This is a genomic window from Blautia sp. HA9023 (genome assembly GCF_056504095.1).
In genome coordinates this window covers 56,447-114,117 of sequence record NZ_JBWLUR010000009.1, presented here as the reverse complement: position 1 = coordinate 114,117, position 57,671 = coordinate 56,447, and the positions used below count along the sequence as shown (strand labels likewise).

Genomic DNA, 57,671 nt, shown 5'->3' with positions numbered 1-57,671 from the left:
CGGAAACCCACTTAAACTGGGGCTTTTCTCGAGAGTAAACAGACCGTCTCGACATGCGTACTCTGCGGAAACATATCCGTAGTAGAAACCCGCATCAACTCATAATCCTCCGCACAAAGCACCTTCAGATCCCTGGCTAACGTAGCACTATCACAGCTCACATAAACAACCCTCTCCGGTTTCATCTTAAGGATCGTATTCAGAAGTACCTCATCACAGCCCTTCCGTGGCGGGTCTACCACGATAACGTCTGCATAAACGCCATTCTTCTCATACTCTCTCGGCAGCACTTCCTCTGCTTTTCCGACAAAAAACTCTACATTCTCAATGCCATTGAGCTTCGCATTCTCTCTTGCATTGTCAATGGCCTGTGGTACGATCTCCACGCCGCGGACGAATTTTGCTTTCTGAGCCAGGAACAGGGAGATGGTTCCGATTCCACAGTACAGGTCCCAGACTGTTTCATTTCCGGTGAGACCTGCGTACTCCAGGGCCTTTCCGTACAGTTTTTCGGTCTGGATGGGATTGACCTGGAAAAAGGACAGCGGCGAGATCTGATAGGAGATATTTCCGATACTGTCCGTTATATAGGACTGTCCCCAGAGGAGACGAAGCTGATCTCCCAGGATCACATTGTTCCGTTTTTTATTGACATTGATGGTGATGCTGGTCATTTCCGGAATTTCACACAAAGAGTCCACCAGAGCTTTTTCTGCCGGGATCTTATCTCCGTTTAAGATCAGACAGACCATCATCTCATCTGTATGGAAACCATAGCGGATCATAATGTGGCGTACAAGGCCTTTGCCTGTCGTCTCATCGTAAGGCTGGACATGATATTTTTCCATGTGGCCGATCACACGGTCCAAAACATCCTTATTCTGTTTCACTCCCAGAATACAGTCCCGGTTGTCAATAATAGAGTGGGTCCTTCCTGCATAAAAACCGGTGATGATCTTTCCGTCTTTATTTTTTCCTACCGGGAACTGTGCCTTGTTGCGGTAATGGTAGGGCTCTTCCATTCCCATGATCGGTTCCATCGGAAAATCCTCAAAACCGCCGATCCGCTCCAGATGTCCACGGACTTTTTTCTCCTTGAATTTCAGCTGCTGCTCGTAGGATAATGCCTGAAGCTGGCATCCTCCGCACTGGCGGGCAATGGAGCAGGCAGGTTTCACACGGTACGGGGACGGTGTGATCACCTCCATCAGACGGCCATAGCCGTAGTTCTTTTTTGCCTTGATGATCTTGGCGCTGATCCTGTCTCCGATCACGGCGTCTTTCACAAAAACGGTGAAGCCATCGGCTTTCCCGATACCTTCACCGTCAACTCCGCAATCCTCTATATCCAAAGTTAGTATATCGTTTTTACGGAATTCCATCTATTAAATATCTCCTGTTCTTCTTAAATTGGACTCAAAAAGACGGTTGTAACCGAGCCATTCTTTTTTGCCCTTGTCTGCGTGGAAAATCTCTGTCAATGTCTCCATTCTTGCATCGGTATTGTCTGCCAGATTCAGAGCTACTGCCTCTGCAAGTGCCGGTTTCTTGGGAGAACCGTACTCCAGCTCACCGTGATGGGCAAGAATGCAGTGGATCACCTGGTTCTCAAGCTTCTCCGGAAAATCCGGGATCTCTTTTGCAAGATCATGTACCATCTGTGCCCCGATCACAATGTGTCCCAGAAGCTGTCCCTCATCTGTATAATCATTCATAGGAAAAGCAGAAAGCTCCTTGGTCTTGCCCACATCATGAAGAAGAGCGGTTGTGATCAGAAGATCACGGTTCAAAAGCGGATACGCATTTGCCATGTAATCACAGAGACGTGTCACTCCAAGGGTGTGCTCCATCAGTCCGCCGATAAATCCATGATGTACGGTCTTGGCTGCGGAATGTCCTTCAAACACTTTCATAAATTCCTGATCTTCTACAAAAAGCTTCTTCAGAAGCTGGGAAAGATAGGGATTCTTCACACTGTTGATAAGCTCTCGTAGCTGGCTCTGCATATCATCCACACTGTTCTCACTGGTAGGAAGATAATCTGCCGGATCATACTCCCCTTCTCCTGCCTTGCGTGCTCTCTTGATATTCAGCTGCATGGCACCTGCAAAACTTGTCACATCTCCCCTGATCTCAATGTAATCCAGTGTATCAAAATCATCGATTCCCAGAGAATTTGGGTCCCAGATCTTACCATCGATCACACCTGTTTTATCCTGAAGGATCAGATTTTCATAGGGCTTTCCGTTCTTTGTTGTAGCTGCCTGTTTCTGTTTGCAGAGATAGATCCCGTTTACTCTGTCTCCCTCATGTAATTCATTTAAAAAACGCATAAAATTCTTGCCTTTCTGTTCTTTTTTACTTTTAAAGCGGACATACTCACTTCCCCGTCCACTTCACACTTTGCATTCACCGCCAGCCTTTTTCTACGGTCTCTGGCTGCATCCCGGTCCGGGCTTTCCCTGCATTTTCGCACAGTCTCCCCTTACATCCGGGCTTTATTCAGTATCATAACACATTTTACTTTCCTTTGCTATGGAAATCATGTAAAATAGGAAACGAAGTGTTTTTTTGCATATCCTGTGTTACGCAGAAAAACACGAGATCAACAGAAGTAACAAAAAGGAGTAACTACAGCAACAATGAACAAAAAAGCATACAAAGCACTTGAATACTATAAAATCATAGATCTGCTGACAGACAATGCTTCCTCCCCCATGGGAAAAGATCTCTGCCGGAAGCTTACCCCTTCCACAGATATCGAGGAAATCCGGTCCATGCAGCTGCAGACCCACGATGCCCTTGCACGCCTGTTCAAAAAAGGCGGCATTTCCTTTGGAAGTGTCAAGGATATCCGGGGCACACTGAAACGTCTTACTGTAGGCAGCGCCCTGAACGCGCCGGAGCTGCTTTCCGTCTGCAGTCTTCTGGAAAATACCGGCCGTGTCAAAGCCTATTCCAGAAGTGACCGTGACGATGGAATGACCGATTCACTTGACGGAATGTTTGCGGCACTGGAACCTCTCACACCTCTGAGCACAGAGATCCGCCGCTGTATCCTTTCCGAGGATGAGATCAGTGACGATGCCAGCAGCACCCTTCGTCAGATCCGCCGCAGCATCAAGGCCACCAACGACCGGATCCACACCCAGCTTTCTTCTCTGGTTGCAGGAAGCGCCCGGAATTATCTTCAGGATTCCGTCATCACCATGCGTGACGGCCGCTACTGTATCCCGGTAAAAGCCGAGTACAAAGGCCAGGTAGCCGGCATGATCCACGATCAGTCCGCCACAGGCTCCACTCTTTTCATTGAGCCTATGGCTGTTGTCAAACTGAACAACGACATCCGCGAGCTGGAGCTGAAAGAACAGAAAGAGATCGAAGTGATCCTTGCCTCCTTAAGCCAGCAGGTAGCTGCAGAACTGGAAGCCATCCATGCAGATCTTTCCATCATGGTACAGCTGGACTTTATTTTTGCCCGCGCCGCTCTTGCCATGGACATGAATGCCAGCGAACCGATCTTCAATACTGAAGGACGGATTCGCCTGCGCCAGGCCCGTCACCCGCTGATCGACAAGAAAAAAGCCGTTCCTATTGATATCCGCCTTGGAGATGATTTTGACCTCCTGGTTGTCACAGGACCAAACACCGGTGGTAAAACTGTCTCCCTGAAAACCGTGGGACTTCTTACCCTTATGGGCCAGGCAGGCCTTCATATCCCGGCACTGGACCGTTCTGAACTTGCACTTTTCCGCGAAGTCTATGCAGATATCGGAGACGAGCAGAGCATTGAGCAGTCCTTAAGTACCTTCTCCTCTCATATGACAAACGTGGTTTCCTTCCTGAAATCCGCAGATCAGGATTCCCTGGTTCTCTTCGATGAGCTTGGTGCAGGTACTGACCCTACCGAGGGTGCTGCTCTTGCCATTGCGATCCTGTCCCATCTTCACGAACAGGGCATCCGCACCATGGCAACCACTCATTACAGTGAGCTGAAAATCTATGCCCTCTCTACCCCGGGTGTGGAAAATGCCTGCTGTGAATTTGATGTGGAAACTTTACGCCCCACCTACCGTCTTCTGATCGGTGTTCCCGGAAAAAGTAACGCATTTGCCATTTCCTCCAAACTGGGACTTCCGGATTTCATCATCGACAAGGCAAAAGAGCAGATCAGTGAACAGGATGAATCTTTTGAAGATGTTCTGACATCCCTGGAGCAGAGCCGAGTCACCATCGAAAACGAACGTGCAGAAATTGCCCGTTACAAAGAGCAGGTAGAAGAACTGAAAAAATCCCTCCAGGAAAAAGAAGAAAAACTGGACGAACGAAAAGAACGCATCTTAAGAGAAGCCAATGAACAGGCACATGCGATTCTCCGTGATACCAAGGAATACGCAGACCAGACCATGAAACTTTTCCATAAATTCCAGAAGGATCACGTAGATACCGCTTCTGTGGAAAAAGAGCGCCAGAATCTGAAGAAACGTATGTCAAAGGCTGAAAAAGGCATGTCTTCCAAACAGCAGAAGCAAAAACCAAAGAAGCAGCTGAAACCATCCGATCTTTCTCTTGGCGATACTGTAAAAGTTCTCAGCCTGAATCTGAAAGGAACCGTTTCCAGCCATCCGGATTCCAAGGGATATCTCTTTGTGCAGATGGGAATCATCCGTTCCAAAGTACATATCTCCGATCTGGAGCTTGTGGACGAGCCGGTGATCACCACCCCGTCCATGCAACGTACCGGTGCCGGAAAGATCCGCATGTCAAAAGCGGCCAGCATTTCCACAGAGATCAATCTTCTGGGAAAAACCGTGGACGAAGCAGTTGCAGAGCTGGACAAATATCTGGATGACGCCTACATCGCACACATGAAATCCGTCCGCATTGTTCACGGAAAAGGTACCGGCGCCCTCAGAAAAGGTGTCCACAATTACCTGAAACGCCAGAAACATGTAGCTTCCTTCCGTCTCGGAGAATTCGGAGAAGGCGATGCCGGCGTAACCATCGTAGAATTTAAGAAATAAAAAAGGAGCGGAAACCATGGCTACAAAACAGAAAATCCTCATTGTTGACGATGACAACAACATTGCTGAGCTGGTAGCTCTCTATCTCACAAAAGAATGCTTTGAGACCAAGATCGTAAATGACGGCGAGGAAGCCCTGAAGCAGTTCCATATTTTTCACCCGGATCTGATCCTTCTGGATCTGATGCTCCCGGGTATTGACGGATACCAGGTATGTCGTGAGATCCGTCATACTTCCGATGTACCGATCATCATGCTTTCCGCCAAAGGAGAAACCTTTGACAAAGTCCTGGGACTGGAACTTGGAGCAGACGATTACATCATCAAACCTTTCGACTCCAAAGAACTGGTTGCCCGTGTCCGTGCAGTGCTTCGCAGATTCCATGTAAAATCACCGTCTGCCGCACCAAAGGAAAAATGTGTTTCCTACCCGGATCTGGTGATCAATCTGACCAACTATTCCGTGACTTATATGGGACATCAGATCGATATGCCGCCAAAGGAACTGGAGCTTCTCTATTTCCTGGCAGCTTCTCCCAATCAGGTTTTCACAAGGGAGCAGCTTCTGGATCATATCTGGGGCTATGAATACATCGGAGATACCAGGACTGTAGACGTTCACATCAAACGTCTCCGTGAGAAGATCAAGGATAATCCAAACTGGGCGCTTTCCACCGTCTGGGGGATCGGTTACAAATTTGAGGTAAAAGATTCATGAAACAGCATCTTTATACCAAACTGCTGATCCTGTATTTTGTGCTGGGCGGAATCTGCTTTCTGCTCCTTTCCTCCGGAGGCTCCTATCTGGTAGAAAAAAGGCTTGAACGCTCCACCGGAGAGTCCCTTTACCGCGCAGCCAGCCAGATGGTTTCCGGAAATGAACTCCGTCAGTCTGTAAAAGACCCGGAAAATGCCTCCCTCTCCCTGGCTCTTTCCTCTGCTGCCGCATTTCAAAATGCAGATTTCTGGGTCATGGACACGGACGGAACCGTTCTGATAAACACAGATGAACAGTCTTCCGGCTCCGGTGAGATCACTGTCAAAAATTTCCGGCCTGCAGATTACGAAAATATCTGTTATTCTTCCGGTACGTTTTATGGGACATTCAAAACCACGCAGTTAAGCACCGTCGTTCCCATAAAAGATACAGACCAGGTGATTGGTTATCTGGCAATCCACTACCCTATGAAAAACCTCTACGAAAGCCGCAGCAATATCGTAGAGGTTATGATCCTGATCTTTATTGTGATCTATGCACTGTTTTTCAGTTTTCTTCTGATCTACTTTTACCGGGTCCATAAACCTCTGAAAAAAATTTTAAAAGGCGCTCTGGAATTTGCCAACGGAAATCTTTCCTATACGATTCCAGTGGATTCTGAAGATGAGATGGGATATCTTTCCCACTCCCTGAATTACATGGCAGACAAGCTGAACAAAAACGGAGAATATCAGCGACAGTTTATCTCCAACGTATCCCATGATTTCCGCTCACCTCTGACCTCCATCAAAGGATATGTGGAAGCCATGCTGGATGGTACCATCCCACCGGAAATGCAGGAACGCTATCTGAAAGTCATTGCCTTTGAATCCACACGTCTGGAGAAATTGACCCGAAGCCTCCTCACCTTAAACGAACTGGATGTCAAAAAACGGATGATGCACATGCGGCGTTTTGATATCAACGAAACCATCCGTACTACAGCGGCCTCCTTCGAGGGGACCTGTTCGGAGCGGAATATCCGGCTGGAACTCCTTCTGGCAGGCAAAGAGCTGTTCGTCCGCGCGGATATGGAGCAGATCCAGCAGGTACTGTACAATTTATTGGACAATGCAGTAAAATTCAGCAGCGACAATTCTTCCATTACACTGGAAACAACCGTCAACCATGGCAAAGTTTTTGTCTCTGTCAAAGACCGGGGAACCGGAATTCCAAAAGAAAGTCTTTCCAAAATCTGGGACCGTTTCTACAAGATTGATGCCTCCCGTGGAAAAGACCGTAAGGGAACCGGCCTTGGACTTGCTATTGTGAAAGAGATCATCAACGCCCACAAGCAGAATATTAATGTAATCAGCACTGTTGGTGTGGGAACGGAATTTATTTTTACCCTGGAAAAAGCAAAATAAAACATAAAAAACCTCTGATCCAGAAGGATGTAAAAGAAATATTCCTTAATATTTCCTGCAATCTTTCCGAATCAGAGGTTCTTTTATTTACTCTATAAATCTTCTTCAGCTTGCTATTCGGTATGTAAATCAGACATTTACTTTCAATTTTTCAATCCGTTCACAATCTTATTTCCAGTCGTAATTTCTCAGATGCCCTTCCAGATTCATATGTGCAAAATTATGCTGGCGCAACGCCTCATAAAGCACAATAGCAACAGAATTGCTCAGATTCAGGGAACGGATATCCCCGATCATAGGTATCCTCACGCAGGTTTCCTGATTTTTCACCAGAATATCCTCCGGAATTCCCGCACTTTCCTTGCCAAACATAATAAAACAGTCATCCTCATACTTTACATCTGTATAAGTCTGAGGCGCCTTGGTGGTTGCGTAATAGATCTTCGCTCCCGGATTCTTCTTGAGAAAATCCTCATAGTCCAGATATCTGGTCACATCCAGATGTTCCCAGTAATCCATGCCTGCACGCTTGATTGCCTTCTCATTGAGACGGAAACCAAGCGGCTCGATCAGATGTAATCTGGTTCCTGTTGCCACACAGGTTCTGCCGATATTACCTGTATTTGCCGGAATTTCCGGCTCATGGAGTACAATGTTTAAAACTCCCATTATTTTCCTCTTTTCTATAAAACTGTCAAGCGGATATTCGCAATCCGCTTCGCTGTATATAATCCTAAATGCTGCAAACATTCAACGATTTATATTCAATCTTTTCCATTCGTCTTCCGCCGGCCGCTCCAGATATCTGGCATTTCCGCCGCTGTAGAGAAGCCTGTCATTTCTGGAATTGGTCTGCCCGATCACTGCTGCCATGATCCCTTCTCTTCGTAACTCCTGCACAAACGCATCGCCACCCTGGATTCCCAGAAGAATGCTTCCACCGGAAAGGAGTTTATAGGGATTCACATCAAAGATCTCACAGATCTCTATGGTTTCCTGTCGGATGGGTACGCTTCGAAGGTCTGCGCTAAGTCCCACTCCGGATGCTTCCGCCATTTTCCAGAGCGCAGACAGAAAGCCGCCTTCCCCCATCAGATACCTGGCACTGGCTCCGGACGCTTCCGCCATCTTCCAGACCTTATTGTTCTCTTTTTTCATTCCTGTTCCGTAAACTTCCGGAAGTTTTCCGGCATCTTCAAGGAACCGTTCCGAAAAAACTTCCCGCAGTCTGTCATGGTAGTTCTCTGCAATCCATGCCGTACCTTCTGCTGCCACAGGGCCTGCCACGATCAGTTCATCTCCGGGTTTCAGCTGTCCGTCAATTTCCGCCTGAAGTGCCTCCAGTGCTTTTTTCCCAAGTTTCATAACTGCCGCCTTAGTAAATGATCAGCGAAAGCACAGTCGGAACTACCATTGCCAGAACCAGAATAACTGCGATGATCGCTGTGATCACTTTTCTTTTTTTCGGATCAAACATTCCCATAATTTTTATTCACCTCATCTGTAATATCCGTTAATCGCGCATTGTTGGTCAAAGGATCCCTGTCTGTATAATCGAAAAGAATCGTCTTTCCATCCCGGAACACCTCGATATGGGCGGTCTTCGGGATTTTTTCCACTTTCCGGTAATCCCAGATCAGCCGCTCGTATGGCTTCTGATCGGATGCAAAAGATGGTCTGCTCTTTAAATTCTCCCGAAGATAAAGATCCAGAAGCATCACATCGGAAAGGACTTCCAGCGGGATCTCTTTCTGTTCTCCGGCAAATTCCATCAGGATCTCATAGCGTCTCATCCTGGAATGAGAAATCTCCGAGTATCCTTTTTTCTCATAAAATCTGCCAAGTGCCTCATACATCCGGAAAGGATCTTCAAAATACTGTTCCAGAAATACAAGGGTGTGTTTGAACTGACCACTATTATAATACACTTCCACCATACTTTCCACCATTTTCAGCCCCAAAATCTCCCCGTAGGTCAGCCAGGCTGTGGAAAGCACTTCATAAGGTTCCCGGTCTTTGTAAAGGATCTGATATTCTCCGGTCATCTCCATCATATGCGAACCCTTCAGCACTTTCAGAAAACCAAGCTGAAACTGCTCCGGCCGCAGTGCATAGACATCGCAGAAAGACTTGTGGAAGCTTTCATATCCCTCATAGGGAAGTCCTGCGATCAGATCCAGATGCTGGTGGATATTTCCAAAGCTGTGGATCTGCTCTACGATTCCTTTCAGTTTTTCAAAATCCATGGTTCTCCGAATAGCTTTGATGGTCTGCGGATTGGTAGACTGTACCCCGATCTCCAGCTGGATCAGGCCCGGGCGCATGGTTTTCATCAGAGCCAGTTCCTCCTCACGGAGAAGGTCCGCGGAAATTTCAAAATGGAAGTTCGTGATCCCGTTGTCATGCTCTGTAATATACCGCCAGATTGCCATGGCGTGGTCATGTTTACAGTTGAAGGTACGGTCCACAAATTTGACCTGTGGAACTTTATTATCAATAAAAAACTGCAGTTCTTTTTTTACAAGTTCAATATCCCGGAACCGGAGCTTCTTATCTATGGAAGAAAGACAGTAGCTGCAGGAAAATGGACACCCTCTGCTGCTTTCATAATAGATGATACGGTTTTTAAACTCTGTAAGGTTGCTGTATGCAAACGGAACTTTACTTAAATCCATCAGTTCCCGCCAGCCTGTGTGTACAATATCCGGGACTTTGGTTTCGTCATGAAATGCCACACCTCGGATTTCTTTCAGGTTTTCCGGTTTTCTTTCTATATAATAGCCTGCCAGTTCATGGAAAGTTTCTTCTCCCTCTCCTACCATCACACCAAAAAACGCGGGATTCTTTTTCAGAAATTCCACCGCATCGTAAGATACTTCCGGACCGCCTGCCCAGAAATCCACATGTGGAAGGATTTTCTTAAGATCCGGTACCAGTTCTTTTACAAAGGAAATATTCCAGATATAACAGGAAAAACAGATCACATCCGGCTGTTCCAGATAAATGTCCTTTAAAATATCATCCTGGATCTGATTGATCGTATACTCTTTGATCACTACATTGGGGCTGTACTCTCCAGAACAGGATTTCAGGTTGTATACTGCAAGATTGGAATGGATATATTTTGCGTTGCACGCTGCAAGTAAAATTTTCAAAATTTGTATTCTCCTAACTTCCGCCGGATGATCTCCCTCTTTACCCGGCATTTTTCATTATTTCTCCGTTTGATTCTTTCGCCTTATGATTATAGCGTTCCCATCCCCGGATGTAAATAGAAAAACCGGATTCCTCTTTTGCAACAAAGATTCCGTTTCTGTTGTATTTCCATTCAAACAGCGTTAAAATGGATACTACATCTTTTATAAAGGAGTACCTTTTTATGGACCGAAACAGCTGCCTGAACTATTTTCAGGCTTTTCCCTTCTGGGAACATATGACCGAAGAAGACCAGGATTTTCTTCTTGATAATATCCGTGAACTTCATTACCCGGCAGGTGCTGCCATACAGTCAGAAGAACGCCAGTGTCTGGGAACTCTTTTTCTTCTGAAGGGCGTTCTCCGCGTGTACCTTCTGTCCTCTCAGGGAAAAGAAGCCACACTGTACCGTTTAAGGGACAGTGATATCTGCACCCTTTCCGCTTCCTGTATGCTTTCTGCCATCACATTTGATGTGCAGATCGATGCGGAAACAGACTGTGATCTTCTTCTGCTTCCGGCAGTTCCTTTTTCCCGGCTGATGAAAAACAATATCTATCTGGAAAATTTCATCTATAAACGGACAACCGAACATTTCTCGGATGTGATCGCCGGAATCGAACGGACATTTTTTATGACGTTACCTCAGAGGATCGCAGCCTTCCTGCTGGACGAAGCTGCAGATACCGGTTCTGATGAACTCACTCTCACCCAGGAGGCAATCGCCCGCTCCATCGGAAGTGCCAGGGAGGCAGTCAGCCGCAGCCTCAAAAAAATGAATAAAGACGGCTCTATCCAGATCTCACGGGGATCGATCCGCATTCTGGATAAAAGCCGTCTTTATGAAATGATGAATACTTTCTGATCTTACTGAAGTGCTGCTTCAAGCTCTGCTTTTGATGTCAGTCCCACAAAACGTGCAGTCTCTTTTCCACCTTTAAACACAAGCAGTGTAGGAATACTCATGATCTTATACTGCTGTGCAAGAGACGGCTCTTTATCTACGTCTACTTTCCCTACTTCGTATCCTGCTTCTGCCAGTTCTTCCACAACAGGAGCCTGACGTCTGCACGGTCCGCACCAGGTTGCCCAGAAATCTACCAGTACCGGTTTCTCTGCATTTAATACCTCTGTTTCAAAATTGTCTGTTGTAAAAACTTTTGCCATGATAAAATTCCTCCTTAAATTTATATGTTATAAAATCCGATCCTGTTTCTGATCGTTATCAGTTTCTGCCTTTCTTCTGAATTTATACTGTATGCACTCTATGCCTGCTCTTTCAAAAGTTTCCGCACATACTGACAGGCGGAAAGGCCTGCCTGCGCTCCATCATGTACCGCTTTTGCCACCTGAAGAAGGCCTCCGGTACAATCCCCTGCCGCATACAGTCCTGGAACCGTTGTTTCCATCTCCTCATTCACCCGGATATTTCCTTTTTCATTCAGTTCCGCACCAATCTGGCGGGCCATTTCTGAACTTCCGGCTGTGCCCAAGGCCACAAAAACACCTTCTGCGGGTGCAAATGACGTTTGCGGTTCGCCTGCTTCCTGTAAAGATACATCTCCTTTCAGGCGAAGTCCCTGAACACGCTCATCTCCCTCAATTGCCTGAATTTTCATGGTATTCACGTCAATCGCATTCTCCTTTGAAAATTCCGGTTTCTTTCCATCTGTAAAAATCGTCACATGAGAAGCTGTATGAGAAAGTTCCTCAGCTTCATGAAGGGCAAAATCGCTGTTTCCAAGAACCGCCACATCTTTTCCGCGGTAGAAAAAAGCATCGCATACTGCACAGTAGCTGACTCCTTTTCCTTCAAATTCCTTCACTCCCGGGATCTTCGCAGAAGCTCTTTTGCTTCCCGTTGCCAGGATCACACTGCGGGCTTCAAAATCGCCTTCCGTTGTTTTCACCTCAAAGGTATCAAAGCCTCCCATTCCCACGACCTGGGCATCCAGGATCCTGACACCAAGTGCCCTGACCTGTTCAAGTCCTCTTTCAAAAAGTTCTTTTCCGGAAAGAGGTCTCTCAAGTCCGTAATAATTCTCGATCTTCTCTGCTTTTTCCAGTGAACCGATTCCTGTATTGATGATCAGCGGGTCCATATTTCCTCTCGCTGCATAAAGAGCTGCGGAAATTCCTGCCGGGCCTGCTCCTACGATAATGATATTTTCCATTTCAGACACCTGCTTTCTTCTGCTTCTTTGAAATCTGTTTTATAATATACGCTCTGCATCGGTCTGTTTCTGTGATTAAGTCACTTTTGCTTTCTCACAGAACCTATTATACCACACCCTTCTGGAATTACACCCTTTTTATCATCTTTATCTTCCCTGTTTTTCCTGTTGCAAACGTTTTCCGAAATCTTGCACCCTGACTTCTTCTATGCTATTATTATAACAGTTTTGCTGATGCAGACCATTCAATTTTATTGTTTGTTTTTGAATATTTCAGATAGATCAGTTATGAAATAAGGGAGAGTTATTTATTATGAGAAGTTTTGAATATTTTACCCCCACACGGGTGGTTTTTGGAAAAGATACACATCTTAAAGTTGCCACACTTCTGAAAGAACAGCATTGTAAAAAAGTTCTGATCCACTACGGCGGACACAGTGCCGTTAAATCCGGTCTTATTGATGAAATCAGATCCGTACTTAACGAGGCAGGAATTGCCTATGTAACTCTTGGAGGCGTCGTTCCAAATCCACGGCTTTCCAAGGTCCGGGAGGGAATTGAGCTCTGCCGCAGAGAAAATGTGGATTTTCTTCTTGCTGTAGGAGGCGGAAGTGTTATTGATTCCTGTAAAGCCATCGGTTACGGCCTTGCAAATCCGGAAACCGATGTATGGAACTTTTTCCTCCGCACCGAAACTCCAAAAGCCTGTCTTCCAGTTGGTGTGATCCTTACCATCGCAGCTTCCGGAAGTGAAATGAGCAATTCCTGCGTCATCACAAATGAAGACGGCTGGCTGAAACGCAGTACTGCCCGAAATGACCTGTGCAGGCCACGTTTTGCCATTCTGAATCCACGGCTTACATACACCTTACCTCAGTACCAGACAGAAAGCGGCTGTGTGGATATCCTGATGCATACCATGGAACGGTATTTCGTAAATATCGAAACTATGGAAATTACAGACAGCATCAGCGAATCCCTTATGCAGACGGTAATCTACAATTCCCGTATCTTGCTGAAAGAGCCGGATAATTATACCGCCAGAGCAGAAATCATGTGGGCAGGAAGTCTCTCTCACAACGGTCTTACCGGCTGTGGAACCGGTGGCGGTGACTGGGCATGTCATCAGCTGGAACATGAACTTGGAGGGACCTACGATGTAGCTCACGGTGCCGGTCTGGCCGCATTGTGGGGAAGCTGGGCACGTTATGTCTATGACGCAAATCCGGAGCGTTTTGCCCAGTTTGCCACCAACGTATTCGAAATCCCATGCAGTATCGATTTCAACAAAACCGCCCTTGCCGGTATCGAGGCTATGGAAGATTATTTCCGTTCCATTCAAATGCCTACCAGCCTTCATGAGCTTGGTCTTGACCTTACAGAAAAAGATATCCACGATCTGGCATTTAAGTGCAGTTATGAAGATACCCGCACCATCGGCGTTTTCAAACAGTTAAATATGAAAGATATGGAAAAAATTTATCTGGCTGCACGATAAATGCGCCAAATATAATATTGCAGATGCTTTTTTGAAAATCGGATTTTTCAGAAAAACATCTGCTTTTTTTCATTTTTCCCTTGCATTCTCTACATAAATGTGTTAAAGTAATAAAGTACTCGAAAGAGACATGCCCAGATAGCTCAGTTGGTAGAGCAGAGGACTGAAAATCCTCGTGTCGCTGGTTCGATTCCGGCTCTGGGCATTATTTTTTTGCTCTGTTCACAGTTCCTGTTTCCTGTTGAACAGAGTTTTTCTTTTTATAAATAAAAAATACTGCATTCGACGTTTTCTGATAAAGCGGATATTTATATTCCGATTTATACGTAAAGTCTGATGCAGTATTTTTTGTTATACGTATTACATCACATATTGTAGTTGTAGATGATTTCCTGCATTTTTACTGAAGGAGATAAACTTCTGTATAAAATACGCCTTTCTCTTCTGCCTCTGAATGTGTGGCAACATAAACATCAATACAGTTGGTACGGATCGCGCCTCCGCAATCCTCCGCAACGTAAACCTGTCCATTGATCACTACCTTGGAACCATAAGGAATCTGGCTGGGATCTACTGCTATGGTATGATTGGTTGTTGCTGTTACGCCTGTAGATGTGATTCCGTTTGACCACGGACCACAGCAGATACTGCATGGACAGTAATGGGTAATACGGAAAGTTCCCAGAGATTTCAATGTTGCATCTGAGGAAACAGATACCGGTGTTCCAATCTGCACTCCATTGGCAGATGTTCCGGAACCACCTGTAGATGTCACGCCATCTACGGCATTTGCAAAAATACCCTCTCCGGAGCTCTTGGTAAGGGAGCCGGCTTTTGTTTTCTTTTCCTGTTCTGCTTTGGCCACCTCAGTCTCCTGGTATCCTTCCAGACAACTGGTAGGAATATATCCCGTCTGCTGTGCGCCACTGTCATCTGTGTAAACGATACGGCTCCAGATGTCATCTACTGTACCAGTCCTCTTCAGTTCATCATCCTGAAGAACTTCTCCTACTACTTCTCCGTCTTTTTTTCCCGGATAATCAAGAATATCGCTGTCTTTGGCTGCCGTGACTGTATCCGTAAATTTATTCACGGTTTCCGTATCACTGAGCACGCTATCCTGAACATAACCGATAATCTTGTCCTCTCCGTCTTTCTGAAATGTGACTTTACTCCATCCGTTGTCACATACGGCAACTCTCTCTAGTTTCGTTCCCAGAAGAACAGATCGAAGTTCTGTTCCGCTTTCTCCTGGATTGGACCGAATTGCAGTGTTCTTCGCAGTGACATAAAGAGTATCTGTCTTCGCCAGTGCATTTACTGTATTTCCTTCCCCATCATCAATCTGAAACTGTTGGGGTGATTTTTTCTCCTGTGTATATGTATTCAGTGTCGCTTCATATCCAAGTACCTCTGCAGATGCTGATACAGGGAACATCATGGAAGCACACAAAATAACTGCAAGAAGCCTTTTACGCATGAAATCTTGCCTCCTTTTTTCCGGCATTCTGCGGTTTGTCCCGACTATCATAGCATATCAGATCGTATTTTGCAATTTTGCAAGTCAGTCTTCAGAAAATTTTAACAAAAAGATCACATTTCTTAACTGGTCAAATCCCCATCTGACGGGTAAAATAAGCTTATGAATACAAAACGAAAGAATCATAAACTTACAAAAAAACAACGTCAGCGTCTCCGCATACGCCAGGTCCGCAGACAGAAAATCTTCCTGGGTTGCATCTTCCTGCTGATTCTCGGATGTATTTTTCTGCGCTTACCCAGATTTTCCGGAAAGCAGACAACTACGCACCAGATCAATGCATCCTGTGAAGCCTACCGGGATGAAGTTTCCACAGAAGCCGCCCAATATGGCATGTCTGACTATGTAGATCTGATCCTGGCAGTTATGATGCAGGAAAGCTCCGGTCAGGGAACCGATCCCATGCAGTCATCAGAAGGCGCTTATAACACGCAGTATCCTCAGCAGCCCAACGGAATCACAGATCCTTCCTACTCTATCTCCTGTGGAATTCAGGAGCTGAAATATGCCCTGGATAAATCCGGATGCACCGGACCTGCTGATCTGCCCCATATCCGCCTTGCCCTGCAGGCCTATAACTTTGGCACAGATTCCTATTTCTCTTATCTCGAAAAAAACGGAGAAACTTCCTGGACAACTGAAAGCGCCCAGGCATTCGCCCAGATGGCAAGTGGTGGCAGACAACGTGATGAAGATGATCCTCTTCACGATCCGGCAGGGCCATGGGATTACGGTGACCAGTATTATCCTGATCACGTACTTCGCTATTATCATACAAGCAGCGGATCTGAAACATCCTGATCTTGAAATGTCTTCTTTTTTTTAATTTTTCAAAAAAATCAAAAAAAAGATTTGACATACCATAAAAACTATGCTAATATATGTCTTGTCGATGAGGGAAACATCTCGTAAGATAAGACACATGCGATAGTGGCGTAGTTGGTAACGCGCGACCTTGCCAAGGTCGAGACCGCGGGTTCGAGCCCCGTCTATCGCTCTTCGGAACTCTGAATCATTCAGAGTTCTTTTTTTATGCCATAAAAAATACGATAGCTGAACCATGCAAAAAGATCCCGAATCGGAACTTCCTGAAAGGAATCCTGATCCGGGATCTTTTATATAAGGCAGACATTCTTATTCTGTCTTATTACATACTCATATATTTTAGTGATGGAAAAGTCTGATTCCTGTAAATGCCATTACCATTCCATACTTATTGCAAGTATCGATAACTGCATCATCGCGGACAGATCCGCCTGGCTCTGCAATATATTTCACGCCACTCTTATGTGCACGCTCAATATTATCACTGAACGGGAAGAATGCATCTGAACCAAGAGTCACATTCTGTAAGGCCATCCAGCCATGCACGCTTCTCTTCTCTTGTAAACACTTCCGGTTTCTCGGTAAATGTTTTCTCCCATGCACCATCTGCAAGAACATCCATATACTCCTCACCAATGTAAACATTGATGGCATTGTCTCTCTCTGCACGTGTGATGGTATCTTTAAACGGAAGATTCAGCACCTTCGGGCACTGACGGAGATACCAGTTATCTGCCTTCTGACCTGCAAGACGTGTGCAGTGAACTCGTGACTGCTGACCTGCACCAACGCCGATCGCCTGTCCATCTTTTACAAAGCATACGGAATTGGACTGTGTGTATTTCAGAACGATCAGAGAAACTTTCAGATCTCTTTTGGCTTCCTCTGTAAGCTCTTTATTTTCTGTTACAATATTGGAGATCAGTTCATCATTGATTGCAAGCTCCTGGCGTCCCTGCTCAAAAGTAACACCAAATACCTGCTTGTGCTCCAGTGGCTCCGGAACATAATTTTCATCGATCTGGATTACATTGTAGTTGCCTTTTTTCTTCTGTTTCAGGATTTCCAGTGCTTCCTCTGTATATCCCGGTGCGATCACACCATCCGAAACCTCTCTTTTGATCAACATTGCGGTATCCTTGTCGCAGACATCAGAAAGAGAAATGAAATCACCGAAAGATGACATACGGTCTGCACCTCTTGCTCTTGCATACGCACATGCAAGCGGGGAAAAATCCTTCCAGTCCATATCATCTACCCAGTAGATCTTGGCCAGTGTCTCATTCAGCGGAAGTCCGATGGAAGCACCTGCCGGAGATACATGTTTAAAAGAAGTTGCTGCCGGAAGTCCGGTTGCTTTCTTAAGGTCACGTACCAACTGCCAGCCGTTAAACGCATCCAGGAAGTTAATATAGCCCGGTCTTCCGGAAAGTACCTGGATCGGAAGGTCACTTCCGTCTGCCATATAAATCTTGGATGGTTTCTGATTCGGGTTGCATCCGTATTTTAACTGTAATTCTTTCATGGAAAAATCCTCCGTTCTCTGCGATATTGATTATTTATTCTTGTTTACAATTCTGGATTCATATTTACCTGTTTCAATGTCAATGAAACGGACAAACAGGGAAACTTTATTGTCCTGATTCAGGCTCTCCCAGAGAAGGTTTGTAAAATCATCAATATCATCCGGAATCTCTACCGGCTTCGGCTCTCCCTCAAAACTTGGAAGCGGGTTTCCGTCACATTTATAAGTATGAATGAAGCGACCCTGTCCTGCTGCCGCATTCTCATAAGCGAATGTATAACGGAGGCAGGAATCTGGATTTCCATTGTTACTCTTTAAGATAGACATTGCATAGCTGAATTTTCCGTTCTCCACATGAAGAACACCGGAAATACGAGGTGTATAATTCGGTGCATCCGGCTCAAATTCTCTGCTTCGGAGAGACTGCTCAAAAGTAAGCTGTCTGTCCATGCCCTCATAGATGGTATCTGTCTGATCACCGTTTGTTACGATCGTCTTGTTTCCAAGGACACGTACCGGTGCATAAATAATCAGGCTCGGGTCTGTAAGTTTGGACGGGTCAAATGCCTGTGTGCGGATTCCCTCACCATCCTCAACAAAAATACGGTTTCTGCTGTTCTCACTTCTTCCCATGATAAAATATGCGGTAACAGCGTGCTTTCCGTCAGCGGAACGTCCGATCACAATTCCTCTTCCTGGGTAGGAATTCTCTTTCAGTTCTTTTTCAAGTGAAAATGTAGTCATTTTTCACAGTCCTCCTTGTCTAATGTAAGGCCCGGGGATCATTCCAGGTATTAACAGGTAACAAAAAACCGCCTGGACACCCCTTTATCAGGCTGCCCAGGCGGTCGGCTTCTCATTTCACTGCACTCCCTGTAGGTAATCCTACTTTCCGCCAGTCATGCAGCTTCTGTTGTTATACTACAATACTTCTTCTGAATTTTCAAGTCCCTATTTTCTGAAATATTCTTTACTCGTCTACGCTGTAGTTTGGAGCCTCTTTTGTGATATGGATGTCATGTGGATGTGACTCCTTGAGAGATGCAGCGGAGATCTTAATGAATCTGCCTGTTGTTTTCAGCTTCTCAATGTTCTCTGCTCCGCAGTAACCCATACCGGATCTTAAACCGCCAATTAACTGGAATACGGTATCCTCAACGTGTCCTTTGTATGCAACACGTCCTTCAACACCTTCCGGAACAAGCTTCTTGGCGTTCTCCTGGAAGTAACGATCCTTGCTGCCGTTCTCCATAGCTGCAATAGATCCCATTCCACGGTATACTTTATATTTTCTTCCCTGATAGAGCTCGAATGTTCCCGGGCTCTCATCGCATCCAGCAAACATGCTGCCCATCATGCAGACATTGGCGCCTGCCGCGATAGCCTTGGTGATGTCTCCGGAATACTTGATTCCACCATCTGCGATGATCGGGATTCCGTAGCTGTTGGCTACTTCATAGCAATCCATAACAGCAGTAACCTGCGGTACACCGATACCTGCAACAACACGTGTGGTACAGATAGATCCAGGTCCGATACCAACTTTAACTGCATCTACACCAGCTTCGATCAGTGCCTTGGTAGCTGCTCCTGTTGCAACGTTACCTGCGATAACCTGAAGTTCCGGATATGCAGCCTTGATCTCGCGGACTGCTTTTAAGATATTCTCAGAATGACCATGTGCGGAATCAATTACGATTACATCCACATTCGCTTTCACAAGTGCATCTACACGTGCAAGTACATTGGCTGTGATACCAACTGCCGCACCACAGAGAAGACGTCCCTGTGCATCCTTGGCTGCAAGCGGATATTTGATCTGTTTCTCGATATCCTTGATGGTAATGAGTCCTTTTAAATTAAAGTCGTCATCTACAATGGGTAATTTCTCCTTACGGGATTTCGCAAGGATCTTCTTGGCATCCTCAAGTGTGATTCCTTCCTTGGCTGTGATCAGTCCTTCAGAAGTCATGCACTCCTTGATCTTTCTGCTGAAATCTGTCTCAAATTTAAGATCACGGTTTGTGATAATACCTACAAGCTTTCTGCCTTCTGTGATCGGAACACCGGAAATACGGTATTTCGCCATCAGATCATTGGCATCTTTCAGTGTATGCTCCGGTGAAAGATAAAATGGATCTGTAATAACACCGTTCTCAGAACGTTTAACCTTATCAACCTCTTCTGCCTGTGCTTCGATGGACATATTCTTGTGGATGATACCGATACCACCCTGTCTGGCCATGGCAATTGCCATTCTGTGCTCTGTAACTGTGTCCATTCCCGCACTCATCATGGGGATATTCAGCTTTACTTTCTTGGTTAAATACGTTGAAACATCTACCTGATTCGGAATCACTTTAGAATAAGCCGGAACCAGAAGGACGTCATCAAACGTAATGCCTTCACCAATAATAGTACCCATTGCATTTCCTCCCTTGTGTAAGATATTTTAAATTTGTGAACTAGTGTAACAAAAAACAAGATTCATGTCAATCCAAAAAAACTTTACTTGGTGCAGAATTTTTCATGGTGTTTGCAAGTGCGTCATCCAGTTCCAGAATCACTTTGCAGGTTTCTCCACTGTCTCTTATGATCATTGCATAGCGTTTATGATCCTCAATTCCTGATGAAAAATCATACTCTTTCATCTTCTGATTGCCATTATAATAGTCCATTCTGTGGGACTTTAATGGTGCCACAAGGTCTGCCTCCGCAAGCTGGAGCGATTTCACTCTTTTCCTTTTTGATTTTGACATGATCATATCAATGTCCAGTTCTCCGTTAACAAACAGATACTCGTACTCCAGATCTGTCTTCGGTATTACAAAATAACATGCAATACCAAGTGCAATAGCCGGTACCAGCAAAAGTACATTCAGCACAAGGCCTCCCAGAACCATGATCACCGTCAGCGCTATCAGACCGTATTTCACAACCAGATCTTTCGCTGTCTGCTTCTTTTTTACCAGAAGCTCTGAATATAAGTCACTCATTTGTTTCTTCCTTTCGTAATTTACTGACTTTTTGATTATAACACAAAAAGAGAGCCGCGTCTATGACGCAGGCCCTCTCATTTTGTGAATTAATTATTTCACCTGCTCAGCTGATAATTACATCATTCCCATTCCCGGGTTTGCAGCCGGAGCCGGAGTATCTTCTTTGATTGTGGAAACTACAGCCTCTGTTGTAAGGAGTGTAGATGCAACACTTGTAGCATTCTGAAGAGCACTTCTTGTAACCTTAGCCGGATCAAGGATTCCGTTCTCAACCATGTTTACGTATTTCTCATTGAGAGCATCGAAGCCTGTACCGATCTCAGACTCTCTTACTTTGTTGATAATAACAGCGCCTTCCAGTCCTGCGTTTGCAGCGATGTGGAACAGCGGAGCCTCAAGAGCTTTCAGGATCACATAAGCACCTGTCTTCTCATCTCCTTCAAGAGTTGTTGCAAGTTTTGCAACCTCTTTGGAAGCATGGATGTAAGCAGATCCGCCACCTGCGATGATACCTTCCTCAACAGCTGCTCTTGTTGCTGCAAGAGCATCCTCAAGACGAAGTTTTGCTTCTTTCATCTCTGTCTCAGTAGCAGCACCTACACGGATAACAGCTACGCCGCCAGCCAGTTTTGCAAGTCTCTCCTGAAGTTTCTCTTTATCGAACTCGGATTTTGTCTCCTCGATCTGAGCACGGATCTGTGCAACACGTTTTGCAATGGCATCTTTGTCACCGAGACCATCAACGATAACTGTGTTCTCTTTTGCAACTTTAACAGATTTTGCACGTCCAAGCTGCTCCATCTTAGCTTCTTTCAGGTCAAGACCAAGCTCATCGGAGATCACCTGTCCGCCTGTCAGGATCGCGATATCCTGAAGCATCTCTTTTCTTCTGTCACCATAGCCAGGAGCTTTTACAGCTACTACCTGGAAGGTTCCTCTCAGTTTGTTGACGATCAGAGTTGTAAGGGCCTCACCCTCAACATCCTCAGCGATGATGAGAAGTTTCGCACCGGCCTGAACAACCTGCTCAAGAAGTGGAAGGATCTCCTGGATATTGCTGATCTTCTTGTCTGTGATCAGGATGTACGGATCATCAAGAGTTGCCTCCATTTTCTCCATATCTGTGGACATGTATGCGGAAATATATCCACGGTCAAACTGCATACCTTCTACAAGGTCAAGCTCTGTATGCATGGTCTTGGACTCCTCAACAGTGATAACACCGTCTTTGGAAACTTTCTCCATAGCATCAGCAACAAGCTGTCCAACCTGCTCATCACTTGCAGAGATTGCTGCTACGTTAGCGATCTGCTCTTTGCCGTTGATTGCCTGGCTCATGTTCTTGATTGCTTCTACTGCAACATCTGTTGCTTTTTTCATACCTTTTCTGAGGATGATCGGGTTGGCACCTGCTGCCAGGTTCTTCATTCCCTCATGAACCATTGCCTGAGCAAGTACAGTCGCTGTTGTAGTACCATCACCTGCTACATCGTTTGTCTTGGATGCAACTTCCTTGATGATCTGAGCACCCATGTTCTCGAATCCGTCCTCAAGCTCGATCTCTTTTGCGATGGAAACACCATCGTTTGTGATAAGCGGAGCACCGAAAGATTTGTCAAGTACTACGTTTCTTCCTTTCGGTCCAAGTGTTACTCTTACTGTATCTGCAAGTTTATTTACACCAGCTTCAAGTGCTGCTCTTGCTTCTGCGCCATATTTAATTTCTTTTGCCATGATAAAATGACCTCCTATTTATATTGATATACGATAAGATGTTTATATTATTTAATAACTGCCAGGATATCTTCCTGTTTTACAATGATGTAATCCGTACCATCCATCTTAACTTCTGTTCCTGCATATTTGGAGTAAATAACAGTGTTTCCGACTTCTACTTCCATCTTTACTTCTTTGCCATTTACAACTCCGCCAGGACCAACTGCGATAACTTCTGCCTGCTGTGGTTTCTCCTGTGCCTGTCCCGGAAGTACGATTCCGGATGCTGTTGTCTCTTCTGCCTCAACCTGTTTTAATACTACTCTGTCGCCTAAAGGTACTAACTTCATGATCTATGTTCCTCCTTATCAGTTCCATTTTCGTTTGCTAGCACTCACTTTCTACGAGTGCTAATCACTATGGCTATATTAGTGAATTTCACGTTTTTTCGCAACTCTTTTAAGATATACTATTTCTAGTTTATTCTCTTTATATCTCTTTTATACTCTTGTTTTCTCTTATTTTCTTAATTTCATTATTTATTTTGATTTTTTCTAAAAAGATACACTTTCCTTTTATGCGATCCTGCAAAAGAATTTCAGTAAAAAAGAGACTGCCCACAATAACGGGTAGTCTCTTTCGTCACGTTCTTTATCTTATATTATCAGTCGGCAGATAATGCAGATCGCATTATGCCTTTTTGTTTCTCTGTGCCTTGATCTCCTCAAGCTCGTCGAAGATTACTTCATTAAGAACCTTAATGTAAGTTCCCTTCATACCGGAAGAACGGGACTCGATCACACCTGCACTCTCAAATTTACGCAGTGCATTTACGATCACAGATCTGGTGATACCTACGCGGTCAGCAATCTTGCTGGCAACAAGGATGCCTTCGTCTCCATCCAGTTCATCAAAGATATGGATGATCGCCTCAAGCTCTGAGAAGGACAGGGTACTGAACGCAGATTTCACGATCTGCTGCTTTCTGTCTTCCTCCGCATTCTCATCATGAACCGCACGCATCATTTCCAGACCTACAACAGTTGTACCGTACTCACTGACAATAATATCTTCAATATCATACGGATGATCGTTACGATACATAAATAATGTTCCCAGTCTCTCACCTGCAATATCGATAGGGTTTACGATTCCCTGATAATTCCCTGGTACATGCTCAAAGCCAAGTGTCTGGAGATTGACATTCTCCTTGGTAGAAAGAACGCCAAGAAATCTCTCGTTCAATAACGGATCAATATGTCCGCCGATCTTATCATCGATCAGCTCTGTGATCTCATCTACGCCCGGACAGATACTGACTCCCAGAACCTTACCTTTCTTACTGAGTACCAGGATGTTGGAACTTAAGGTTTCCATGAGCACCTGGCAAATGTCGTTAAACACTACCTTGCTTGAGCTGCTGTTATGCAGAAGCTTATTGATTTTTCTAGTTTTATCTAGCAACTGAACGCTCATTTTTTCCTCCTTTCACTTTCGTACCTTGAAAGAAATCGTTTTTCTAGTCTAATATTACACGTTATTCTGGAAATTTACAAGACATTTTTATATTTTTTTTATTTTTAACGGGATTTTCTGAAAATTGGTAGAAAAGCATTTATTCCATCAATCTTCATCTTTTGGTTTCTGTTCCACATATCCGCAGGTTTCCTGGCTGCAAACCAGCTTATTTCCCTTTTCGAGCATATAATTGCCACATTTCGGACATTTCTTTGCGGATGGTTTCTGCCAGGACATAAAATCACATTCCGGATTATTCTCACATCCGTAATATTTTCTGCCCTTTTTCGTTTTTTTCATGACAATTTCACCGCCACATTTCGGACATGCAACACCAATCTTTTCATAATATGGTTTCGTATTACGGCAGTCCGGGAATCCCGGGCAATGCAAGAAATCTTCCGTGTGGACCATACTTAATTACCATGTTACGGCCACAGTTGTCGCAGACTACATCTGTAACCTCATCCTGGATATCAACTTTCTCCAGTTCTTTCTCCGCCTCATCCACATCATGTTTCAGATCCGGATAGAAATTACGTACAACAGTCTTCCACTGCACAGTGCCTGCCTCCACGCAGTCCAGAAGTCCCTCCATGGTAGCTGTAAAGTTTACATCCACAATACTCGGGAATGCCTGTTTCATAATATTATTAACAACTTCACCAAGCTCTGTAACGTAAAGATTTTTCTGTTCCTTTGATACGTAGCGTCGGCTGATGATCGTTGTGATCGTCGGCGCATAGGTACTCGGGCGTCCAATTCCCAGTTCTTCCATGGTTTTTACAAGTGATGCCTCTGTATAATGTGCCGGTGGCTGTGTAAAATGCTGTTCCGGTTTCAGTTCTTTCAGTTTCAGCTCCATGCCTTTTTCCAGGCTCTGACTTAAAATATTGCCTTTTTTGTCATCGCCCTCTTCTGTATACACAGACATAAAACCATCAAACGCAACCTTGGATGCCGCAACCGTAAATACATACTCGCCGGCTCCGATCTTGACAGATGTAGTCTCATAACGTGCCGGTGCCATTCTGCTGGCCGCAAAGCGTCTCCAGATCAGCTGATACAGACGAAACTGATCTCTGGTGAGAGATTCTTTCACAAGAACCGGTGTCCTTGTAATGTCTGTAGGGCGGATTGCCTCATGGGCATCCTGGATCTTCTGTCCGTTTTTGACTGTCTTTTCTGTCTGAGAAACATAATTCTGTCCGTACTGTTCAGAAATGTAGGTTCTTGCTGCTGCATCTGCTTCCTCGGAAATTCGGGTGGAATCTGTACGCAGATAAGAGATCAGACCTACTGTGCCGCTTCCCTTGACATCAACACCCTCATATAACTGCTGTGCCAGACGCATGGTTTTCTGTGTGGAAAAATTCAGAGTCTTGGCCGCTTCCTGCTGCAGTGTACTGGTTGTAAACGGGAGCGGAGCATTTTTGATCCTCTCGCCTTTTTTTACTTCTGTGATTTCATATTTACAGTTTTCCAGATTTTTCAGGATTTCATCCATTTCCTGGCGGTTTTTGATTGGAAGTTTTTTATCAGTTCCATAGAACTTGGCCGTTAACGGCTTCTTTTCACCTTTTACCTGAAATTCACCTTCCAGGCTCCAGTACTCTTCCGGAATGAATGCGTTGATCTCATCTTCTCGGTCACAGATGATACGCAGTGCTACAGACTGCACACGGCCTGCACTTAATCCTCTTTTTACTTTGGCCCAGAGAAGTGGGCTGATGGTATAACCTACCATACGGTCCAGCATACGTCTGGCCTGCTGTGCATCCACAAGATTCATATCCAGCTCTCTGGCCTGTTTGATGGACGCCTTGACTGCTGTTTTTGTTACTTCATTAAATGTAATTCTGTGCATCTTTGAAGTATCTGTTTTCAGTGCCTGCATCAGATGCCAGGAGATTGCCTCTCCTTCACGGTCAGGGTCCGTTGCGAGATAGATCTTATCTGCTTTTTTTGCTTCTTTACGGAGTTTTGCAAGAAGCTCTCCCTTTCCTCTTATCGTAATATACTTGGGTTCAAAATCATTGTCTACATCAATACCAAACTGGCTCTTTGGAAAATCCCTTACGTGGCCATTGGATGCCTCTACTGTATAATTTGCCCCCAGAAACTTTTTTACTGTTTTCATTTTAGCAGGTGACTCTACTATCACCAGATTTTTGGCCATTTTACCTCTCCTAATCTTATTCTGCCTTCTGTCCGGTGTAAAAAATCTCACTGCTGCCGGCAAAAAGGCGGTTATTCAAGTCTGATATAATTCTGTCTTCCGGTTTCCTTCACCAGTCCCATCAGCATGAGCTGTCCCAGGATACCGGCTGTTTTTCCCGGTGAAAAACCGGTTTTTCTGATAATCTGATCCAGATTTTTTGGTCGTAAATCGAGACAACTATACACCAAATCCAAATCCGTTGCAAGTCCTATCTTGGTTTTCCCCGACAAATTTGTCATTTTTTTCACAGACAGTCCCCACTCATCCAGAAGTATTTCCGGAGAGTAGGCGATTCCCGCTCCATCATAAATCAGCTTATGACATCCACGGCTCAACGCATCATTTACTGCTCCCGGAATGGCATAGACCATTTTCCCCTGTTCCAGAGCACAGGACGCAGTGATCAGTGATCCGCTCTTTTCTTTTGCTTCCACTACAAGCACCAGGTCTGCAAGTCCGCTAATGATCCGGTTCCTTGCCGGAAAATGATAAGCCCTGCCTCTGGTCCCAGGTTCATACTCACTGATGATCCCTCCGTTCTTCTGCGGAATCCTCCGATAAATCCCACGGCTGGATGAAGGATAGCAGATATCCACACCATTTCCAAGTACCGCAAATGTAGGCGTTCCTCCTTCCAGTGCACCTTTATGGCCCTCCGCATCGATTCCTGCTGCCATACCGCTGATCACCTGTACCCCGTGCTCGCTCAAAAATTTCCCGTACCGAAATGCCTGTATCCTTCCATAGGCACTGCATAATCTGGCCCCAACGATCGCTGCTGTCGGTTTATTATCTTCCGGAAATCTTCCAATATAATATAACTGTTTTGGCATACCGGAAAGTTCCCGAAGCCTTGCCGGATAAATGCTGCTGTTTTTTTCCACATAATGGATCTCTGTTTTCTGTATTTCTTCCATTATAAAGTACCTTCCTTTCTGCTGTTTTATGACCAGTATTTTTTATCATAAGCCCGATAGGCAAGAGCCTCCCCGATATGCTCCGGCAGGATCTTTTCTGCTTCTTCCATATCCGCAATAGTCCTGGCTACTTTTAAGATCTTATGATAAGCTCTTGTACTGAACTGAAACTGTTCATATGCCTGTTCCAGCAGTCTGTCCGCTTCTGCTGTCATAACACAGTATTTTTCCAGATTTCTTCCGTCAAGCTCTCCGTTAAAACAAAATTTCTCTTTTTGGTAACGTTTTCTCTGAATCTCCTGGACAGTTTTTACTCTTTCCCGTATTTTTGCGGAAGGCTCTCCTGGTGTCCGTTTCTTCATCTTCGAAAAACTCACCGACGGAACTTCTGTGCAGATATCTATGCGTTCCAGAAGTGGCTGGCTGATTTTCCCCAGATAATGCGTGATCTCTCCCGGAGTACAGCGGCATCGGTTCATATCCGGATAAAATCCGCAGGGGCAGGGATTCATTGCTGCTGCCAGCATAAAACTCGCAGGAAACGTATAGGTTCCTGCCGCTCTGGACAGATGGATTTCCTTATCTTCCAGGGGCTGACGCAGGATCTCCAGGCTCTTTCTTGAAAATTCCGGCATCTCATCCAGAAAGAGAACGCCTCTGTGTGCGAGGGTAATTTCTCCCGGTCCCGGAACCCTTCCGCCTCCTGCCAGTGCCTGTGGGGAACTGGTATGATGAGGGCTGCGAAAAGGCCTCTCCCTGATCAGAGGGTCACTTTCTGTAAGAAGTCCTGCCACACTGTACACTTTCGTGATCTCCAGGCTCTCTTCAAAAGTCAGTCTGGGCATGATCGTCGGCAGGCGTCTTGCCAGCATGGTTTTTCCGGAACCTGGAGGACCGATCAGCAAAATATTATGAAAACCGCTTACAGCGATCTCTGCTGCCCGCCTTGCTCCTTCCTGTCCGCATAGATCCGCAAAATCAATCCTGTTTTCCGTTGGATCGTCTTGTATATCCATCTCTTTCTCTTCTGTGTATAGATATGCTTCAGGCTCTTTCAGACAGCGGATCATATCTCCCAGCGTTTTTACCCCAAACACCTGCATATCCCGTACCAGTTTTCCTTCCCGGATATTTTCTTCCGGAATAATGCAAAATCGTAACCCCAGTTCTCTTGCACGGATCACACGAGGCAGGATTCCGGAAACACCATGGATTTCTCCATTCAGGCTGATCTCTCCTACAACCAGAACTCTGCTCAGTAATTCCGGTTTCAGGATCCCGGCAGCCGCAAGCACTGCCGCAGCTACCGGAAGATCAAACCCGGCCCCTTCTTTCTTCATATCTGCCGGGGCAAAATTTACTGTTACCCGCTTTGGAGGCAGGCTGAGCCGGTTGTTTTTAAATGCAGTCCGAACTCTCTCCTGTGCCTCCCTTACCTGTGCAGACGGAAAACCAACCATGGTAAAAGAAGGCAAACCATCACTGACATCTGCCTCAACCTGGATTTCCCGCACTTCCATGCCAAAAATCGCCGCTGATAATACACTTGCGAACAAATTCGTCCTTTCTGCGAGAAAAATCCGAACCCGATCTTCAGATCTCTCGTCTTTTCAATTATTAATGGGAAAATTTCAGATAGACATTTTCTGAATAAAAGAAGATAATAAATTTAGTATAGTCCATTTTGCTCTCTTTTGCAAGAGTGCAATTCGTTCTGTTTTATACTTCCTATAGAAAGAAGAGGTGAGCACAATGAAATTTCAGCGTATTCAGGATTTACGTACAGACGCAGATCTCTCTCAGAGAGAATTAAGTGAAATCCTTCACATCAGTCAGCGTTCTTATTCCCATTATGAAACGGGATCCCGTAATATTCCTATCGAAATGCTTATCCGGCTGGCAAATTATTACGACACCAGTATCGACTATCTCGTCGGCCGTACGGACCGAAAAAAAATGATCAAATAAAGAAATCCCCGGAACTTGAAACAGTTCGGGAAATTCCTTTATCAGGATTCCCTTACTGTTACAGATCCGGGGATTCTTTATTTATTCAGTATAATATGTTTCTTCTTCGCCATAAGGGATTCCATATATACCTGTGTCATCCTGGGACGAAGTATCTTCACTTTCACTGTAATATGCATTCGCATCAGAAGCATTTTCAGCATCAGTACTGTTTACTTCTGTGGATGATCCGGAAGATGTCTCTGCATCTGATGTATCAGAAGCCGCTTCCGTTCCGGCATTTTCCTGTTCTGTCGATCCGGCATCTTCTGCCGGCGCCTCCCTTGTCATGATCGATTCTGTCTTCGGATAAGTCAGTGAACCATCTGCCCTTTTATAAGTTTTAACTTTTACATAAAATTCTCCACTCTTATCAAAAACAAATTCTCCCTTTGCTTTGTTTCCATCGGAATCTTTCAGATAAAACTGTGTGGCATTTCCGGCCACTTCAGCAGTTACATCCGCTTCCACACTCAGCGAATGATTTTTTCCATTGATCCTTTTATACGTAAAAGAAACAGATTTCAGGCTGATATCATAAATATCGATCGTTGTCAGTCCATCTTCACTATACCAGGTTCCCTGATAATTCTCCGGTTCAAAAGCCGGAAGAATGGTTGGTACCGGTGTCAGCGACGGTGTCGGCGTAGCTGTGGGGACCGGCGTGGCTGTTGCTGCCGGTGTCGCTGTTATTTCCGGAATACTGTCCAATGCTGCCAGTGCTGCTTCTTTTCGCTGTTCTTTTTCAATTTTATTCTTGTGGGAGACAAACAGCATACCCCCGAATCCTGCCAGGATAAACAGAATGATCAGCAGGATCAGAGCTGTTTTCAGCCGCTTTTTTCTTCTTTTGTTTTTTCTCATCTGCATCACCTCTGTTTACTATAACATATCAGAAATCCTCTGCGTATTTCCCGTTTCTGTTTATTTCTTTTCTTTGATAATACCTTTTCTGTAAGCTTCCAGAAGCTGGATCAGCTCACTGATCCTCTCCTTCAGAGCAGCTCCTGTATCCGTATCTCCTACCAGTGTACGTTTGTTATTGTAATGAACTGCCACCCGGTTGGAAACAATATCCTGTTCCTTGGCTACTGCCTCTTCTGCGGAAGTAAAAGGCTCATGAGCAGACAGGATCAGTCCATAGGAGTTATAGACCAGTGTATAACCGGCAATTCCCGTAACTTTCTGATATGGTCTGGAAAAACCGCCGTCAATGACAAGAACTTTTCCATTGCATTTTACAGGGCTCTCTCCTTCGCTCTGGTGAACCGGCACATGGCCGTTGATGATATGGCCTTTTTCCGGATCCAGCCCAAATTCACGGAGCAGATTGTCTACAACTTCCTCGTTTTCCAGAAGATGATAGTAAGCATTTTTTGTTTCTTTATGCGTTTCCTTATCTTTAATAAAATAACGCTCAAAAGTGGTCATCTTGTCTTTCCCAAATAAAGGAGAATTTGGGGCGGCCCAGATATACCACATGATGTCCCTGCCTTTACGCTTTTCATCCTCATTTACTGAGAAAAATGCCCGGCGAACATAAGTCTCCAGCACATCGTAGAGTTCTTTTCCCCTGTAGGTTTTTCCATAGATCTGGACTTCTTTCAGACTTCCATCTTCATTGAGCGGAATGCTTCCATGGAACAGAAGATTTCCGTTATAGGTTTTGTAAAGGCCTCCTTTGTCCAGGAGAAGCCGGACATGATTCTGCAGTTTCTCACAGTTACGGAAAGCGGAATCCAGACGATCCATCACATCTTTTTCTTCTGTGGTAAGTTCATATGGTTTTTTCCAGTCAATGGTAGGAAAATATGTATCCGTCAGCGGATATTCTTTTCCGTCCGGAAGTGTGATCGTTCCCTTTTTCGGATCGATCTTATGAAGCAGGCAACGGCTTTCCATATGGAACTCTTTGTGCCGGCGGATCAGCTGGCCTTCCAGTTTAAACTGGATGATGGCGATGGCCTTATGCATCTTCCGTCCAAGCTCTTCTTCCAGAATACTGTAGTTATTGGCATCTCCCTTCATCTCAAAAACAGTGCAGGGATCATCTTTATAAGCTTCCATTGCAAAGGTTGCCAGCGGCATGAGATTGATTCCATATCCATCCTCCAGGATATCCATATTTCGGTAGCGGATACTGTTTCGGATCACCGTTGCAATGCAGGCTTTCTGGCCTGTGGCAGCTCCCATCCAGACCACATCATGATTTCCCCACTGGATATCAAGAGAGTGGTATTTCATCAGACGATCCATGATAAAATGCGGGCCCGGACCTCGATCATAAATATCTCCCAGCACATGAAGATGATCCACGACCAGACGCTGGATCAGTTCTGCCAGGGCAATGATAAAATTCTCTGCCCTGCCGATCTCAATGATGGTGTTGACAATAGCATCGTAATATGCCTCTTTGTCCAGGACTTCCGCCTTCTCCGTGATCAGCTCCTCGATCACATAGGCATAGTCTGCCGGGAGAGCTTTACGGACTTTGGAACGGGTATATTTGGACGCCGTTGTCTTGCACACTTCGATCAGGCGATAAAGCGTGATCTTGTACCAGTTCTCCATGTCTTCTTCATGCTTCTTTACGACTTCCATCTTTTCTTTCGGATAATAGATCAGTGTGGCAAGAGAACGTTTATCACTGTTACTTAAGGTATGTCCGAACACGTCATCGATCTTTTTCCGCACAGCACCGGAACCATTTCGAAGAACATGGGAAAACGCATCATACTCTCCATGGATGTCCGACATGAAATGCTCGGTACCTTTCGGAAGGTTTAATATAGACTGCAGATTGATGATCTCTGTTGAGGCCTTTGCTATGGTAGGATACAGCTCTGCAAGTCGCTGCAGGTATCTTAATTCTTCTTTTTTCATATTATCTTGATATCCTCCTGGGAGTTCTCGCTGCCATATCTTCCATTAAGAGAAATGGCAGCATTTTTATTTATTGTAAGCCCTTCCGGCATCATATATCAACCCGTAAAATCAAACAGTGACATCTGATTGGACTGTGGGATATCTCCGAACAGATCCAGGTCATCCATCAGATCGATAACGGTCTTGCTGACTTTGGTGCGGTCGCGGAAATCATCCTTGGAAAGGAATTTTCCCTTCGCGGCTGCATCTACCACAGCCTCTGCCGCCTTATCTCCAAGCCCTTCTATGGTATCCAGCGCAGGCATCAGTTTATCTCCGATGATCTGGAACCGATGGGCCTTTGCCTTATAAAGATCAATGGGCACAAAATCAAAGCCTCTGGCGTACATCTCCTGTACGATCCTCATATCCTTCAGTGTATCCTGCTCCTTCTTTGATGCCTCATCGCCTTTTTTGCGGATCTCCGCCATATAATATTCCAGGCGTTCTTTTCCCATACACATCAGTTCATAGGAAAAAGATGTGGCACGGATACTGAAAAATGCCGCATAATAAGCCAGCGGATGAAACACTTTATACCAGGCGATACGATAAGCCATCATAACGTAAGCAGCCGCATGGGCCTTCGGGAACATGTACTTGATCAGCTTGCAGGACCAGATATACCAGTCCGGAACATCATGGTCTTTCATGGTCTGGATCCATTCGTCACGGAGACCTTTTCCTTTACGGACACTCTCCATGATGGTAAATGCCAGGCCGCTTTCCACCCCTTTTCCAATAAGGTAGATCATAATATCATCTCGCGTACAGATCGCGGTGGAAATGGTCGCCGTTCCGTTCTGAATCAGTACCTGGGCATTTCCAAGCCATACGTCCGTACCATGAGAAAGTCCCGCAATACGTACCAGGTCGGAAAAATATTTCGGCTTGGTATCAATTAACATCTGCATGGCAAAATCCGTACCAAACTCCGGGATTCCAAGACATCCCAGTTTACAGCCGCCGATATCCTCCGGACTGATCCCAAGTGCCTGGGTTCCCGCAAACAGGGACATGACATCCTTCTGATCCAGCGGAACCGTTCTCGCACTGATGCCGGTAAGATCCTCCAGCATACGGATCATGGTCGGATCATCGTGTCCCAGTATATCAAGCTTTAGAAGGTTTCCATCAATGGAATGGTAATCAAAATGTGTAGTGATGATATCGCTGTTTACATCATTGGCCGGATGCTGCACAGGCGTAAATTTCTCAATTTCCTCACCCATGGGCAGTACAATGATACCTCCCGGATGCTGTCCGGTCGTACGGCGGACACCGGTACAGCCCTGTACAATACGGTTGATCTCACAGTAACGCTTGTGCTGTCCCCGCTCTTCATAATAATTTTTCACATAACCAAATGCAGTTTTTTCCGCAAGAGTACCAATGGTTCCTGCCTTAAATGTCTGGCCCTTTCCGAAGATAACCTCCGTGTACCGGTGGGCATTGGCCTGATATTCTCCGGAAAAGTTCAGGTCGATATCCGGCTCCTTGTCACCTTTAAATCCGAGGAATGTCTCAAACGGGATGTCAAACCCCTCTTTGTTCATCTTGGTACCACACTTCGGACAGATCTTATCCGGCATGTCACACCCTGCCATACCTGCGTATTTTTTTACCTCCGGGGAATCAAAATCACTGTATTTACAGTCCGGATTCGGGCAGAGATAATGCGGCGGCAGAGGATTTACCTCCGTGATACCGGACATGGTCGCTGCCAGGGAAGAACCTACGGAACCTCGGGAGCCAACCAGATAACCGTCCTCATTGGATTTCCATACCAGTTTCTGTGCAATGATATACATTACCGCATAACCATTGGAAATAATGGAGTTCAGCTCCCGGTCCAGACGATCCTCCACGATCTTCGGAAGCGGATCTCCGTACATTTCGTGGGCTTTTGTAAAACAGATATTCTTAAGATCCTGCTCTGAGTTCTCAATGACCGGCGGAAATTTGTCCGGATGGATCGGCGAGATCTTCTCGATCATATCTGCGATCTTGTTGGTATTGGTAATGACCACTTCTTCTGCTTTTTCACTTCCCAGATAGGAAAATTCCTCCAGCATTTCCTCCGTTGTACGAAGGTAAAGCGGTGCCTGGTTATCCGCGTCGGAAAATCCGTTTCCTGCCATGATGATCCGACGGTAAACCTCATCCTGCGGGTCCATAAAATGCACGTCACAGGTGGCAACTACCGGCTTTTTGAACTGTTCTCCAAGTTTTACGATCTTCCGGTTTATCTCTTTTAAGTCTTCCTCGGAATTGATCATATCGTGCTTCTCATCTGCAAGCATAAACGCATTGTTCCCAAGAGGCTGAATCTCCAGGTAGTCATAGAAGTTCACCAGTCTGGCAATCTCCTGATCCGGTGCATTACGAAGAAGTGCCTGATAAAGTTCTCCTGCCTCGCAGGCACTTCCCACCAGAAGACCATCCCTGTATTTTTCCAGTACGCTTTTTGGGACTCTGGGGCGTCTGTGATAGTACTTTAAATGGGACTGGCTTACCAGTTTGTACAGATTGATCCTTCCTGTTTCATTCCTCGCAAAAACAATGGCGTGATACGTGGGCAGTTTTCGGATCGTATCCGGCGAAACCGCTCCCTGGCTGTTCATCTCATCCACATCAAAAATATCTCTTTCTTCCAGCATCTTTACAAACCGCACAAAGATCTCCGCGGTACACGCTGCATCATCCACAGCCCTGTGATGATGATCCAGAGAAACACCTACTGCTTTGGCTACCGTATCCAGCTTAAAACGGTTCAGGGCAGGAAGAAGGAATCTGGCCATACCCACCGTATCCACATAGGTAAAATCATCCGGGATTCCCTGGCGTTTGCAGTTTTCGATGATAAAGCTCATATCAAAGTCCGCATTATGGGCCACCATCACGCAGCCCTCACAGAATTCCAAGAATTTCGGCAACACATCCTCTATGGTGGGCGCATCCAGAACCATGGAATCATTGATACTTGTCAGCTGTTCAATGCGGAACGGAATGGGCACTTCCGGATTTACAAACGTGGAAAAACGATCCGTGATCTGGCCTTTCTCCACTTTTACCGCGCCAATCTCAATGATCTTACAGGTCAGTGCTGAGAATCCCGTTGTCTCAATATCAAAAACAACAAAGTCACCATCCAGCCGCTGTCCTCTGGAATTGGTGACCATGCCTTTCAGGTCATCCACCAGATATGCTTCCATTCCATAGAGCACCTTGAAATCAGACTCCTTGGGAACGCAGCCTCCCCAGGCATCAAAGCAGTGGTTCGCCTCAGGGAAAGACTGCACCACACCATGATCGGTAATCGCGATGGCCTTATGTCCCCACTCATAGGCACGTTTTACCAGCGCCTTGGCATCAGTGACACCGTCCATATCACTCATCTTGGTGTGGCAGTGAAGCTCTACCCTTTTCTGAGGACTGGTATCCATTCTCGCACTGGTAAAATTGGCAATTTTCTTAATGCCTGTAATATTTCCGATGGTCAGCTCACTGTCAAAACGATCAATGGTTGTAACTCCTTTCAGTTTCAGGAAGGCACCTTTTTTTACACTTTCCGTCACTTCCGGAACCTGTTCGTTACGAAGGAACATCTTCACAACAATACTGTCCGTAAAATCAGTCACAGGAAAGATCAGGATCGTTTTCTCATTTCGGATCTCACGGGCCTCCACATCCATAACCTGGCATCGGATGATAACTTCTCCCATCTCTCCGGTGATACTCTCCAGCGGGATCGGTTCTCCGTCAAAATCCCTGCCGTAAACCACATCCGGATTGCTGTCTCTGCGGAATCCGAACCCGCTGCGGAAATCGCCTTTCTGGCCTTTCTGTTGTTTCCGGTCAAAGGATTTCTTCTCCGGTGCTTTTTCTCCCTTTTTCTCTCCGGAAGTTTTCTTCGTCTCTTCTTTGGCTGCTTCCTCCTGCTTCGGTTCACTCTCCTGATCTCCGCCAAGTTTGGCATGTTTCAGGACATTCTCCACTTCCTGTTTGATCTGAAGTGCGGCATTTTTCCGGTATTTACTCTCTTTCGCCTCCACAAAATCCAGGTCTACTTTCAGATCCATCCCACATCGTTCACAGAAAACTTTATGAAAGTATTCGATGAGGATTTCGCTCTTCTGCCTGGAGATCACCGTATCCGGAAGTTCCATACGCATAGCATCTTTTCCGGTAAATGTGATCTTCGCTCTTCGGAACAGATTGTACTCCAGCATATTGTAGCTGCGCAGCTCCAACTCCATACTGGAACGGTAGCTTTCCAGGAAATTCTCCGGTGTGTACTGCTCGGAAAGATGAAATTTTTCCACAACGGTAACAGTCATGGGAATTCCCGGAAAACACTGCCGTTCAATCTCATCTTCCAGGGCAAAGATATTTTTCTTGTGGATCCAGCGGCTGCTTTCGATATATACCCTCAGATGCGTTCTTCCCGGATTCATGGAAACTTTTGTCACAAATACCATGTCCAGAAGTTCTTCCAGCTCTTTTTTTACTTTCAGATGAGGAAATACGTCAAAAAAATCTTTCTCCATTATGACTCCTGTTCATTCCAGGTAAGAAGTTCCTGGCGAAGTGTATCCAGAAGTTCCGTCTCCGGTACTTTCTTTACAACCTCTCCATGTTTGATCAGAAGGCCGACACCATCGCCTCCCGCAATTCCGAGATCTGCCTCTTTTGCCTCTCCAGGACCGTTTACTACACATCCCATAACCGCAACCTTGATATCAAGAGGAATATCCTGAACCATGGTTTCTACCTGATTTGCAAGGCCGATCAGATCGATCTTGGTTCTTCCGCAGGTCGGACAGGAAACAACTTCCACCCCGCCTTTACGGAGTCCCAGTGTTTTCAGGATCCTTTTGGCTGATTTCACTTCCTCCAGCGGCGCACCGGTCAGGGAAACACGGATGGTATCACCGATTCCCTGATACAGAATGATTCCAAGGCCAATGGCTGATTTGATATTTCCGGAGTACAGGGTTCCTGCTTCTGTAATTCCCACGTGAAGCGGATACTGTGTCTGTTTTGCGATCAGCTCATGGGCTTTTGCACACATAAGGACATCGGAAGATTTGATACTGATCACCAGATTATCGTAACCCATCTCTTCAATGATGCGTACTTTATCAAGGGCGCTCTCCACAAGGCCCTCTGCTGTGACACCGTGATATTTTTCCACCAGTTCTTTTTCGAGAGAACCACTGTTCACGCCTACGCGGATAGGGATATTCCGTTCTTTTGCAGTATCTACAACTGCCTGGATCCGCTCTTTTGAACCGATATTTCCCGGGTTGATACGGATCTTGTCTGCACCGTTTTCCATAGCTGCAATGGCAAGACGGTAATCAAAATGAATGTCCGCAACCAGCGGAATATGGATCTGTTTTTTGATCCGGGACAAAGCTTTCGCAGCTTCCATGGTCGGAACTGCACAGCGGATAATATCACAGCCTGCTTTTTCCAGGGAAAGGATCTGCGCAACGGTTGCTTCCACATCTTCAGTTTTTGTATTGGTCATGGACTGGATAAGGATCGGATTTCCTCCTCCGATAACACGGTTTCCAATTTTTATTACTTTTGTATGATCTCTGTACATAAAAATCTCCTTTATGAATCCTGAAAGGCAGGTGTCTTCAAACGCCCTGCCTTTCCTCTCTGAACTATCTTTTCGCTCTTACGCTTAACGCCGGATCTCCAGCAGTTTTGTTTTCAGCTCATTTTCCATACGTCTCATATCTGCTTCTGCTGCCTGACGTTTCTCACGGCCCTCCTGCTGGATCTTCATCACATCATCCAGTGTCTGGATCAGCTCCTGATTGGTCTTTTTCAGAGTTTCAATATCTACGATGCCACGCTCGGACTCCTTTGCTGTTTCCACAGATGCCAGGTGAAGAGTCTCCGCATTTTTCTTCAGAAGTTCATTGGTAAGATCTGTAACCTGTCGCTGTGCCTGTGCGGCTTCCGTGGAATGTGCGATTCCGAGAGCCAGCACCATCTGGCTTTTCCAGAGGGGAATGGTATTTACAATGGTGGTCTGGATCTTCTCGATCATGGTGGTGTCATTGTTCTGGATCATACGGATCTGTGGTGCTGTCTGCATGGAAATGGTTCTTGTCAGCTCCAGATCATGAAGCTTCTTCTCAAAACGATCACACTTGTTTTCCAGATCATTGGCTGCCTGGGCGTCTTCTGGAAGTCCGCTTGCCGCTGCCTTCTGATGAAGCTCCATAAGCTTTCCTTCCCGGACTTCCTTAAGTTTCTTTTTGCCCGCAAGGATATACATGGAAAGTTCTTTAAAATATGCCAGGTTCTGCTCATACATCTTATCCAGTACTGCAGAATCCTTCATCAGACGCATCTGGTGCTGTTCCAGAGCTTCTGTGATCTTCGCCACATTTCCCTCGGCTTTTGTGTAACGGTTTTTCAGGGTTTCCACCTTCGCCGTCTGTTTTTTGAAGAAACCAAAAAGTCCCTTCTCCTCTGTGGCATCGAAATCTTTCAGTTCGCCTACCACACTTGAAAGAAGATCTCCCACTTCGCCAAGATCCTGGGTACGGACATTTGCCAGGGCAGTATCAGAAAAATCCGCCATCTTCTTCTGAGTACCGGCTCCATACTGCAGGATCTGATTTGTATTTTCAATATCGATCTTTGCCGCAAAATCTTCTACGATTTTCTGTTCCTGTGGAGATAACACCGGTTCCTCCACTGCAGGTTCCTGTGGCTTCTCCGGTTCTTTTGCCGCAATTTCTTCTTTTTCTTCCGTAAGATCCGGTTCCAGAGTCAGTACCGGTGCTTCCACCTCAAAGTCCTTAAATTCTTCTCCCATAATCTTCTCCTTAATTCACTGTACCTTCCGGCAGACATCTGCGATTTGGTTTCTCATCTGCTCACTGTACTTATTTCACTTCCGCGTTCTGTTTCATTTTTTCGAAATCATCTTCTGTCAGACCTTCCTGTGCCAGAACCGTATGTAACACAGAAATATCGGTAGATACATCCCATGCGGTATCCCGGAATATGGAGTCCAGAAGTTTCTCAAAAGCAATATTCAGTGTATCAATCGTTTCTTCAATTTCTTTCTTGGAAGCTGTAATATTCTCACCCTGTACAGGCTGTCCATCCATATCTTCATAAGCATCCAGAAGTTTCACAGTCATGGGAAGATAGTAATCCATCAGTTTCTTAAGATCGGGGATCACCTCCGGATGTTCTCCCGCACGCTCAAAAATCTTTTGAACGATCAGTTCCATTCTGGAAATCTTTGCGGAAATTTCCTCCCCGGGAATGGCATCATTACTCTTTCGGATCTTTATCAGAAATTCATTTCCCTTTCTCAGAACTTCCTGTGCCTCCGGGCTCATATTCTCCTCAAGCTGAACCTTCGGATCCGCTTCCTGTTTACGGAGCTCCAGCTGTTTCTGTGTTTCCAGATACTGCTGATAAGTCTCATTGCTTGTGATCAGACAGGTTTCTTCGGCATCTACATGACCTTCCAGGAACCAGCCTTTCTCGATCATCCTGCTGATATCTTTTTTTACAAATTTCTCGTTCTTTCCTGCTGCCTGGGCAAGTTTCTGGAAATTACAGTAAGTGTGGTCTCCCAGCGCACGGATATATTTCTGAAAACGGCCCAGTCTTCCAAGGCGGCTGGTTCCTGTTCCCAGAAGCGCACCACCCCCTGCAGCGCCGGCACACATCACACCAAGGACCCCCGCCGCAAGTGCACCGCTGTGTCCAAGGCCCATCCAGATCAGAAGCACCATAGCCCCAAGACCCATGCCACTTAAAAGGATTCCGCCGGAAACTGCCATCATCATACCTTTCAGGTTTTCACCGGTGGTTTTTCCATAAAGAAGCTCTGTCTGTTTCTTTGCGGCCTGCTGTTTCGCTTTTTTGCTTTTTCCGTAATAGGGGCTCTGATAAGTATAGCTCCTCTTTCGAAACTGGGGATCACTTCCCGGTTCAAATACGGAATTCATAGCATTTTTCAGTGCCTCACTGCCGGAATCAATCGCCTTATTTACTATCTGGTTGATGGTATGGCTCAGCTCATGGTAGCTGTTTGAATTTACAGCATTATCTACAATATCCTGAATCTTTTTTCCAAGGTCTTCAAATTCGTGATTGTCCATTTTTTCCTCCAGTCCATAGATAGCTTTTATTATAGCGAACTCCCGTTAAAATTACAAGCAAATGCAGAAAAGGCGCAAAAAACTATTGAAGTCAGCACGTAAAAGTTTTACAATGGTAAAAAGTAAAAATTCGTAAACGGAGGAATCGTTATGGAAAAAAAGAACATTGACTGGTCCAGCATCGGATTTGGATACATGCCAACCGACTACAGATACGTGTCTAATTTTAAAGATGGAAAATGGGATGAGGGTACTTTAAGCACAGACCCTAACATCGTACTGAATGAGTGCGCTGGTGTACTTCAGTATTCACAGAGTGTATTCGAAGGACTGAAAGCTTACACAACAGAAGACGGACATATCGTTACTTTCCGTCCTGACCTGAACGCAGAGCGTATCGCTGCTTCTGCTGCAAGACTTGAGATGCCGGTATTCCCGAAAGAGAGATTCATCGACGCTGTTGAGCAGGTTGTCAAGGCGAATGACGCATGGGTTCCGCCATATGGTTCAGGCGCAACTCTCTATCTTCGTCCGTACATGTTCGGTTCCAACGCTGTAATCGGTGTTAAACCGGCTGACGAATATCAGTTCCGCATCCTCACAACACCGGTTGGACCGTACTTCAAAGGCGGCGCTAAACCGATCACGATCCGTGTCAGTGACTTTGACCGTGCCGCACCTTGCGGAACTGGTAACATCAAAGCCGGCCTGAACTACGCAATGAGCCTTCACGCTATCGTAGATGCTCACAAACAGGGATTTGATGAGAATATGTACCTTGATCCTAAGACCCGTACAAAAGTTGAAGAGACAGGCGGTGCAAACTTCATCTTCGTTACAAAAGACGGCAAGGTTGTAACACCGAAGTCTGACAGCATCCTTCCATCCATCACACGTCGTTCCCTGATCTACGTTGCAAAAGAGTACCTTGGACTGGAAGCTGAGGAGCGTGAGATCTACTTCGACGAAGTGAAAGATTTCGCAGAGTGTGGTCTTTGCGGTACTGCTGCTGTTATCTCTCCAGTTGGAAAGATCAACGACCACGGCAAAGAAATCTGCTTCCCAAGCGGAATGGAGAAAATGGGTCCGGTTATCCAGAAGCTGTACGACACACTGACAGGTATCCAGATGGGACGCATCGAAGCTCCGAAAGGATGGATCCACGTAATCGAGTAATCCATTACCAGATTTTTGGATTTATACATAGCATTTTAAGAGCAAAAACAGGCTGCCGGATTTTTACCGGCGGCCTGTTTTCTATTCTGCCTTATGCTTTGTGCTCACATTATTTATCTTTTCTTTCGTATTTTACAAAAGTATATTCCAGATCAAAATACGTCTGTTCTTCACTCTCCGCAGTAACTTCCCAGTCCGGATCCTCATCCAGATCCGGGAAATATGCATCTGCTTCATACGCAAAATCAATCTTGGTCACATGAGCCACATCACAGTAGGGAAGCATCTGTCTGTAAATACTGTCTCCGCCGATGCAGTACACATCCTGTGCCGGATATTTTTCCACTTCTTTCAGCGCTTCTTCGATGCTGTGAACAACCACCGCACCTTTTACCTGATAATCCTTATTTCCGGTAATTACGATATTGGTTCTGTTTTTAAGAGGAAGTCCGTTAGGAAAAGACTCCAAAGTCTTTCTTCCCATAACAACCACTTTTCCTGTAGTTTCCTCGCGGAACATTTTCATATCTGCAGGAATGCTTACCAGAAGTTCATTGTTTCTTCCAATTCCCCAGTTTTTATCTGCTGCAACAATAATATTCATCCTGATTTCCTTTCTTTATATACAATTATACCGCAATCGGAATATTTTTGATCTGCGGCCATGTCTCATAATTCTCCACGATCAGATCATCGGTTGTAAATTTATAAAAATCTTTGATCTCCGGATTCAGTTTTACCGTTGGTGCAGGATACGGTTTTCTGGAGATCAGTTCCTTGATCACCGGAATATGACGATCATAAATATGACAGTCTGCAATTACATGAACAAGCTCCCCTGCTTCCATATCACAGGCTTGCGCAATCATCATCAGAAGAAGAGAATACTGGCACACATTCCAGTTATTTGCCGCCAGAATATCCTGAGATCTCTGATTCAGAACAGCATTCAGGACCAGTTTGTCTTTTCCCGGTTCTTTGGTCACATTAAATGTCATGGAATAGGCACATGGGTAAAGATTCATTTCATGAAGATCCTGATGTACATAAATATTGGTCATGATCCTTCTGCTGTAAGGATTGTTCTTAAGATCAAAAAGTACCCGGTCCACCTGATCCATCATTCCTTCTTTATACTGATGTTTCACACCCAGCTGATAGCCGTAGGCTTTTCCGATGGAGCCGTTCTCATCTGCCCAGCTGTCCCAGATATGGCTGTGAAGATCATGGATATTGTTGGATTTCTGCTGCCAGATCCACAAAATCTCATCCATGGCACTCTTTAATGCAGTTCTTCTCAAAGTCAGCGCCGGAAATTCCCTGCGGAGATCATAACGGTTCACAACACCAAATCTCTTGATGGTATAAGCCGGAGTTCCATCCTCCCACACCGGACGTACCTTCTCTCCCTCTGTGCTGGTTCCGTTTTCTATGACATCTTTGCACATGTCAATGAATATATTGTCTGCAAGACTCATTATCTGATTCCTCCCTGTGATTTTCTTCTGTTCGCTCCCGGAAATATTCTTTTTTCTTAAAAATACCCCTGAAATTTATTTTATATTCTAACACATTTTAGTCTTTACTGTCCACTTCCCCCTTTCATCTCCTCCGTCCCTTTTTCTTCTCCCTCTGTTCTTTTTCTATATTTTTCTGGACTTTTCCAGACAACAGTGCTATATTGAAGCCATGAAAATACTGATTACATTATTAAAACCATTTTCTTTTGCACCTGCGATCCTGATGATGTGCGTGATCTACTCTTTTTCCGCACAGACCGGAGAAGTTTCCGGTGCCCTGAGTTATAAAGTCAGCTATCAGATCGTAGAAACAAAAAATGAAATACTTGCCACAGGAAAAAGCCCGGATCAGCTTTCCCAGGAGGCATCCCATATCGAGTTTTATGTACGGAAGGCTGCCCATATGACCGAATACTGTCTGTTGTCCATCTCCATTTCCTTCCCGCTTTATGTTTACGGAGTCCGGGGAATCTGGCTGATGCTTCTTGCAGGATTTGTATGTGTGGGTTTTGCCGGCCTGGACGAATATCATCAGTCTTTTGTGGACGCCCGCGGGCCTTCTGTAAGGGATGTGGGAATTGACAGCTGTGGAGCGCTGATCGGAATTTTACTGGTACAGGCGTTCTGCTGGTCTACCTTACACACTCCCGGCAACAAAAAATCACGAAAAAAACGTCGAAAAACCCCAAAACGCAGATAAGTCAGGCGAGACAAATCATCCATTCCCTTTGACAACTCTGCACCGAATATATGACACACAACTTACTCAATTAAAAACGGAACATCCCTGGAAGAAATCATTTTCCCCCTCCTGATGTTCCGTTTTTTATGCTTATATGTGTCATATCCTGGCAGGAGCTATCCCGCATCCGTATTTTATTTTGCTTCTTCCTCCGGTGCATCATCAAGATTCTCTGCCAGATGTGCCCGCTGTGCAATAGACATGCGTTTTTTTCCAGCTGCCGCAATCTCCGGATCTTTGGCGGTTTCCTCTGCTGCTTTTTTCGTTGCCGCTTCTTCCATCTCGTGTTTCTGTGCACCTGCTTTTGCAAGGTTACGGACTGCCATGATCAGAAGCACTGCCCCGATCACAACAAAAATACCACCTGCTACCAGAAATCCCGTACTGGAGTCTTCTGCCCCGCTTATAACATTGGCGCAGAGACGATATCCCGTATACACAAGATAACCCCCTGCGAAGATCCACAGAAGGCTGCTTCTTGTGGAAGAATTTCCCTGATCGGAATTCTTTTCTTCCGTAGTCTCCTGCTGCAGCTCTTCCTTATTTTCTGTTTTCTGTTCTTCCATGATGTATCTTTTATCCTTTCTGATATTCTGGCATTTTTTATTTGTCAGATATCATTTCTACGTCAGACTCTGTTTTTTCTTTCTCTTCTGGCTCTTCTTTTACAAGTCTTCCGTAAAGTTTTGTCATTTTATAAATCTTCTCAATGATTTTTTCATTGAGCTGACCTTTTTTCATACGCCACTTCCAGTTATCACCAAGAGTTGACGGCTCATTGATCCTTGCCTCATTTCCAAGGCAAAGATAATCCTGTACCGGGATCACACAGCGGTCTGCTACGCTGGACATGGCTGCGCGGATCAGGCTCCATACTGCCGCGGTCTCATGTTTGCCCTCACAGCCGATATAAGCTTTGGCAAAGTTCCGGTCATGCTGACTTAAATTACGGAACCAGCCCCTTGTGGTCTCATTATCATGAGTTCCTGTGTATACAATACAGTTCCTTTCATATCTGTGTGTCAGATATGGACTGTCTTCATTCTCATCAAACGCAAACTGAAGAACCTTCATTCCCGGAAAGCCGGATTCTTCCACCATCTCAATGACACTGTCTGTAAGAAGACCAAGGTCCTCCGCGATCACGTCCAGTTTTCCCAGATTTTTTTCGAGAGTACGGAACAGATCTATTCCCGGTCCCTTTTCCCAGTGGCCGAACTCCGCAGTCTTATCCCCGTATGGAATAGAATAATATTCGTCAAATCCTCTGAAATGATCAATTCTCACCACATCATAGAGTTTCATACAGTTGGCCATCCGGCGTGTCCACCATGCATAACCGGTCTTCTTATGGTACTCCCAGTCATAAAGCGGATTTCCCCAGAGCTGCCCGGTAGCGGAAAAAGCATCCGGCGGGCATCCGGCAACCCCAACCGGAATATTATTCTCGTCAAACTGGAACAGTTCCGGCTGTGCCCATGCATCCGCACTGTCAAACGCAACGTAGATCGGTACATCTCCAATGATCTCCACGCCTTTCTCATTTGCATAAGTTTTCAGCTCTGTCCACTGTTTAAAAAACCAGTACTGCTGGAAACAGTAAAAGCCCACTTCTTTCGTAAGTTTTTCTCTTGCCTCAGCCAGCGCATCTTTTTCTCTGTTTTTAAGTTCTTTTGGCCATTCGATCCAGCTGATCCCGTTCAGGCTGTCCTTGATGGCCATATACAGGCTGTAATCTTCCAGCCAGGCAGCATTTTCATTTATAAACTTCTGATAGGACAAATCTCCTTCACAGTCATAATTTTCAAATGCTTTTCTTAAGAGACGGAATCTGGAATTATAAATCTTCTCATAATCCACATAACTCTCACTTCCACCCCAGTCGCAGTTCTCACAGTCACTTTCATCCAGGCAACCTGCTTTCACAAAAGCTTCCAGATCAATAAAATACGGATTTCCCGCAAAGGTGGAAAAAGACTGGTACGGTGAGTCTCCATATCCGGTAGGTCCAAGAGGAAGGATCTGCCAGTATTTCTGCCCTGCCCTTGCCAGCTGGTCTACAAACTCATACGCCTCTGCGGAAAAACATCCTATTCCATATTTCGATGGAAGGCTGGATACCGGAAGCAAAATTCCACTTGCTCTCATAATTTATGAATCCCCCTGTTTTCTCAGTAGTTGCGCTCTCTCACAGATGTCTGCAGGAGCACTCTGGTCTTTATTATATCACTCCGCCACAGAGCGTTCAAAGTCCTTTTTTGTGGATATATATAAATATATCATGATAAACCTTCTCCCGTTCTTTCTCATTGAGAATCTCGTGGCGCATTCCCGGATATAATTTCCCCCGGACATCCCGGTATCCCGCTCGACGCATGGCACGAACAGCCTTCGCAAACTGCCGTACATTTCCCATACAGGGGTCCTCCGCTCCGCTGATAAACAATACCGGCATCTCCGGTTTCGTACACTTCCAGTGTTTCACATCGTACGCTCTTTTCATCAGGTCAAAAAGTGCCAGATATGCATCATCTGTAAAAGTAAATCCGCAGTACTCGGAATCGGAATAATCCTTAACAACCTGTGGATCAGAACAGATCCATGAAAAACGGTTTTTCTCTTTTTTAAACCGCATCGCATAGCTTCCAAAAGACATCATCTCGATCAGGCCGGCACTGTGTTTGGGTCCGAAAACAGTTTTTTCCGCTTTTGCCAGAGCCACTCCAACCGGTCGAAGCACATTATAACTGGGCGAGCCGCAGACGATCAGCATATCCATACAGCCATCATGGTGAGCCGCATAAGCACGAACAGCCAGAGAGCCCATGCTATGGCCAAAAAGAATCAGCGGAAGCTCCGGGAAATGATCCCTGATCAGACAATTTACTGTATGAATATCCTGCAGCATGGCATCTGCCCCGCCGCCATACATATATCCAAGATCTTCTTTACTCCGCACACTTTTTCCGTGGCCGCGGTGATCGTGAATCACACTTACATATTTCCGTTCTGCCATATATTCCATAAAAGGAAGATAACGTTCCTTATATTCACTCATCCCATGAACAATCTGAATAATGCCTTTGTATTTCTCATCACGTCCCAGTTCCGGCACCACCGCCAGACAGGAAATTTCCAGTCCGTCTGCTTTTGAAGGGAATGAGTACTGAATTGTTCGCATCATATTTCACCTCATCTTTTTCTGCTGCTTTTTCCGCAGCCACAACCATTTTTTGTATCTTAGAGTATATCATAACACAGGGGGTTTCTCAAACAGTAAACCTATGTTATAATCGTTACGGTAAACCAGATGTGTTACGGTTCACTCCATATCCGGCAACTCTGTATCTGGTTTATCTTACCCGAAAACCAGAATGACTTATTATAAGGAGGAATAATGAATACAGAAGACAATAATGATTTTTATGATGATGAGCTCTCCAGATCATTGATCTCCAATGATTTCGAAGAGGATACACCACGCAGAAAGAAAAAAAGCAAAAAACCACTTATGATATGCCTGATCATTCTTCTGATCGCTGCAGTGGCCGGCGGAACTGCCTGGTATATGGTTCAGCGCCATAAACCGGTAACAGCCACAGAAGAATTTCTCACAGGTATGCAGAACATGGATTTTACCACCATGGAGAACCTTCTCCAGAGTCACGATCTCAGTGCTCTGGATGATGCGGATATCCGTGATTCCGCCTACACAGATTTCTTCACTACCGTCAACAAAAAAATGACTTACAAGATCACCAAAAACAAATTTGACATCCAGAATGGCACCGCAAAAGTAACCGTCCATATGAAATATATCGATGGAACCAACATCTACGCAGCTACCATTCAGGAGTATACCCGCAAAGTCGCAGTTGCCGCCTATGCCGGGAAAGAAATGACACAGGATGATATTCAGGAGATGCTTGCCTCTCTTCTTGCAGAAAATGCCTCCACCGCTGACGAGAAATACAGCGAAATCGATATCACTTACCCGCTGATCAAGATTGGAAATGACTGGAAGATCGTTTCTCTGGATGATACTACTGTCAAAGTTATGTGTGCAAACTTCAAAAGCGTAAAAGACGAAATTTCATCTCAACTTACAGATGACAGCACAGCAGACAGTTCCGGTACGGACGCCGAATCCACAGGTGCCGCTTCTGATTCCACACAGGCTACAGGCGCATCCATTGATATTACAACAGACAAATTCTCCGTCCGGTTCAAGCAGTTTGCAATCTCCAATGATTACGGCGGAAATCCATGTCTGATGATCTACTACGATTACACAAACTCTGGCGATTCCCAGTCCAGCGCATTTGTGGACTTCACTCTCCAGGCTTCCCAGAACGGAGAATCTCTGGAAGGAACTTATCCGGAAGCCACCGATGACGCTGTAGACAATTACATGAACACCATTGATCCCGGAAAGACTGTCACTGTATGCCAGGTATTTCTTCTGAAAGATACCACCAGTGATGTGACCCTTCAGGGAAAAGAAACTCTCAACGTAAGCGGCGGACAGACAACTTCCCAGGTTCTGAAACTGAAGTAAAGCACCCGCATTGTCAGGCAGATATTTTGATCTGAATTCAATAAAACGGAAATTTCTCTTTCATGATTTTTCATGACTGTCAGAAATTTCCGTTTTTTCTTTTTCTCATTCCCGTGTATATTTTTTTCGATTCCGTGAAAAACTATCTCCTGTATAACGAAAGGATGGTGACTTATGGCAAATAAATGTCTGCAGTATTTCGCTCTGACCATTGCCGTGGTCGGCGCCATAAACTGGGGTCTGATCGGCTTCTTTAATTTTAATCTGGTAGCGTTTCTGTTCGGAAGCATGAGCTGGCTTTCCCGGATCATCTACGGGCTTGTTGGCTTATGTGGGCTTTATCTTCTGACTTTCTACACACTGATCGATCAGGAAAAAGCAACCGAATAAGATACTACGCTACACATAACGTAAAAATCCTCTGCCACCTATAGCAGTTCCGGAAATGAATGCATCAAAAGGAAGTTGTTCAGAGTATGAATTTCTGAACCTGCTGCAGTAATTTATGAAAATGCTGTAAAATAAAGCGGAGGATTTTTTATGTTTAACCACTGCATTCTTTGTTTATACAAAAAAAGCTCTGAGATTACTCAGAGCTTCAAAGAGCGATAGACGGGGCTCGAACCCGCGGTCTCGACCTTGGCAAGGTCGCGCGTTACCAACTACGCCACTATCGCATAAGCGGGTGATGGGAATCGAACCCACGTATCCAGCTTGGAAGGCTGGTGTTCTACCATTGAACTACACCCGCAGTTATGAAATTATAAAAGTTCATCTTCCGATGAGAGCGATAGACGGGGCTCGAACCCGCGGTCTCGACCTTGGCAAGGTCGCGCGTTACCAACTACGCCACTATCGCATAAGCGGGTGATGGGAATCGAACCCACGTATCCAGCTTGGAAGGCTGGTGTTCTACCATTGAACTACACCCGCGCATCGTCGCTTCGGTGATTACCGATCGCTTGACCGCTGCAACGATGATTAGTATATAGTAAACCGTTTTATTTGTCAACAGGTTTTTTGAAATTTTTTAAGTTTTTTATTTTTTCCCTTTATTATCAATAATCCCATACATTTGTGGCGGAAACCTGACTCTTCGGTTTCTTGATCACAAGCTCCGGACTTTTGGCACTGACCTTGGTATTTGCAGGGATCGACTCTGTAATAAAAGTATTACCACCAATAATCGTATTCTCTCCCACAACGGTCTCTCCGCCAAGGACTGTAGAATTGGAATAAATAGTTACATTGTCGCGGATCGTTGGATGACGCTTCACATTGGCAAGCTGCTGTCCCATTCTTGTGGAAAGTGCTCCAAGGGTTACACCCTGATACAGCTTCACATTATTTCCGATTTCTGTTGTCTCACCTACAACCACTCCGGTTCCATGGTCAATAAAGAAATACTCCCCGATAGTCGCACCTGGGTTGATATCAATTCCTGTACGGCCGTGTGCATATTCTGACATCACACGTGGGATAAACGGAATTTCTTCTTTATAGAGAACATGTGCCAGACGGTATACATAGATTGCAAACAGTCCCGGATAGGAAAAAATAATCTCTTCCTTGCTCTTGGCTGCAGGGTCACCGTCAAAGCCGGCCTGCACATCTGTCAGAAGCAGTCTCTGGATCTCCGGAAGCTGCTCAAAAAATCCACATGTGGTTCTGTCTGCATGAGTTGCTGCCTCTTCCGGTTCCTCACCGTGATAAAGAAGTGCGATCTCAATCTGGTTTTTCAGTCTGTCATAAATATCGTTCAGTCTGTGTCCCGCATAATACTCCGGAAATACAGTGGCACTGGTATCCGTACTGAAATATCCCGGAAATATAATGGATTTCAGATCTCTTACTATATCAATGATCACCGAACGGTTCGGCAGACGTCTGCCGCTCTTCGGCATAAAAAGTTCTTCTGAAGCGTAATTCTCAGTAAGTCCCTTCGCAACCTTAAGAATCGCTGATTTCTTGTCGCTCATAATTCCCTCCATTTCTGCACATCCACTTCTGTCTGTACACTTTACCCATTATCTTATTATAGTATGGAAGATTCGTCAATAATGCAGAAAGAAAAGTTTCAAAAAAGATTGACCTTTCCCCGGATACCTTATATAATAATAAAGGTTTGCACACGGAGATGTACCCAAGTGGCTGAAGGGTCCGCACTCGAAATGCGGTAGGCCGGGCAACCGGTGCGAGGGTTCAAATCCCTCCATCTCCGCTTTTCTGTCCGGCTGTGACAGAAGAAAGTTTTATTTATATTTTATGTATAAAAAACACTTTCATCTCTTGACAATTGTATGTTTTATATGTATAATTTCAACAGTGATGAAAACACAACCGAATATAGGGGATTGGTCAAATGGTATGATAGGGGTCTCCAAAACCTTTGGTGGGAGTTCGATTCTCTCATCCCCTGCTATTATAAGTGTTGAAAGTTCTTGTATTTCAAGGGTTTTCGGCATTTTTTATTTTTGTCATTCATTGCAGGTAACCAAACAGGTAACCAAAAAAGTAATCACCCGAACTGTAATATCATCATCCAGGTGATTACTTTTCAATCCTTTAATGCTTTGCCTCTCTCTGCATTATAGCATCAGAGATTTTTTCCCATCTGATACGCCTCTTCTACATACGGACTTCTTTTCGTCATATCCGGGCTTCCGCAACCGTATCCCAGCACCATTCCCTGATCTTTAAATCCACAATAACGTACCAACGTCTTATAATGAGCTTCCAATGCCTCAAACGTCCAGTCATCCGCATTCCATGCCACAGTGAGAAGTGCGGATTTCATATGTTTTCCATGGAGACTGCTGTTGTATGCACAAAATCTGTCCACAACGATCTTAAGCTGTGCGGACATTCCATAATAGTACAGCGGTGTCGCAAACACCACCATATCCGCTCCCAGGATTGCCTCCCGGATCTGCTGATTATCATCCTTCTGAACACATGGACCTTCATAACCACATGCAACACATCCGATACATGGATGAATATTCATCTTCGCAAGGTCAAACCGTTCCACTTTATGTCCAGCCTCCAAGGCTCCCTTGGTAAAACTCTCTGCAAGGATACTGGTAGAACCTTTTTTATTGGGACTTCCCTGTAAAATTATAATCTTCATAAATTCCACGTTCCTTTGACTCTTGTTTATTTTGCTGACAGATCAAGACTTCCTATCCAGTTCCGGATTTCTTCTTCCGCTGCACCGGAAGAAAATCTTTTACCTTCCTGCCATTCTCCGGTCCCTGCCATTTCTGCAAGATTTTCTCCGCTGTCACCAAGGCTGGAAGATGCAGAAGTACAGAATGGGATCACTGTTTTTCCTGTGAAATCATTTTCTTTTACAAATTCATTTACCGGCCAGGCCGCTTCGCCCCACCAGATCGGGTACCCAAGGAAGACAACATCTGCATTCGAGAAAGATTCCGGTGTAACTTCCTCAAGCTTCACATCCTGAAGATCCGGATCCTCATGTTCTTTGCAGACACGGCTTTCCGGATCATTATAATCCAGGTCTTCTGTAGTGTATGCCTCTGCCGGCTGCAGCTCAAACAGTTCTCCGCCGGCTGCATCTGCAATTGTTTCAGCTGCTGCTTTCGTATTTCCGGTTGCTGAGTAGTATGCAACCAGAACTTTCGATGATTTTTCTGTGTTTTCGTTATCCTGCAAAGCCTCTTCTGTTACATCTGCTTCTGCTGTATCTGTACGATCTCCATCTGTCTGTTTCTGATCTGTATTCTCACTTTGTGCAGCTGTACCCGATCCACTAGCTGTGTCCTGAGTCTGTGATTCCGCAGTTGCTGCATGATCCTGGTTCTGGCTTCCGCACCCGGCGGTCATTGTCAGTGCAAACAAGACTCCAGCCATTACAATTGCTTTTTTCATAAACAATGCCCTCCTGTTTTGCAAAGCAGACATTCCCATTCTGCTCTTCCCAATTCAGTTCTTCTTATTTCCCGGAAAATCTTTTTACACATTTATTTTAGCTTTCACACAGGATTCTGTCTAATACCTATTTTCGCTTGTAAATCATGCCTGCAAAGCATAGTTTATTTTTATCAATGCCTGTTCTTTATTCCATATCCGTCTTTTCCGAAATCAGCGCCTTCATTTCTTCATACTGCTGTTTTCCCACCAGGAGCTTTTTCCCCTGTTTTTCGATCAGTCCCTGTTCAGAAAGCCTCTTTACTGCGCGGCTTATGCTTTTCAGACACATTCCTGTTTTATCTGCCAGACTTTTCTGTCCTTCTTTTACACAGAGCACTCCTTTTTTCTGATATTGCTCATAGTGATTGACAAGCAGCAGGCACAAGCGATCCGTCCCGTTCATCAAAAGAAAGATACGCTCTTCATTTTTTCCACAACAAATGCATCAATAAGCCAGTCAGGAGCAGTTCGAAAATATGTTTCAAACTGCTCCCTTCTTTCCTGGCTTACTTCTTTTAAAAAGGGACATTTCTGATATAAATACCGTTCTCCCATATTCATTTCTCTGCCAGTATATTATTTTTTATTTCAGCTTCTCCAGGATTGATTTCCCGATGGTGCCCTCCGGCATTTTTACCCCGAAGTTCTCTGCAACAGAGGCGCCGATCACAGCAAATGTATCCTGGTCCTCAATAGCTCCCGTCTCTTTCATTTTCTTTGAATATGCAAGAAACGGTACATATTCTCTGGTGTGATCCGTTCCTGTATAGGTGGGATCATTTCCGTGATCTGCAGTCAGGATCAAAAGATCATCCTCCCGCATTTCATTCATAAGATTACCAAGTCCTTTATCAAACTTCTCGATCTCATGTCCATATCCCTCCGGATTTCTTCTGTGTCCCCACAGAGCATCGAAATCCACCAGGTTTACAAAACAAAGTCCATGAAAATCTTCTTTGCAGATCTCCACGGTCTGCTGCATGCCGTGTACAGAGCTGTCCGAGTGATAAGTCTTTGTGATTCCCTCGCCACAGAAAATATCGTTGATCTTTCCAACACCGATCACATCAAAACCTGCATCCTTCAATGCATTAAGCGCTGTTCTTCCTGTGGGCTTCAGTGCATAATCATGGCGGTTGCTGGTTCTTTTAAACTCACCCTTTTTCTTTCCCACATAAGGCCTTGCAATAACTCTGCCAACTCTCCACTCGTCTTTCATGGTCAGTTCTCTGGCAATCTCACAGCAGCGATACAGATTTGCAAGATCAAACGTCTCCTCATTTCCGCAGATCTGCATTACGGAATCCGCAGACGTGTAAACGATCATGGCTCCTGTATTGATCTCTTCCTCACCAAGCTCTTCAATGATTTCCGTACCGCTGGCACTCTTGTTTCCGATCACACGCTTACCGCATCTTTTCTCCAGCTCCTGGATCAGTTCCTTTGGAAATCCTGTCTCCGTAAAAGTAATAAACGGCTTTTTTGTATTGATCCCCATCATTTCCCAGTGTCCGGTCATGGTATCCTTGCCATTGCTGGTTTCCGCGATCCGCATATAACGCCCCATCGGTTTCTCCACGCCTTCCATCCTGCCGCCTTTATGCAGGTTCAGCATTCCCAGCTTCTGAAGATTGGGAATATCCAGAGTTCCCATCTTATCCAGGATATGTCCAAATGTATCCACACCTTTGTCACCAAATTTCTCAGAATCCGGCATTGCCCCGATTCCAAGTGAATCCAGAACGATCACAAATACTCTCTTATAAGTTTCCATAAGCACATTCCTTTCTGTCAGGCCAGATTAGCCGGTCCAAATCCAAGTGGTAAAAGTTCCTTTAAAGCAAAAATATCATATTTATCTTTGCTGACTGCCAGTATGATCTGAAAGGTTTCCGGATCACAGAATTCCATCATAACCTGTCTGCACACCCCACACGGTGCCGCATATTCTGTAAGAACGCCATCCTTGCCACCCACAATGCAGATTGCCTGAAATTCCCTCACGCCCTCACTGACCGCTTTGAAAAAAGCAGTTCTCTCTGCACAGTTCGTTGGGGTATAGGCAGCATTTTCTATATTACACCCGGTATAATAGGTACCATTTTTTGCAAGAAGTGCCGCGCCTACATGAAAATGCGAATATGGCACATACGAATGATCCAGCTGTCTGATCGCCAGATCGATCATTTCTTCAATCTGTTTCTTTTCCATGATTTTCCCACCTTTCCTGAATAAAGTGAATGTTTCCATTTCACTGTGTTATGGCTTCATACTCTGCAGTCCAAAATCAGATAATATTTATCCTCTTTAATATCCTGCCCCTTCTTCTTTCTTCACGATCTTCACAATTCTGCTGGTTCCGAGACGATCTGCTCCAAGAGCAAGGAATTTCTCTGCATCGTCCATGCTTGAAATACCACCTGCAGCTTTGATCTTCACACCTTCTCCTACGTGTTTTGCAAACAGCCGGATATCATCAAAGGTTGCACCTCCTGTAGAAAATCCGGTAGAAGTTTTGATATAATCTGCCCCTGCATTTGTCACAAGCTCACACATTTTAATCTTTTCTTCTTCTGTCAGCAGGCAGGTTTCGATGATCACTTTCAGGATTCTATCCCCACATGCCTCTTTCAGAGTACGGATCTCCTGCTCAACATCCTGATATTTTCTGTCCTTGAGCCATCCGATATTGATCACCATATCAATTTCATCCGCCCCGTTTTCGATAGCGTCTTTTGTTTCAAATTCCTTCGTTTTTGTGGTCATATTTCCATTTGGGAAACCGATCACTGTACAGATTGCCACCTTACCCTGCACATATTCGCTGGCCTGTTTTACATAGCACGGCGGAATGCATACAGAAGCAGTCTGGTATTTGATCCCGTCATCGCAGATCTGTTGGATCTCTTCCCAGGTTGCACCCTGCAGAAGCAGGGTGTGATCTACATGTTTTAAAATTTCATTTACATTCATCTTTATTCTCCTTTTTTCTGTGACTGGTCCGCACGGATCAGTTCCCGGATCGCCTGTACTGCAACCTGGATCGCCTTATCAGTATCATGCACAACAGGATTATCCAGTCCCAGTTTTTCTCTTTCCTGGTTTGCAAGCACCAGGAAGCAGGAACCTGCACGTACTCTTAAATGGCTTGCTACTACAAAAAGAGCAGCAGATTCCATCTCAGAAGCAAGGCATCCGAGGCGCTTCCATGCCTCCCATTTATTCATCAGTTCATAGCTGACCGGCTTGGTCTCCGGCTCATGCTGACCGTAGAATGCATCTTTACACTGTACCACACCTGTATGAAATTCACAGCCTTCTTTTTTCGCACCTTCCACAAGTGCATTGATCACTTCCAGATTTGCCACAGCCGGGAATTCGATAGGTGCATACTCTTTACTGGTACCTTCCATACGGATCGCACCGGTTGCAACAACAATGTCTCCGCTCTTTACCTCCGGCTGCATTCCACCACTGGTTCCGATCCGGACAAAAGTATCTGCTCCGCATCGATAAAGTTCTTCCATTGCAATGGAAGCAGACGGTCCTCCGATTCCGGTGGATGTTACACTTACCTTCACTCCATCCAGTGTTCCGGTATAGGTTACATATTCCCGGTTATCTGCCACAAAAACCGGATCATCAAAATACTGTGCGATCTTTTTGCAGCGTTTCGGGTCTCCCGGTAAAATAACGTAACGTCCCACTTCTCCTTTTGCTACCTGAATATGATACTGTCTGCTTGCGTCTTCTGAATAATTTTTCATATCTGTCATCCTCTCTTTTTTTGTTTTATATATCCTCTTTTAATTTTTTACCTGGTCTCATTTTATCTTTGTCCTTTATCATAAGGAATTCCTTCCGCTTTCGGTGCCCTTGATTTCTGGGAAATAAAGGCAAGAATAACGAGAGAAATAATGTATGGCAGCATATTATACAAACTGCTTGGAAGTTTTAATGCCACAAGCGGCGCAAATCCGGTATACACGTTTGACAGCGCACGGAAAAATCCAAATAACAATGCTGCCAGTCCGATATTCACCGGTCTCCACTGTCCAAAAATCATAACCGCCAGTGCCAGGAATCCAAAACCTGCCATCCCATTCTCAAATTTCCACTCACTTACACCCGCCGTGATGTAGACCAGACCCCCAAGGCCCCCAAGTGCTCCGGAGATCAGCCCCCAAGAGCAACCAGTGCCAGAACCGATGCAAAGATTAATGTATACTGAACTAATAATACCATATTATTTCCGGCCTCCTTTCTTTACCTTTACACTTTTTTCTTCTTTTTTATCCAGGTAACGGTTAAACCAGATCTTGAAGAAAAATACAAACGCACACAGATAAATAATAAATGCTGAGATCAGATCAGAAATCTGTGTACAGTATGTTGTTGTATCCACATAAGTACCACCACTGGTAATATGCTGGATAAAGTAGGAGGCGAAAATTGTTCCGATAGGATCCAATCCACCGAGAAATGCCGCTGCGATTCCATTAAATCCCATGCCCGGCACACTTGTCTGCTGTACAATCCACTGTTCAATTCCGCTTAAGTAGAAAATTCCCGCACCGAAACCGGCAAGACCTCCGGAAATCATCATGGTAACGATAATATTTCTTTTTTCATGCATGCCACAGTATTTTACGGCCAGTTTGTTGATTCCTGTTGCTTTCAGTTCAAAGCCAAATTTTGTTTTCTGCAGCACAACCCATACAATAATCGCTGCGATCACTGCCATCGGCACCCCAATGGTCATGTATTTGTTATGAAACAGTTCATTTAATCCAGCTGTTGGAAGCATTGCACTTTTGTTGTAGCTGAATAACAGTTTTGTATATGGTGTGGAACCATCCTTTACCTGTGATAATAACATATTTACGCTGTAAAGAGAAATCCAGTTTAGCATAATACAGGAAATTACTTCGTTTACATTCAAATATGCTTTTAATGCACCGGAAATTCCTCCCACCGCAGCAGCTAAGTACTCCTGCGATCAGGCAAATATACCACGGCAGGTTAAATCTTAAGGCCATATACAGGCATCCACCTGCGCCGATCACATACTGACCTGCTGCACCAATGTTGAACAAACCTACTTTGTAGGCAAATATTACTGATAACGCACACATCAGAAGTGCTGACGCTTTTATTAAAGTTGTTCCAAAATATTTCGTCGTTGCTGCCGCATTCGGATAATAGAAAAAGTTTTTCATAATTGCTATGATCGCTTTTCCGGCACCGGAAGGCGAAATGATCAGAAGCACGACAAATCCAACAATAAGACCTATGACAATGCAGATCAGCGATGCCAGTACTGTCTGAAATGCATTATTTCTCAGAAGTTTCTGTTTTTTATCCATTCTCTTTTATCC

At 45.1% G+C, this 57,671-nt stretch carries 50 protein-coding genes, 8 tRNA genes, 3 pseudogenes and 1 riboswitch (1 of these 62 cut by a window edge); of the genes and pseudogenes, 15 read left to right on the top strand and 46 right to left on the bottom strand.

Features of this window, described 5'->3' with window-relative positions; translation table 11 throughout:
* Positions 1-11: 11 nt before the first annotated feature.
* Positions 12-1,382, bottom strand: coding sequence for a 23S rRNA (uracil(1939)-C(5))-methyltransferase RlmD (rlmD, locus tag AC04Q6_RS14280; RefSeq protein WP_118071686.1), 1,371 nt, complete (start codon positions 1,380-1,382; stop codon positions 12-14).
* Between the two features lie 3 nt (positions 1,383-1,385).
* The gene (locus AC04Q6_RS14275) at positions 1,386-2,333 is read right to left on the bottom strand and encodes a 3'-5' exoribonuclease YhaM family protein (RefSeq protein ID WP_118071685.1); all 948 of its coding nucleotides are present in this window, start codon (positions 2,331-2,333) and stop codon (positions 1,386-1,388) included.
* A gap of 309 nt (positions 2,334-2,642) precedes the next feature.
* Between AC04Q6_RS14275 and AC04Q6_RS14270 the strand changes: the two genes are divergently transcribed.
* From AC04Q6_RS14270 to AC04Q6_RS14260, 3 genes are read left to right on the top strand one after another with little or no spacing between them, the layout of a single operon-like run.
* Positions 2,643-5,024 (top strand): endonuclease MutS2, encoded by a 2,382-nt coding sequence (locus AC04Q6_RS14270; protein WP_118071684.1) that lies wholly within the window; start codon positions 2,643-2,645, stop codon positions 5,022-5,024.
* Between the two features lie 16 nt (positions 5,025-5,040).
* Positions 5,041-5,742, top strand: a complete 702-nt coding sequence (locus AC04Q6_RS14265; RefSeq protein ID WP_015524367.1) for a response regulator transcription factor — start codon at positions 5,041-5,043, stop codon at positions 5,740-5,742.
* The gene (locus AC04Q6_RS14260) at positions 5,739-7,148 is read left to right on the top strand and encodes a sensor histidine kinase (protein ID WP_021975913.1); all 1,410 of its coding nucleotides are present in this window, start codon (positions 5,739-5,741) and stop codon (positions 7,146-7,148) included. The genes AC04Q6_RS14265 and AC04Q6_RS14260 overlap by 4 nt, the downstream gene beginning before the upstream one ends.
* A 168-nt stretch (positions 7,149-7,316) precedes the next feature.
* Here AC04Q6_RS14260 and AC04Q6_RS14255 read toward each other — a convergent pair whose 3' ends face one another.
* The 3 genes from AC04Q6_RS14255 to AC04Q6_RS14245 form a co-directional block, all read right to left on the bottom strand.
* A complete protein-coding gene (locus AC04Q6_RS14255; RefSeq protein ID WP_021975912.1) occupies positions 7,317-7,817 on the bottom strand; it encodes a tRNA (cytidine(34)-2'-O)-methyltransferase in 501 nt (166 codons plus the stop codon).
* Between the two features lie 81 nt (positions 7,818-7,898).
* Positions 7,899-8,513: an AIR synthase-related protein gene (locus tag AC04Q6_RS14250; protein WP_118071683.1), complete on the bottom strand. Its 615-nt coding sequence runs from the start codon at positions 8,511-8,513 to the stop codon at positions 7,899-7,901.
* A gap of 104 nt (positions 8,514-8,617) precedes the next feature.
* Positions 8,618-10,303, bottom strand: coding sequence for a B12-binding domain-containing radical SAM protein (locus AC04Q6_RS14245; protein ID WP_178087522.1), 1,686 nt, complete (start codon positions 10,301-10,303; stop codon positions 8,618-8,620).
* A 224-nt stretch (positions 10,304-10,527) separates the two neighbouring features.
* Here AC04Q6_RS14245 and AC04Q6_RS14240 point away from each other — a divergent pair, with 224 nt between their 5' ends.
* The gene (locus AC04Q6_RS14240) at positions 10,528-11,208 is read left to right on the top strand and encodes a Crp/Fnr family transcriptional regulator (RefSeq protein WP_021975908.1); all 681 of its coding nucleotides are present in this window, start codon (positions 10,528-10,530) and stop codon (positions 11,206-11,208) included.
* Between the two features lie 2 nt (positions 11,209-11,210).
* Here AC04Q6_RS14240 and trxA read toward each other — a convergent pair whose 3' ends face one another.
* Both trxA and AC04Q6_RS14230 read right to left on the bottom strand, forming a co-directional pair.
* Positions 11,211-11,510 carry a thioredoxin gene (gene trxA / locus AC04Q6_RS14235; protein ID WP_021975907.1) on the bottom strand — a complete coding sequence of 100 codons (300 nt, stop codon included), beginning with the start codon at positions 11,508-11,510 and terminating at the stop codon, positions 11,211-11,213.
* A 98-nt stretch (positions 11,511-11,608) separates the two neighbouring features.
* Positions 11,609-12,517 carry an NAD(P)/FAD-dependent oxidoreductase gene (locus AC04Q6_RS14230; protein WP_118071682.1) on the bottom strand — a complete coding sequence of 303 codons (909 nt, stop codon included), beginning with the start codon at positions 12,515-12,517 and terminating at the stop codon, positions 11,609-11,611.
* A 313-nt stretch (positions 12,518-12,830) separates the two neighbouring features.
* On the opposite strand from AC04Q6_RS14230, the gene AC04Q6_RS14225 reads away from it, so the two are divergent.
* Together AC04Q6_RS14225 and AC04Q6_RS14220 are read left to right on the top strand one after the other, a co-directional pair.
* The gene (locus AC04Q6_RS14225; protein ID WP_476389747.1) at positions 12,831-14,015 is read left to right on the top strand and encodes an iron-containing alcohol dehydrogenase; all 1,185 of its coding nucleotides are present in this window, start codon (positions 12,831-12,833) and stop codon (positions 14,013-14,015) included.
* A gap of 132 nt (positions 14,016-14,147) precedes the next feature.
* Positions 14,148-14,220, top strand: a tRNA-Phe gene (locus AC04Q6_RS14220).
* 195 nt (positions 14,221-14,415) lie between these two features.
* Here the strand turns inward: AC04Q6_RS14220 and AC04Q6_RS14215 are convergent.
* On the bottom strand, positions 14,416-15,495 hold the full coding sequence (locus tag AC04Q6_RS14215; protein WP_476389746.1) for a 3D domain-containing protein: 1,080 nt from the start codon (positions 15,493-15,495) through the stop codon (positions 14,416-14,418).
* Between the two features lie 162 nt (positions 15,496-15,657).
* On the opposite strand from AC04Q6_RS14215, the gene AC04Q6_RS14210 reads away from it, so the two are divergent.
* Both AC04Q6_RS14210 and AC04Q6_RS14205 read left to right on the top strand, forming a co-directional pair.
* On the top strand, positions 15,658-16,356 hold the full coding sequence (locus AC04Q6_RS14210) for a lysozyme family protein (protein ID WP_021975903.1): 699 nt from the start codon (positions 15,658-15,660) through the stop codon (positions 16,354-16,356).
* Positions 16,357-16,479: 123 nt separating this feature from the next.
* Positions 16,480-16,552 (top strand) — tRNA-Gly (locus tag AC04Q6_RS14205).
* A gap of 167 nt (positions 16,553-16,719) precedes the next feature.
* Here AC04Q6_RS14205 and AC04Q6_RS14200 read toward each other — a convergent pair.
* The 11 genes and pseudogenes from AC04Q6_RS14200 to AC04Q6_RS14150 form a co-directional block, all read right to left on the bottom strand.
* A pseudogene (locus AC04Q6_RS14200) lies at positions 16,720-17,905 on the bottom strand (phosphoribosylaminoimidazolecarboxamide formyltransferase).
* Between the two features lie 30 nt (positions 17,906-17,935).
* Positions 17,936-18,649, bottom strand: coding sequence for an IMP cyclohydrolase (locus AC04Q6_RS14195; protein WP_021975901.1), 714 nt, complete (start codon positions 18,647-18,649; stop codon positions 17,936-17,938).
* Positions 18,650-18,736: 87 nt separating this feature from the next.
* A riboswitch (ZMP/ZTP riboswitch) is annotated at positions 18,737-18,818 on the bottom strand.
* Between the two features lie 57 nt (positions 18,819-18,875).
* Complete coding sequence (gene guaB, locus AC04Q6_RS14190) at positions 18,876-20,330, bottom strand: IMP dehydrogenase (RefSeq protein WP_021975900.1); 1,455 nt, start codon at positions 20,328-20,330, stop codon at positions 18,876-18,878.
* A gap of 67 nt (positions 20,331-20,397) precedes the next feature.
* A complete protein-coding gene (locus AC04Q6_RS14185) occupies positions 20,398-20,901 on the bottom strand; it encodes a DUF6106 family protein (RefSeq protein WP_021975899.1) in 504 nt (167 codons plus the stop codon).
* Positions 20,902-21,018: 117 nt separating this feature from the next.
* Positions 21,019-22,638, bottom strand: a complete 1,620-nt coding sequence (gene groL, locus AC04Q6_RS14180) for a chaperonin GroEL (protein WP_021975898.1) — start codon at positions 22,636-22,638, stop codon at positions 21,019-21,021.
* 47 nt (positions 22,639-22,685) lie between these two features.
* The gene (gene groES / locus AC04Q6_RS14175) at positions 22,686-22,970 is read right to left on the bottom strand and encodes a co-chaperone GroES (RefSeq protein ID WP_021651813.1); all 285 of its coding nucleotides are present in this window, start codon (positions 22,968-22,970) and stop codon (positions 22,686-22,688) included.
* A 340-nt stretch (positions 22,971-23,310) separates the two neighbouring features.
* Positions 23,311-24,096 (bottom strand): GTP-sensing pleiotropic transcriptional regulator CodY, encoded by a 786-nt coding sequence (gene codY, locus AC04Q6_RS14170; RefSeq protein ID WP_021975897.1) that lies wholly within the window; start codon positions 24,094-24,096, stop codon positions 23,311-23,313.
* Between the two features lie 147 nt (positions 24,097-24,243).
* A complete protein-coding gene (locus AC04Q6_RS14165) occupies positions 24,244-24,438 on the bottom strand; it encodes a topoisomerase DNA-binding C4 zinc finger domain-containing protein (protein ID WP_476389745.1) in 195 nt (64 codons plus the stop codon).
* Between the two features lie 61 nt (positions 24,439-24,499).
* The gene (gene topA / locus AC04Q6_RS14160) at positions 24,500-26,317 is read right to left on the bottom strand and encodes a type I DNA topoisomerase (RefSeq protein ID WP_476389744.1); all 1,818 of its coding nucleotides are present in this window, start codon (positions 26,315-26,317) and stop codon (positions 24,500-24,502) included.
* 71 nt (positions 26,318-26,388) lie between these two features.
* The gene (gene dprA / locus AC04Q6_RS14155) at positions 26,389-27,276 is read right to left on the bottom strand and encodes a DNA-processing protein DprA (RefSeq protein WP_021975895.1); all 888 of its coding nucleotides are present in this window, start codon (positions 27,274-27,276) and stop codon (positions 26,389-26,391) included.
* A gap of 26 nt (positions 27,277-27,302) precedes the next feature.
* On the bottom strand, positions 27,303-28,832 hold the full coding sequence (locus AC04Q6_RS14150) for a YifB family Mg chelatase-like AAA ATPase (RefSeq protein ID WP_118071679.1): 1,530 nt from the start codon (positions 28,830-28,832) through the stop codon (positions 27,303-27,305).
* Positions 28,833-29,028: 196 nt separating this feature from the next.
* Here AC04Q6_RS14150 and AC04Q6_RS14145 point away from each other — a divergent pair, with 196 nt between their 5' ends.
* Positions 29,029-29,244 carry a helix-turn-helix domain-containing protein gene (locus AC04Q6_RS14145; RefSeq protein WP_015524345.1) on the top strand — a complete coding sequence of 72 codons (216 nt, stop codon included), beginning with the start codon at positions 29,029-29,031 and terminating at the stop codon, positions 29,242-29,244.
* A gap of 81 nt (positions 29,245-29,325) precedes the next feature.
* Here the strand turns inward: AC04Q6_RS14145 and AC04Q6_RS14140 are convergent, their stop codons facing one another.
* The 6 genes from AC04Q6_RS14140 to AC04Q6_RS14115 all read right to left on the bottom strand — a co-directional run bounded on the left by AC04Q6_RS14140 (position 29,326) and on the right by AC04Q6_RS14115 (position 40,361).
* The gene (locus AC04Q6_RS14140) at positions 29,326-30,147 is read right to left on the bottom strand and encodes a hypothetical protein (protein ID WP_118063201.1); all 822 of its coding nucleotides are present in this window, start codon (positions 30,145-30,147) and stop codon (positions 29,326-29,328) included.
* A gap of 60 nt (positions 30,148-30,207) precedes the next feature.
* Entirely contained in the window at positions 30,208-32,166 is a 1,959-nt protein-coding gene (locus AC04Q6_RS14135; RefSeq protein ID WP_021975892.1) for a fructose-bisphosphatase class III, read from the bottom strand.
* A 98-nt stretch (positions 32,167-32,264) separates the two neighbouring features.
* The gene (locus AC04Q6_RS14130) at positions 32,265-36,758 is read right to left on the bottom strand and encodes a PolC-type DNA polymerase III (RefSeq protein WP_021975891.1); all 4,494 of its coding nucleotides are present in this window, start codon (positions 36,756-36,758) and stop codon (positions 32,265-32,267) included.
* Positions 36,758-37,822 carry a flavodoxin-dependent (E)-4-hydroxy-3-methylbut-2-enyl-diphosphate synthase gene (ispG, locus tag AC04Q6_RS14125; protein WP_021975890.1) on the bottom strand — a complete coding sequence of 355 codons (1,065 nt, stop codon included), beginning with the start codon at positions 37,820-37,822 and terminating at the stop codon, positions 36,758-36,760. Before ispG ends, AC04Q6_RS14130 begins: the two co-directional genes overlap by 1 nt.
* An 84-nt stretch (positions 37,823-37,906) precedes the next feature.
* Positions 37,907-39,055: a toxic anion resistance protein gene (locus tag AC04Q6_RS14120; RefSeq protein ID WP_118063197.1), complete on the bottom strand. Its 1,149-nt coding sequence runs from the start codon at positions 39,053-39,055 to the stop codon at positions 37,907-37,909.
* Between the two features lie 70 nt (positions 39,056-39,125).
* Entirely contained in the window at positions 39,126-40,361 is a 1,236-nt protein-coding gene (locus AC04Q6_RS14115; protein ID WP_118071678.1) for a 5-bromo-4-chloroindolyl phosphate hydrolysis family protein, read from the bottom strand.
* A gap of 150 nt (positions 40,362-40,511) precedes the next feature.
* On the opposite strand from AC04Q6_RS14115, the gene AC04Q6_RS14110 reads away from it, so the two are divergent.
* On the top strand, positions 40,512-41,537 hold the full coding sequence (locus AC04Q6_RS14110) for a branched-chain amino acid aminotransferase (protein WP_021975887.1): 1,026 nt from the start codon (positions 40,512-40,514) through the stop codon (positions 41,535-41,537).
* Between the two features lie 109 nt (positions 41,538-41,646).
* Here AC04Q6_RS14110 and AC04Q6_RS14105 read toward each other — a convergent pair whose 3' ends face one another.
* Both AC04Q6_RS14105 and thyA read right to left on the bottom strand, forming a co-directional pair.
* A complete protein-coding gene (locus tag AC04Q6_RS14105; RefSeq protein ID WP_021975886.1) occupies positions 41,647-42,141 on the bottom strand; it encodes a dihydrofolate reductase in 495 nt (164 codons plus the stop codon).
* A 25-nt stretch (positions 42,142-42,166) separates the two neighbouring features.
* Positions 42,167-43,015 (bottom strand): thymidylate synthase, encoded by an 849-nt coding sequence (thyA, locus tag AC04Q6_RS14100; protein ID WP_021975885.1) that lies wholly within the window; start codon positions 43,013-43,015, stop codon positions 42,167-42,169.
* 211 nt (positions 43,016-43,226) lie between these two features.
* Here thyA and AC04Q6_RS14095 point away from each other — a divergent pair, with 211 nt between their 5' ends.
* Positions 43,227-43,757 (top strand): VanZ family protein, encoded by a 531-nt coding sequence (locus tag AC04Q6_RS14095; protein WP_021975884.1) that lies wholly within the window; start codon positions 43,227-43,229, stop codon positions 43,755-43,757.
* Between the two features lie 176 nt (positions 43,758-43,933).
* Here the strand turns inward: AC04Q6_RS14095 and AC04Q6_RS14090 are convergent, their stop codons facing one another.
* From AC04Q6_RS14090 to AC04Q6_RS14080, 3 genes are all read right to left on the bottom strand, one after another.
* Positions 43,934-44,365: a hypothetical protein gene (locus tag AC04Q6_RS14090; protein WP_118063191.1), complete on the bottom strand. Its 432-nt coding sequence runs from the start codon at positions 44,363-44,365 to the stop codon at positions 43,934-43,936.
* Between the two features lie 37 nt (positions 44,366-44,402).
* Positions 44,403-45,947 (bottom strand): 4-alpha-glucanotransferase, encoded by a 1,545-nt coding sequence (gene malQ / locus AC04Q6_RS14085; RefSeq protein ID WP_118071677.1) that lies wholly within the window; start codon positions 45,945-45,947, stop codon positions 44,403-44,405.
* Positions 45,948-46,044: 97 nt separating this feature from the next.
* Positions 46,045-46,983, bottom strand: a complete 939-nt coding sequence (locus AC04Q6_RS14080; RefSeq protein ID WP_021975881.1) for an alpha/beta fold hydrolase — start codon at positions 46,981-46,983, stop codon at positions 46,045-46,047.
* 213 nt (positions 46,984-47,196) lie between these two features.
* Between AC04Q6_RS14080 and AC04Q6_RS14075 the strand changes: the two genes are divergently transcribed.
* A complete protein-coding gene (locus tag AC04Q6_RS14075) occupies positions 47,197-48,357 on the top strand; it encodes a DUF5067 domain-containing protein (protein ID WP_242997002.1) in 1,161 nt (386 codons plus the stop codon).
* A 174-nt stretch (positions 48,358-48,531) separates the two neighbouring features.
* On the top strand, positions 48,532-48,747 hold the full coding sequence (locus tag AC04Q6_RS14070; RefSeq protein WP_021975879.1) for a DUF378 domain-containing protein: 216 nt from the start codon (positions 48,532-48,534) through the stop codon (positions 48,745-48,747).
* Positions 48,748-48,961: 214 nt separating this feature from the next.
* Here AC04Q6_RS14070 and AC04Q6_RS14065 read toward each other — a convergent pair.
* The 5 genes from AC04Q6_RS14065 to epsC form a co-directional block, all read right to left on the bottom strand.
* A tRNA-Gly gene (locus AC04Q6_RS14065) sits at positions 48,962-49,034 on the bottom strand.
* Between the two features lie 3 nt (positions 49,035-49,037).
* A tRNA-Gly gene (locus AC04Q6_RS14060) sits at positions 49,038-49,108 on the bottom strand.
* A gap of 35 nt (positions 49,109-49,143) precedes the next feature.
* A tRNA-Gly gene (locus tag AC04Q6_RS14055) sits at positions 49,144-49,216 on the bottom strand.
* 3 nt (positions 49,217-49,219) lie between these two features.
* Positions 49,220-49,290 (bottom strand) — tRNA-Gly (locus AC04Q6_RS14050).
* A 125-nt stretch (positions 49,291-49,415) separates the two neighbouring features.
* The gene (epsC, locus tag AC04Q6_RS14045) at positions 49,416-50,336 is read right to left on the bottom strand and encodes a serine O-acetyltransferase EpsC (protein ID WP_021976096.1); all 921 of its coding nucleotides are present in this window, start codon (positions 50,334-50,336) and stop codon (positions 49,416-49,418) included.
* Between the two features lie 154 nt (positions 50,337-50,490).
* Here epsC and AC04Q6_RS14040 point away from each other — a divergent pair.
* Both AC04Q6_RS14040 and AC04Q6_RS14035 read left to right on the top strand, forming a co-directional pair.
* Positions 50,491-50,578 (top strand) — tRNA-Ser (locus AC04Q6_RS14040).
* A gap of 127 nt (positions 50,579-50,705) precedes the next feature.
* Positions 50,706-50,776: transfer RNA gene (locus tag AC04Q6_RS14035), tRNA-Trp, on the top strand.
* Positions 50,777-50,953: 177 nt separating this feature from the next.
* Here AC04Q6_RS14035 and AC04Q6_RS14030 read toward each other — a convergent pair.
* The 11 genes and pseudogenes from AC04Q6_RS14030 to AC04Q6_RS13980 form a co-directional block, all read right to left on the bottom strand.
* The gene (locus AC04Q6_RS14030; RefSeq protein ID WP_118071675.1) at positions 50,954-51,487 is read right to left on the bottom strand and encodes a flavodoxin family protein; all 534 of its coding nucleotides are present in this window, start codon (positions 51,485-51,487) and stop codon (positions 50,954-50,956) included.
* Between the two features lie 26 nt (positions 51,488-51,513).
* On the bottom strand, positions 51,514-52,251 hold the full coding sequence (locus tag AC04Q6_RS14025; protein WP_119247995.1) for a flavodoxin: 738 nt from the start codon (positions 52,249-52,251) through the stop codon (positions 51,514-51,516).
* Between the two features lie 187 nt (positions 52,252-52,438).
* Complete coding sequence (locus AC04Q6_RS14020; protein WP_242997003.1) at positions 52,439-52,696, bottom strand: helix-turn-helix domain-containing protein; 258 nt, start codon at positions 52,694-52,696, stop codon at positions 52,439-52,441.
* Positions 52,697-52,876: 180 nt separating this feature from the next.
* Positions 52,877-54,067: a phosphopentomutase gene (locus AC04Q6_RS14015; protein ID WP_021976101.1), complete on the bottom strand. Its 1,191-nt coding sequence runs from the start codon at positions 54,065-54,067 to the stop codon at positions 52,877-52,879.
* Positions 54,068-54,084: 17 nt separating this feature from the next.
* Positions 54,085-54,504, bottom strand: a complete 420-nt coding sequence (locus tag AC04Q6_RS14010) for a cytidine deaminase (protein WP_118063178.1) — start codon at positions 54,502-54,504, stop codon at positions 54,085-54,087.
* A gap of 96 nt (positions 54,505-54,600) precedes the next feature.
* Complete coding sequence (gene deoC, locus AC04Q6_RS14005; RefSeq protein WP_119247996.1) at positions 54,601-55,266, bottom strand: deoxyribose-phosphate aldolase; 666 nt, start codon at positions 55,264-55,266, stop codon at positions 54,601-54,603.
* Between the two features lie 2 nt (positions 55,267-55,268).
* On the bottom strand, positions 55,269-56,060 hold the full coding sequence (gene udp / locus AC04Q6_RS14000; protein ID WP_119248002.1) for a uridine phosphorylase: 792 nt from the start codon (positions 56,058-56,060) through the stop codon (positions 55,269-55,271).
* 62 nt (positions 56,061-56,122) lie between these two features.
* Positions 56,123-56,392, bottom strand: coding sequence for a hypothetical protein (locus AC04Q6_RS13995; protein WP_330636883.1), 270 nt, complete (start codon positions 56,390-56,392; stop codon positions 56,123-56,125).
* A gap of 147 nt (positions 56,393-56,539) precedes the next feature.
* The gene (locus AC04Q6_RS13990; RefSeq protein WP_242997004.1) at positions 56,540-57,268 is read right to left on the bottom strand and encodes an ABC transporter permease; all 729 of its coding nucleotides are present in this window, start codon (positions 57,266-57,268) and stop codon (positions 56,540-56,542) included.
* Positions 57,269-57,341: 73 nt separating this feature from the next.
* A pseudogene (locus AC04Q6_RS13985) lies at positions 57,342-57,428 on the bottom strand (hypothetical protein); the annotation flags it as partial.
* 223 nt (positions 57,429-57,651) lie between these two features.
* Positions 57,652-57,671, bottom strand: a pseudogene (locus tag AC04Q6_RS13980) (ABC transporter ATP-binding protein); it runs 1,526 nt beyond the window's last position.

Bases quoted from the DNA above. Each gene is read 5' to 3' on its own strand.
- rlmD (WP_118071686.1), bottom strand. From the start codon at position 1,382: ATGGAATTCCGTAAAAACGATATACTAACTTTGGATATAGAGGATTGC.
- AC04Q6_RS14275 (WP_118071685.1), bottom strand. From the start codon at position 2,333: ATGCGTTTTTTAAATGAATTACATGAGGGAGACAGAGTAAACGGGATC.
- AC04Q6_RS14270 (WP_118071684.1), top strand. From the start codon at position 2,643: ATGAACAAAAAAGCATACAAAGCACTTGAATACTATAAAATCATAGAT.
- AC04Q6_RS14265 (WP_015524367.1), top strand. From the start codon at position 5,041: ATGGCTACAAAACAGAAAATCCTCATTGTTGACGATGACAACAACATT.
- AC04Q6_RS14260 (WP_021975913.1), top strand. From the start codon at position 5,739: ATGAAACAGCATCTTTATACCAAACTGCTGATCCTGTATTTTGTGCTG.
- AC04Q6_RS14255 (WP_021975912.1), bottom strand. From the start codon at position 7,817: ATGGGAGTTTTAAACATTGTACTCCATGAGCCGGAAATTCCGGCAAAT.
- AC04Q6_RS14250 (WP_118071683.1), bottom strand. From the start codon at position 8,513: ATGAAACTTGGGAAAAAAGCACTGGAGGCACTTCAGGCGGAAATTGAC.
- AC04Q6_RS14240 (WP_021975908.1), top strand. From the start codon at position 10,528: ATGGACCGAAACAGCTGCCTGAACTATTTTCAGGCTTTTCCCTTCTGG.
- trxA (WP_021975907.1), bottom strand. From the start codon at position 11,510: ATGGCAAAAGTTTTTACAACAGACAATTTTGAAACAGAGGTATTAAAT.
- AC04Q6_RS14230 (WP_118071682.1), bottom strand. From the start codon at position 12,517: ATGGAAAATATCATTATCGTAGGAGCAGGCCCGGCAGGAATTTCCGCA.
- AC04Q6_RS14225 (WP_476389747.1), top strand. From the start codon at position 12,831: ATGAGAAGTTTTGAATATTTTACCCCCACACGGGTGGTTTTTGGAAAA.
- AC04Q6_RS14215 (WP_476389746.1), bottom strand. From the start codon at position 15,495: ATGCGTAAAAGGCTTCTTGCAGTTATTTTGTGTGCTTCCATGATGTTC.
- AC04Q6_RS14210 (WP_021975903.1), top strand. From the start codon at position 15,658: ATGAATACAAAACGAAAGAATCATAAACTTACAAAAAAACAACGTCAG.
- AC04Q6_RS14195 (WP_021975901.1), bottom strand. From the start codon at position 18,649: ATGACTACATTTTCACTTGAAAAAGAACTGAAAGAGAATTCCTACCCA.
- guaB (WP_021975900.1), bottom strand. From the start codon at position 20,330: ATGGGTACTATTATTGGTGAAGGCATTACGTTTGATGACGTCCTTCTG.
- AC04Q6_RS14185 (WP_021975899.1), bottom strand. From the start codon at position 20,901: ATGAGTGACTTATATTCAGAGCTTCTGGTAAAAAAGAAGCAGACAGCG.
- groL (WP_021975898.1), bottom strand. From the start codon at position 22,638: ATGGCAAAAGAAATTAAATATGGCGCAGAAGCAAGAGCAGCACTTGAA.
- groES (WP_021651813.1), bottom strand. From the start codon at position 22,970: ATGAAGTTAGTACCTTTAGGCGACAGAGTAGTATTAAAACAGGTTGAG.
- codY (WP_021975897.1), bottom strand. From the start codon at position 24,096: ATGAGCGTTCAGTTGCTAGATAAAACTAGAAAAATCAATAAGCTTCTG.
- AC04Q6_RS14165 (WP_476389745.1), bottom strand. From the start codon at position 24,438: ATGAAAAAAACGAAAAAGGGCAGAAAATATTACGGATGTGAGAATAAT.
- topA (WP_476389744.1), bottom strand. From the start codon at position 26,317: ATGGCCAAAAATCTGGTGATAGTAGAGTCACCTGCTAAAATGAAAACA.
- dprA (WP_021975895.1), bottom strand. From the start codon at position 27,276: ATGGAAGAAATACAGAAAACAGAGATCCATTATGTGGAAAAAAACAGC.
- AC04Q6_RS14145 (WP_015524345.1), top strand. From the start codon at position 29,029: ATGAAATTTCAGCGTATTCAGGATTTACGTACAGACGCAGATCTCTCT.
- AC04Q6_RS14140 (WP_118063201.1), bottom strand. From the start codon at position 30,147: ATGAGAAAAAACAAAAGAAGAAAAAAGCGGCTGAAAACAGCTCTGATC.
- AC04Q6_RS14135 (WP_021975892.1), bottom strand. From the start codon at position 32,166: ATGAAAAAAGAAGAATTAAGATACCTGCAGCGACTTGCAGAGCTGTAT.
- AC04Q6_RS14130 (WP_021975891.1), bottom strand. From the start codon at position 36,758: ATGGAGAAAGATTTTTTTGACGTATTTCCTCATCTGAAAGTAAAAAAA.
- ispG (WP_021975890.1), bottom strand. From the start codon at position 37,822: ATGTACAGAGATCATACAAAAGTAATAAAAATTGGAAACCGTGTTATC.
- AC04Q6_RS14120 (WP_118063197.1), bottom strand. From the start codon at position 39,055: ATGGGAGAAGAATTTAAGGACTTTGAGGTGGAAGCACCGGTACTGACT.
- AC04Q6_RS14115 (WP_118071678.1), bottom strand. From the start codon at position 40,361: ATGGACAATCACGAATTTGAAGACCTTGGAAAAAAGATTCAGGATATT.
- AC04Q6_RS14110 (WP_021975887.1), top strand. From the start codon at position 40,512: ATGGAAAAAAAGAACATTGACTGGTCCAGCATCGGATTTGGATACATG.
- AC04Q6_RS14105 (WP_021975886.1), bottom strand. From the start codon at position 42,141: ATGAATATTATTGTTGCAGCAGATAAAAACTGGGGAATTGGAAGAAAC.
- thyA (WP_021975885.1), bottom strand. From the start codon at position 43,015: ATGAGTCTTGCAGACAATATATTCATTGACATGTGCAAAGATGTCATA.
- AC04Q6_RS14095 (WP_021975884.1), top strand. From the start codon at position 43,227: ATGAAAATACTGATTACATTATTAAAACCATTTTCTTTTGCACCTGCG.
- AC04Q6_RS14090 (WP_118063191.1), bottom strand. From the start codon at position 44,365: ATGGAAGAACAGAAAACAGAAAATAAGGAAGAGCTGCAGCAGGAGACT.
- malQ (WP_118071677.1), bottom strand. From the start codon at position 45,947: ATGAGAGCAAGTGGAATTTTGCTTCCGGTATCCAGCCTTCCATCGAAA.
- AC04Q6_RS14080 (WP_021975881.1), bottom strand. From the start codon at position 46,983: ATGATGCGAACAATTCAGTACTCATTCCCTTCAAAAGCAGACGGACTG.
- AC04Q6_RS14075 (WP_242997002.1), top strand. From the start codon at position 47,197: ATGAATACAGAAGACAATAATGATTTTTATGATGATGAGCTCTCCAGA.
- AC04Q6_RS14070 (WP_021975879.1), top strand. From the start codon at position 48,532: ATGGCAAATAAATGTCTGCAGTATTTCGCTCTGACCATTGCCGTGGTC.
- epsC (WP_021976096.1), bottom strand. From the start codon at position 50,336: ATGAGCGACAAGAAATCAGCGATTCTTAAGGTTGCGAAGGGACTTACT.
- AC04Q6_RS14030 (WP_118071675.1), bottom strand. From the start codon at position 51,487: ATGAAGATTATAATTTTACAGGGAAGTCCCAATAAAAAAGGTTCTACC.
- AC04Q6_RS14025 (WP_119247995.1), bottom strand. From the start codon at position 52,251: ATGAAAAAAGCAATTGTAATGGCTGGAGTCTTGTTTGCACTGACAATG.
- AC04Q6_RS14020 (WP_242997003.1), bottom strand. From the start codon at position 52,696: ATGAACGGGACGGATCGCTTGTGCCTGCTGCTTGTCAATCACTATGAG.
- AC04Q6_RS14015 (WP_021976101.1), bottom strand. From the start codon at position 54,067: ATGGAAACTTATAAGAGAGTATTTGTGATCGTTCTGGATTCACTTGGA.
- AC04Q6_RS14010 (WP_118063178.1), bottom strand. From the start codon at position 54,504: ATGGAAAAGAAACAGATTGAAGAAATGATCGATCTGGCGATCAGACAG.
- deoC (WP_119247996.1), bottom strand. From the start codon at position 55,266: ATGAATGTAAATGAAATTTTAAAACATGTAGATCACACCCTGCTTCTG.
- udp (WP_119248002.1), bottom strand. From the start codon at position 56,060: ATGAAAAATTATTCAGAAGACGCAAGCAGACAGTATCATATTCAGGTA.
- AC04Q6_RS13995 (WP_330636883.1), bottom strand. From the start codon at position 56,392: ATGGCAGGTTTTGGATTCCTGGCACTGGCGGTTATGATTTTTGGACAG.